Below are 43,054 nucleotides of genomic sequence, written 5' to 3' on the forward strand. Positions count from 1 at the left end.
CATCCCACTGAAATTCTTCATCAACATACACACTTTGGATAAAGATTTGCAGCAACGGCATCACAATCAAGAAAAGAAGCGCGATCAGAGCCAGCGTCAGACACCACGCTCTGATGTGTTTAACGGAAACAATCGAATAAAACGATATATAGTAAGTTGGACATTTTATTCAGAAATAACTGGGGGACCGATTCATGAATTTAACGATTAAGGCCAAAATGATTCTTAGCGCGATACTGATCCCGAGTGTGATTGCAGCAATGCTGCTGACCAATTACATTTTAAGCGTACATAGTGAGAATGAGTACAAGGATATTATGAATCGTGAAGAGGCTATTGCGTATAACTCGAAGTCTCTTCAATTTTTGTTAAACGGCATATCTAATGATGAGCGGGCATATTTGCTAACTCGTGACGAACAGTATGGGAAAGAGATCGGAAACAAGCAAAGTGAAGTTGCAAAGTTGCTACAGGAGACAGAAGCTCTGCTTAGTACAGGCAATGAGGATTCTAGTAAAAAGATGACTGATCTCAAGACGGGGATTAATACCTATATGAATCAAGTTCATCGTTTACTGACTACAGCGGGGTATCAGAGTACAAGAGATGACGCTTTCCCGCCATTTTCTGATTTGCTCGATGATTTTGAAAACGAACGGGTGTTGCGCAAGCAACTTGATACCAAGGTAGTAGCCTTCGTCAAAGCTCAAGAGGATATGGTGACGGTGAAAGTACAGCAAGCGCACCAAACGATGACGAATACATCCTTGATTACGAGTATTGTAGGGCTTCTGGTTATCATTTACAGTATTTTTCAATCCATCGTTCTGATTCGTTCAATTCGTCCATTACACCATATGAATGAGCAACTGTTGGAAATGTCTGAAGGTGGGGGAGATTTGCGTAGCCGACTGGATATTACGTCCAAAGACGAAATCGGTATGATTGCAAGCTCCTACAACAAGCTTATTGAGGGATTCCGCAGTATTATAGTGGATGCTCAGGATACGGCGCGTACATTAACCGTAACCGCAGAACGGGTTAGCGTAAGTACAGAGGAAATGAATCAGGCCAATCGTCATACTTCCGGTGTAATGGAAGAATTAGCGGCTGGTATGGAGCATCAGGTCGACGATATTACACAAACTACAGATACTGTGAAAGAGCTTGCCCACGAACTGGAGCATATTGCAGCTACGAGCCAGCAGGTATATGAGTTGTCTGATACAGCCGCTAAAGATGCAGAAGCAGGGGAACAATCTATAGGTCAGGCTATGCGTCAGATGGAGAAGGTAAGCGAAAGTGTAGACAGCTCTGCACGTGCTGTACGTTCACTTAGTGAACAGGCCGAACAGATTGGCATGATTGGAGCTGTTATTACTGGAATTGCTAAACAGACAGGAATGCTGGCGCTCAATGCGTCGATTGAAGCGGCAAGAGCCGGAGAGCAGGGCAAAGGATTTGCAGTTGTAGCCTCTGAGGTAAGAAGATTGGCCGAGCAGGTATCGGTTTCAGCAGCAGAAATCACACAATTTGTGCAAAATATTCAGGAGCATGTTGGAAATGTCGCTTCCAGTATGCAGACAGGGACGGTTGAAGTGCAGTCTGGCGTAAAGGTCATGCAATCCGCAGAAACCGCATTTCGTCAGATTGGAAGTTCCATTCAACAGGTCAGCGAACAGATTCACAATGTAAACCGGTCCGTAGAACAAATGTCCGGCGGATCAGAGCGAATGGTGGAAGCAGTAGAACGTATTCGTGAAGTAGCAGAGCAGTCGGCAGGAGGAACCCAGAGCGTCAGTGCGGCGGCTGAAGAGCAACTGGCTTCCATGGAGGAAATTGCATCATCTATTCATACACTGGCGGATATGTCGCAACTGCTGAATGCAAGGGTCGGTGGATTTAAAGTGTAGCCGTATAAATCCCCACCAATGTAAACACAATAACATCTGTTGAACAAATCTGAACAGCTGTGTTATTACTTTTGCAAAGGTGGTAACGGGATGCAACAAAATAAGGGGAATCTGCTTGCGTTAGGTTCCATCCCGCTGATGATGACGCTGGGTAATTCCATGCTGATTCCTGTGTTACCGGAAATCGGACGTAAGCTACATGTAAGCTCTTTTCGGATTAGCATGTTGATTACAGTATATGCGGTGGTGGCCATTTTACTGATACCGATTGCGGGCTATCTCTCCGACCGATTTGGCCGTAAGGCGGTGATTGTTCCCTGTCTGATTCTGACGGTGATTGGTGGGGGGATTTCTGCAGCGGGAGCATGGCTGCTTCACGATTCGGCAGCATACTGGACCATTATTGCAGGCCGTCTACTTCAGGGTGCGGGAGCGGCAGGGGCTTTTCCTATAGTCATTCCGCTTGTGGGTGATCTGTACGAGAATGAGGATGAGGCCAGTAAGAACCTGGGGGTCGTCGAGACTTACAACACATTTGGCAAAGTGCTAAGTCCGATACTCGGTGCCGCATTGGGAGCTGTTCTATGGTTTTTGCCACTGGCCGTAATTCCAGGCCTCTGTCTGATTTCGCTCATTTTGGTGCTTTGGCTGATCCATGTGCCTAAGCGTAAGAACCAACCGATTATGTTTCGGGAGTTTGTGGGAAATGTGAAGCGGGTGCTTGCCGAAAAAGGACGTTGGCTCTATGCTATTTTCGCTATGGGCGGCATTTGTATGTTTGTCATTTTTGGCGTCTTGTTCTACTTATCCGACATCTTGGAAAGTCGTTACAACCTCCATGGAGTGTGGAAAGGTTTTGTGTTAGCCATTCCGCTGATTTCCCTCTGTCTGTGTTCTTATGTAGGAGGCAAGATCATCGGCAAGCACAAAAAGCGTATGAAGTGGATCGGTTTTAGTGGTTTGGCCATATTGACGATCAGCTTTGCCATTCTCGGATTTATCCAAAATATTTATGCGGTGATCGGACTGTTTACGTTAGGGGGCGGCGGAATTGGGCTTGCGCTGCCTTGTTTGGATTCTCTCATTACAAAGGGAATTGAAAAAGAGGAACGCGGAACCATTACTGCCCTGTATAGCAGCATGCGCTTTGTCGGGGTGTCACTAGGCCCTCCGGTTGTATCCTTGCTGCTGGGCAGCAGTGGACATGGTCTGCTCTTTGGCGTGATGGCCGCAGTGGGAGGCATTGCAGCTCTGCTGATGCTGTTTGCGGTCAGACCCAAACAGGATGAGCCCACAGATGACAAATCCACGGACCGTATGAGTGTAAATGAGGAGCAAACAAGCGTGTCCCGGGAAAAGCCTCGTTCTCCCAAGCTAAGACGCAAAACTCCTGCGAAATAAATGAAAAAGCACCCATTGTCCATGAAACCATGGCAACGGGTGTTTTTGATAACTAAGCAAGTAAGAGCTAATGTTCATTTGTAAAATATAGTCTACCCTTCTAGAGGGAGATGCGTCTTAGGCTTGCGGCTCACAACGATTTGTATGACATAGATTAGTAAGAACAGTACAACAAACAGCGAGGAAAGACGGTACATCCACGCATAATCACTTGCTTTGGCGATAATGCCAAGTATAAGCGCTCCGGCTGCAACCCCGAAATCGAGGGAATTGAGAAACATACCGTTTGCCATGCCCCTCTGTTTAGGAGACACGACCTGAATCATCCAGGTTTGGAGGGTCGGCTGCATGACACCAAACCCGATACCGTAGCAAAGAGCAGACATATACATGAAGACATCACTGTGTGCGTAGGAAAGCAGGATCAGACCGCCAATTAAAAACAGGGAGCCAGGGATGAGCAGTGCTTTTGCCCCTTTTTTGTCATAAATACGGCCCGAGAAGGGACGCACGATCAGCACGGATACCGCATTAAACAGGAAAAAGTAGGCCGGATGTGCCAGATTTGCTTCATCCCCGTAAAGCGCCATAAAGCCGAGTAATCCACCATATGTGATAGACATCAGCATGTTCAACAAGGCGGGAACCCACAATTTACGGTTAAATGCCGGTTTTCGCCCTTCTTCCAAAGGAACCATAGGTGGTTCGATGTGCCCTTTGGGTAGTGTACGAATCAGCCAGTAAGCCAACGGGAATATCACAACAATTACAGCTGCTGTCGTATAGGCAAGCAGGTTGAAACTCCCGTATTGAAGCATCGAAATGCCGATGGTCGGCCCAATCGACATCGCTAGACTAGTGGACAGACTAAAGAAGCCCATTCCTTCACCGAGACGTTTGGGCGGGATGACGTCAGAGGCCATCGTTGGAAAGGCCGTGCTACTCATACCGAAGCCAATCCCAAATAACATCCGCATGAGCAGAAGCACTGTAATCGTTGGCGAAACACTGTACCCCAGCGTTCCTGCCAATGCAAACAGCAGTCCCACGAAGATCAGGGTACTGCGATGTCCCTTTTCCAGCATACGGGCTGAAAAGAGTCGTGCTGCAATCGCACTTAAAGCGAATAAGGTGGTAACGAGACTCACCTGAACGGAACTAGCGTGGAATGTATTTTTCACATAAGAAGGAATGGAAGATAGGATCATCTGTAATTCCAGAAACAAAAATAAATTGGAAACCGTAAGAACGATAAATTCCTTGGTCCAAAGAGGTTGCTTGCCTTGTTGCATATTAATCGTTCTCTCCTTGTTTTTCTGATTCGGTCATGTTGGCGTGAATTTGTAAAAGAGTCTGGCGGAATTGCTTCAGATCGGCCGAGGAAATTCCTTTTACAAAATCGTGATTGGTATCAAGTTCGACAGGAAGAGTCTTCTCCACAAGCTGTCGGCCTGTTTCAGTCAGATGAAGCAAATAGGCCCGACGATCCTGTGGGCTATTTACACGCCGTACCCAGCCCTTCTTGTCCAACAAATCAATAATTCGAGTCGTGGTAGGCTGGTCCTTCACGGCCTTAGCTGCAATTTCTTTCTGATTTAAACCCTCAGCCTGATAGATTTGGAACAGAACCGACCATTGCTCTGGGGAAATATCATAAGGTTTGAGGCGCTGCAAGAGCTGCTGACTCATTTTGCGGTGAGTAATCCCGAGCAACATCCCAATGGAACAATCGGGAGGCAAGTTATTCATAGGTACTCCTTTCTGTTTCCCGTACATAAATTACTTTGAAATTAATTAATTGTTATAACAATTATATGAACAACAAGTTATTTTGTCAAAAAAAGTTGTTCAGCGTTTTGGGTTCTGCTATCTCTACAGCAAAAAAAACAGCCCGTAAAATACGGGCTGTTTGGGTTGATATAATATCGTTTGCCATGACTGGCGAATTAAGCTTTAGGTACGGTTTCCCAGTCCTTCAGGAAGCGTTCGATACCACTGTCTGTCAGTGGGTGTTTCCACAGAGAAGGGAGCAAGGAACCTGGAATGGTGGCAATATGTGCACCAGACAGAGCAGCATCTTCTACATGCTTAATATTGCGGATGGATGCGGCGATGATTTCGGATTTCAGACCATGAATGTCCAAAATTTGTCTCAGCTCACGAATCAGCTTCATACCATCAACAGCGATATCATCCAGACGTCCTACGAACGGGCTGATAAAAGTAGCGCCAGCTTTGGCTGCCATCAAACCTTGAGCCGCGGAGAAAATCAGTGTTACATTCGTTTTGATTCCGTTCTTGGTCAGCTCGTTACAAGCATACAAGCCATCTTCAGTCATAGGAAGCTTGATAACCACGTTCGGTGCCCACTTGGCGATATCATAAGCTTCTTTGAGCATATCTTCAGCCTTCAGACCAATAACCTCAGCACTTACGGGACCTTCAACGATACTGCAAATCTCCTGAATGACTTCCTTGAACACTCGACCTTCCTTAGCGATCAGTGAAGGGTTCGTTGTTACACCATCAACCAGACCCAAACGTTCAATACGTTTGATTTCTTCAATGTTACCAGTATCCAAGAAAAATTTCATTTGATTTCCTCCTCAGGTTTATATAATACATAATACATATCACACGCGATGTACAATAGTTCATTATAAATGTAGCATATTGCACACGTTAAAATTATAATTAGTATGTATTACATTCTTAATTGTGACACATTTTAAATTTGAAAACAAGCGGTGTATGATTAAAATTTGATGAATTGTCGGAAGATGCCTGAAATTTACCGATCTATACTCTTTATAATGTATTCTACCCCACTCCATAAGGAGGTAATCATTATTCAACTGTCTGAAAGACAGCGGGAAATTGTTGATATTGTCCAGCGTCTGGCACCTGTTACGGGGGATAAAATTGCTGAAACACTGGGATTGACGCGTCCGACTCTCCGTTCTGACCTTGCTCTGCTCGTTATGCTCGGACTGGTGGATGCCAAGCCGAAGGTAGGCTACCTGCCAGGGCGTCATCCTAAATATGATAGTCATATCGGCAACATGCTCAAAAAGCTGACGGTGGCGGATATACTTAGTGATCCGATTTTGATTTCCGGTGACACGACCGCCTATGATGCGGTGCTGATGCTGTTTCAGCAAAATACAGGCACCCTGATGGTCACAGGAGAGGAGCAGGAGCTCATTGGAATTGTTACCCGCAAGGATTTGCTGAAGGTCATGCTGGGGCATACCGATCTTCACACCGTCCCGGTGACCATGGCAATGACGCGCCGGGCCCAAATGACGACGCTTGCTCCAGAAGACACTTTACTGGAAGCGATATCGAAACTGATTCGGCATCAGGTCAATTGTCTTCCAGTTTTGGACGAGCAATGTAGCTCCTCAACTCCAATTCGGGAGTTGGTAGGACGGGTTACGAAAACGGACATCATGAACGCCATTCTGAGCTTGACAGAAGATAAAACGTAAAACATAAATAAGGGGGCCTTGTATGTACTGGTTGGCCATGCTGACGATGCTGATTGACCATGTCGGACTTGTGTTTTTTCCGACGGATCCGGCTTGGAGAATTGCCGGCAGGCTTGCTTTTCCAATCTACGCGTACGCGCTGTATGCGGGATATACTCATACCCGAGACATGCAGAGCTATATGCTCCGTCTACTCGGACTGGCTCTGATTTCTCAGGTGCCCTATATGCTGGCGTTTGATGTGCTTAGACCGAACGTAATCTGGACGCTATTGACCTCGTTGCTTGCGTTGGCTGCTGCATCCCGCTTGAAGCATTGGACGGCTGTAACGTGCCTGTACGTCGTCTCAGCTCTGGTTATGGAGCTCAGCCAGATGGATTACGGAGCCTATGGACTGCTGTTGGTTCTGATTTATCGATACACCCGTTCATATATGATGATTGCAGCCCATTTTGTTTTGAACGTAGTGTATGACATGGTGCATCACGCGAATCTTCAGCACTTTAGTCTGCTGTCCAGTATTCTGATCGTATGTTTTGCAACTGGAGAAAGCGGATTTTATAGTCGGGTACCGCGTTGGTTGTGGCGTAGCTTTTACCCGGTACATCTGGCTGTTATCGCGGCAATTCGCATCTGGCCCTAATCTACATCTCATACATTAAAAGAACCTTTAAAACCACGACATAAAATGGTTTTAAAGGTTCTTTTTTATCCTTCAATAAGCTAGCCAACGTTTAGGATACCTTGTTGGGACCTTGAGCAAAAGGAAGTGGGCGAAGGGGAGCACCTTCCTTCATGTATTGCACCAATACTTCGGGAATATTGTGTATTCCACCTGCATTGACGCGATAGCCGTTCGTTTGCCCTGGCGAGTTAATCCCGCGTTTCACCGTAAACGTAACGTCAATACCCAAGGAACGGCAAATTTCCATCGTCTCCTTGGTATACCCACCATAAGGGAAGGCAAGTACATTCTGATCATTGTGTAGATGCTTGAACAGCTTCTTGTCAGCCATGTCCAAATCGGTAGAAACTCGCTGTTTGAACTCATCCTCGGTTTCCATTCGCCCCAGCTTTTTCGAATACACTGGAGCCATCAGAAGCGGCTTTTGTTGGGTGCGCGCTGTGTTGGAGTATCCGTAAGCATGCTGGTCATTGGTATGATTGTAGAAATCAATGCCTTCAGCATGCATCTGATGAATTTGATCCCATGTCAGCTTTGGAATACCAATATGTTTGGGATTGCTGATCGTGGACGTGATGAGAAAATTGGTTGCCGGTACCTGGTACTTTTTCAACACAGGAAAAGTGTCCGTATAAAAGGACTCGTAGCCATCGTCGAATGTCATAAGTACCGCATTATCAGGAACCTTGGCTTTATGTAAAATAAAATCCGTATACTCTTTCATCGTGATCCAGTGGAAGCCGTTAGCTTTCATTTCGTCCAACTGCCTCGTTAAATTACTAAGCTTGAGAGCACCGGGATCAGGTGGAGTCTTGGTCACCTCATGATACATCAGGACAATTACTTTGTTTTGGTAATATACTTTATCTGGTGTAGGCGTCATTGAAAATAAATGGCGTACCAGTCGATCTGCATTAGCTGTGCGTGTACGATGAGCCCCTTTAACTGTAGGTGTGTGGTATATGCTACGTGCTTCATACACCAAAATTCCTAAAATAGCCAACAAACTTATGATTAGCAACGTTCTTTTAAAAAAAGTGTGTTTCATTGAATGACATCCCCCGCATGCAAAAAAATTCTGAAAGTATAGAGGTTTATACTAGATATGAAACTAGCAAAATCTAGTCTATCATACCGAAAACACGCGGGGGAAATATCACAACTTTGTTACCTCTGTGTAGCTTTTACAGATACCGGTGAAGAGGTCGGGAAGTAACCGATCTCGACGGCATGCTGGATCATGTTCCGAATAAAATTCAGGTCGGTTGCCGGGCATTGAACGCCAGCTTGTTCCAGCAGAGCTGTGGTTACAGAGCATCCGTAACGGTAAGCTGAATCCTTGGCTCCGTCACCTTCTAGTTGTCCCATAGCAAGGTGAAGTGCATCCTCCTGAATGCCGGAAGACGGATTTAGCAACCAGGCGCTGTAATCGTCAAAAGGCAGGGTTTCTACTGCGTAACCGAGTTGGTTTACCATAGCGATCAGTTCATCATATGGCAGTGGGTTCGGATTGCAGATATGGAAAATACGGTTTGCGCTTTTTTGATGAACAGACAGCTCTACGATAGCACGGCTGGCGTAATCAATCGGTGTGAAGTCCGTATGCCAATCGGCTTGTGGCGCTTTGCCCAGCAGCAGCATCGCCTTCATCATACGATAATAAGCATTGCTATCAATATTTCGCTGGAAGCGTCCGTTGGCCGAATGGGCTGTCAAATTACCCGCGCGATAGATCGAGACAGGCGTACCGGCCTGAGCTGCTTGGAACAACAGCTTCTCCGCCGCGAGTTTACTGTTCGTGTACAGATTGTCCACGTTCAATTCATCTGGGAAGGCAGAAAGCTCCAATGCCGACTCCCATTTTCCTTCGTTAGCAAGATCCTCCGGTATTCCCATAGTGGAGACATGATGGAAGGATACTCCCGGCTTGGCTTGGGCGATTTTCAGCAGTTCCAGTGTTCCGGTCACATTCGTGCGATCGAAGGCTGCCGAATCACCAAAATGGCGTACGTCAGCGGCGCTGTGAATAATGCCGTCGATTTGGTGCTCCAGCATATGGCGGTCGACAGAAGAGAGACCCAGATCAGCTTGCTCCAGATCCCCATAGACAGCCTTCACTCGTCCTTCGATCAAGCTGGAGATATCATGTCCAAAATATCCCGTCAATACGGACTGAATACGCTCGATACCAGATGGACCGTCCTGAGAAGGGCGTACCATCGCGTATACTTTGGCTTCTGTTCGTTGAAGTAGGTCATACAAAATGTGCGAGCCCAGATAGCCTGTAGCACCGGTCAACAAAATCACGCGCAAGTCGCGGACTTCAGCTAAGTCAGAAGCACCAGATAACTCAATAGGATGCTCATTCAAGTCCATTTTTTCTTGAGAAATCGCGAGTGGCTTGCGTTGCGGCATTTGTTCCGTACCTAATTGTTCCACGTATTCAGCAAGCTCACGAACGGTTTTGTAGCGGAAAAAATCTCCGATGCGCAGCGCGCCATAACGCGGCTTCAAAATAGCCAGCACATGGATGACACGAAGCGAATCGCCCCCGATCAGGAAGAAATCATCGGTAGCGCCAATGTTATTTTTACCAAGCACTTGAGTCCATGCTTCGGCAATGAGTGTTTCGGTTCCTTCTCGGAGAGGTTCCCCGCCAAATGAAAGATCAGACGCTTCCGGTAGTGGTCGCAGGGCCAGCTTTTTGCGATCGATCTTGCCAGTTGGTGAAATTGGCATAGCTTCCAAATGAACGACATGACTCGGTACAAAATAAGAAGGCAGCTTGCCCCCAATATAAGACTGAATAACGTCCTGTGGAATAGATTGTCCATCCGAAGTGGTGAAATAGCCAACTAGCATGTTCTGATCTGTGTGATCTTTGACGGCTACCACAGCGACGTCCTGAACACCTGGGTGTTTGGAAAAATGGTCTTCAATTTCTCCGATTTCAATCCGATTTCCACGAATTTTGAGCTGCGAATCCTTGCGGCTTACGTATTCAATCGTACCGTCTGGCAGCAGCTTGGCGATATCACCCGAGCGGTACATTTTTTCACCCGGAACAAAAGGATTGTCCACGAACGATTGCGCTGTACGTTCTGGCTGATGGAGATAACCATGGGCCAATGCAGGAGTAGCAATACATACTTCACCCGGAATATTGACTGGGCAGAGCTTGTTATCATCGTTAACGATATACACTTTGTAATTGTAAATCGGCTTGCCGATCGGGATATTGACGACATGCTCAGGCACGGCACCACGGACCCGATGGGTCGTTGTCGCTACGGTGCATTCGGTCGGTCCGTATACGTTTACGATGTCGGTATCTGTACCGAACTTGCTTTGGAACGCTCGAACTTGGGAGCCGTACAGCGCTTCGCCTGCTACAGTAACAATCCGTACCTTAGCGAGTTTGCGATAGCCTTCGTCTGACAAGTACGTAGATAGCTGATTAAAGAATACAGTTGGCAAAATGGTAATAATCGTCGTGCCTGTACGTGCAATGGCTTCAGCGAATTCTTCAACAGATACACGCTCTTCAGAAGACAGCAAGTACAATTTTGCACCGTAAAACAAGGCTCCAATGGTATCCCAAACGGATGCATCAAAGCTGTAGGTTGCAAATTGGGTCAATACATCCTGAGGTGTAATGTCGCAATCGCGTTGCACGACAGCTCCTAGGTTAACAACACCGCGGTGAGCGATCAGGGCACCTTTCGGTTTGCCTGTAGAGCCGGATGTATAGATGACATAAGCTAGATCATCCGGACTTACACGAACGTTCGGATTGCTTGCAGCATAGCCTGCCAGCGGCCCGTTAATAGCTAAAATTTCTTTTACCGTTTCAATAGAACCGCACAGTTCAGTCGCTTGTTCCATAAGTGCGGAAGTTGTTAATACAAAAGGAGAACGCGTGTCTTCGACAATGTAGCTACTCCGGTCAGCGGGGTGGGCGGGATCAACAGGTACATATACGCCTCCGGCTTTTAGGATACCAAGCAGTGAAATAACGGTCTCTAAGCTCCGTTCCATGAAGATGGTCACGAATTCACCTTTGGTAAGACCTTTGGATAACAAGACACGTGCGACTTGGTTAGCGCGTTCGTTCAACTCACGGTACGTGTACTCTCCAGTGTGGGAAGCAATAGCCGAACGATCAGGGTATTGTGAAGCCGCCTCCTCAAACATTCCATGAATAGTTTGATGCTCAGGATATTTCACGACTGTATTATTTAAAGCTTCGTGAGCAGCTCGATCTGCATCCGATAATATATCAATTGAATTCACAGGTGCATGGCTGTTGGTTAGCGCGCCACGCAAAAGGGTTTCAAAGTATTCTGCGTATCGGACAACCGTTGTTTCCAGCAAGAGTGATTGATCATATCGTATCTGTATTTGATAAGCGCCATTGTGTTCACTGACAGCCCAATCCATAATACGGGATTCTACACCGCTGTCCGTAGGCAGATTTGCCGAAAATGAAGTATCGGCTTGTGGTTCCGCAAGGTATGCACTTGGCTCACGGAGCATCTCCTGAAATAAGTCTGCTAGTTCATGAAAAGTCGTTTCCTTTTCGACTGTCAGCGAAGCTGTAAGCAGACCAGTTTGTGGCACGAAAGTAGAAAAAGAAACTTCTTCTTCTGCGGAAAGGCGATATACCCATGCAGTATATGCTGATAAGAGCAACGCTTGTTTGTCTCCCGCAGTTTTTTGCTGATTTAATTGTTCCGAGATGGACGCTTCTAACTCTACTTGATAAGTAGAGGATGTATGCTTGCGTTGTATACGTGCATAATCCAAGGGAACTAGGAATGGGGAAGGGGTTGTCTGTGTACTGTTTTGTAGTAATGAAGCCATTACGCTAACCTCCTGAATGTATGATGTCTTAATATAAATGGTAAACTCAGTAAATGCCTCGCTCCCTTCAAATGCATGAACAGGAGGGAGGCATTACCGAATGAATGATTAACTATGAAATTAACTTTAAGTCGATAAATGGCTATTATGATTTGCTACGGTTGGTGTCTGCAATTTTGAAATAAGATGTAATTTCTTGAAGCTCTTCAGACATGGATGTCAATTTATGGGATGAATCAATAATCGAATCCAAAGAAGCTTTTTGTTCCTCCACCGTTTGCACAATGTGAACACTGTTATTGGCTGTTTTGGTTACAGTGGAAGAAAGATCGTCTGCTGTCGCTGTCATTTCCTGTGTACCCGCAGATATTTGCTCAGTAGCGCTGGATACTTCTTGGATTTGCCATGCTACATTTTTAGTTGCTTGAAGAATATCATTGAACAGCACGCCTGCTTGTCCAGCAACGACGATTCCGTTTTGAACTTCAACGTTTCCTTGCTCCATCGATTTCACAGCTTGTCCGATTTCATTTTGAATTTCTTCAATCAGTGATGTAATCTGTTTGGTTGCCTCCGCAGATTGTTCTGCCAGCTTACGTACTTCACTGGCAACGACGGCAAAGCCTTTACCTTCTTCACCAACGCGCGCAGCTTCAATAGAAGCGTTCAGAGCGAGCAGGTTGGTTTGACTGGAGATGCCTGAAATGGTACTGATGATATTGCCAATTTCCTGCGAACGACTGTCCAGCAACTTGATGATACGGGAAGTATTGGTTACTGTATCGGTAATCAAGTGCATTTGGGATGATACCTTACTTACAATCTCGTTGCCTTCGTTAGAGCGTTTCTCTACCGAATTGGCTTCTTCCGCAACATTGGAAGAACTCGTGGCAATATTTTGAATGACCGAAGCCATTTCAGCCATGGCACGTGCACTATCGCCTGTTGCTTTTTCCTGCGAACGGATATTCTCCGTGATTTCACTGATGTTTTGATTGATGATGTTGGAATTGATTCCGTTTTGTTCGCAGATTGCGAGTAATTCTTTGGCGGATTCATTGACTTCATCAGTTGTCTGCTTCACTTTAGTCATAATGCTGTTAATATGACTTACCATATCGTTGAAATTCTGATTTACGAGTCCCAAATCATCATGACCTGCATGAATTTGAACATCCAGATTTCCTCTGCTTACTTCGCTGATACCGTACATCAATTGCTTAATCGGGGACAGCGTACGTTTCACAACCCAATATTGAAGCGCCAGGCAGATCAGTAGGAAAATCACTAAAATGGTAGCGCCGCTAATGAGCAGCTTGGTCAATCCTGCAGGTACGGCACCGGCATCTGCATCGACTGCAAAATATGCAAAGATTTTGCCGCTTGGATCTTTAATCGGAGTCATCAAAGTCGTCCATGTACCAAAAGTATCATCGTAGAAGCTGGTGAATGTTGGTTTGCCACTGTCCAGCATACCGGTTACGCCTACTGCCACGACATTGGGTTGCTCATACATAGAGCCAACGAGCATCTTATCTTTTTCAAATGCTTCTCTGAGATCCGTTGGCATCGCCACAATAGATGTCAGATTGCCATTTTCGAGCTCCGTCCCGAAAATATAGGCATGAGAGATATTTGGATTCGTCGCCATGATGTTATCTAGGTACGCGCGGAGTTTGGTTTGAATGGGTCCATCATAATTTTTCTCTTGAACCGCTTGGGTTACTTCATCGGAATTAATGCCCTGGGCCCACTTCAATGTGATTTTTTCCACTTGCCCATGCAATTGGTCTATCAAAATCGTACGTTGGATCAAATAGCTGGACACAATAAGAACTAGCCCAATCAATACGATGTTGAAGAAGGATAATAATAGGTTTTTGGTGAAGAATGATAAGCTACTCCACTTTTTCAAAATGTTCCACTCCCTGGTTGTATTTTTTGTATATGGTGTTGAACCGCTTATCGAATGAGATAATCAAGTCCCCCTTACAAACAAAATAATCGAGATCATAGACCCTTGAATTTTATGTAATAGGTCTTAAGTCCTTTTACAGACAAGTATGATATCCCTATATATATGTCGTACGAAAAGCCCTTGAAATGAATACCTTACACAATAAAAAATTAATTTTAATAGGTAAACGCTGTCTGTGTTTCAGTATATTCCAATTTATACTTCAACTTGAGATTTGAATTCATTACAGTCCATAAGCAACTATTCAACAGAAACCATCATACTTTATAATAGAGTCAAATGCACTTATCAATTTGGGACATTTTTCATATTTAACGTTGTAAATGCTTGATTTATCGCGGTTTTTGTGAATTGTTTGCAAATGAGTCTTTATATCCATGCAAAGAGAAGAGGGATAAGAAGAATGTCCAAGCTTACGATTTTAAAGGTTGAGAGTAATCACGAGGATCTGCATAAGTTGATTCAAAGGCTGGATGAGGACTTGCTGGAAAGGTATCCTGCCGATGAAATTTACTTGGTTGATTTTTCCAATCCGAAAGTTAAAGAAATGTTTTTCGCTGTTGTGTATGTGGACGAAAAACCGGTGGCTTGTGGAGGGCTTAGGCCTATAGATGCGGAAGAAATGGAACTTAAAAGATTTTATGTCGATTCCTCTTATCGCAGACAAGGGATTGCGGTGAGCCTATTATCTTTTTTGGAAGAGGAAGCCAGAAAACGGGGAGTTGTAAGGATTAAATTGGAGACCGGAGCGGCTCAACCTGAAGCGATTGCTCTCTATACCAAGCGGGGATACGAACCTATTGAACGATTTGGGGAGTATGAACACGATGAAAACAGCCTTTGTTATGGTAAAAAGCTGTCTCTGTTAATATAAAGCGTTCTCTTATAAAATGGATGATGATCAATACTAGCCTATATAGCGGGAGAGATGATAATGAATTTGAAGCAAAAAGCGGCCGAAAAAGCAGTTGAGGCGATTCAGGACGGCATGAAAGTAGGACTTGGTACAGGCTCGACAGCCTTTTGGGCTATTCAAAAAATTGGTGAGCGTGTAGCGCAAGGATTACATATACAGGCTGTAGCTACATCCCAAGCGTCGGAAGATCAGGCCAGGGAGCTGGGAATTCCCATCATTCCGTTTGATCAGATTGGAAGGCTTGACGTTACCATCGACGGTGCAGATGAGGTGAATGAGCAGCTGGTGCTGGTGAAAGGTGGAGGCGGAGCCTTACTGAGAGAGAAAATTGTGGAAAGCAATAGCGACCGATTAATTATTATTGTCGATGAGTCCAAGGATGTGAAGGTGCTGGGTGCATTTCCTTTACCTGTTGAGGTCGTACCCTTTGCCAGTGAATGGACGTTGGAGGCCTTGCGGCAGACGGGCTGTAAAGCGGAGTGGCGTATGAAAGACGGCGAGCGCTACCTTACGGATAACGGTAATTATATTGCCGATTGTCGCTATGGTACGATTGAGAATCCGCAGGAGTTGGAAATCCGCTTGAACCAAATTCCGGGAGTAGTCGATAACGGACTGTTCATTAATATGGCGGACCAGGTGATTATCGCACGGGCCAATGGACAGATCGACGTCCGTAACAAGTAATGTCTAGGACCCGTCTGCTTCATCATGTGGCATTGGTGTTATTGATTTTATATACAGGACTTCTATTATATTGGATGTTTCTCGGTTTTGGTCGTACATTACGGCCAGGACCCCCGTATTCGTATAATATTGTGCCGTTTGATACGATCAGGCAATACTGGCGGGCAATGGAGTCGTTTCCTTTTCGGGTATGGGGTGTTAATTTGCTCGGTAATATTGGCGTATTCATTCCCTTCGGTATCCTTGTGCCTATCATTTGGGTGTCCATGCGAAGTATAGGCAGTCTGTTGTTAACGATAGTGATCACACTGGTCATTCTTGAGGTGTCCCAAATGCTGCTGGGCGCAGGTACAATGGATGTGGATGACATCATACTGAATGTTCTGGGAGTATTATGCGGCCGTATTGCCTACGTATTTTTACGTAAGAAGTTAGGGATTGCAATATAATCGTCCTGCTCTCTGAATCAGTGTGTTAAGACTGGCTGAGAGCGGACTTTTTTTACATAATGAACTGTAATCTTCACATAATAGACGACAATTCCTCCATTTTTAGGCCGTAGGAGTAGGGGGAGGAACGCTTAAACTTGACAAAAGCGCACAATTAAGATATCTTGGAATAAAGATATGAGTAACGGAGGCTGTTAATATGTCTGTAAAACCAGATGATCAGGACCTAGCACTTAATTTGTTCGTTGTTCTGGCTCGTGCTTATAATTCGGTCACGTCTCGTACGAATCGGGACATTCATAGTCATGGATTAAATACAACAGAATTTGGTGTGCTTGATCTGCTGTATTATCGGGGACCCCAGCCTTTGCAGAAAATTGGAGAAAAGGTACTAATCTCTAGTGGGAATATTACGTACGTGGTAGATAAACTTCAGAAAAAAAAACTTGCTTACCCGTCGTGCTTCGCAAGATGATCGGCGTGTGATTTATGCAGAATTGACTGATGATGGACGTCATTTCTTTGAGCAAATATTCCCGCAGCATCATCGTGTTATTATGGAGACCGTGGATGGCTTATCCGTGGAAGAGAAGGAGCAGGCTATTCATCTGTTAAAAAAGCTTGGACTAACGGCTGAGGGGCAGAAGAGTAACGGATCATAAATTGTGCATGTGCAGGTTAAATCTGCTTTAGATAAAATACCGACTTTTCGGTATTTTATTTTTTTGTCGTATTATGGGGGAGTAGGGTTAATGTAGAGACGCAAATCAGGTATAATTGTCTAATAGTCACGTCCGGAACAAATTCCCAGTACCTGTTTCGAATACAAAACCTTGTCGGGGAAGGAGCTGTACATGAGTATACAGCAATACACCGCAGGTGAATCGCTATTGATGCAAGCAGGAGCTTTGGCTGAATTAGTTACCCATAAGCAATACGAATTACAGCCCGATCTTTTGCAGCGTTTTGGGGATAACGGTAAAATAAAGACAAAACAGGATTCCATATATAGTTTGAACTATTTGGCTGAAAGTGTAATCATGAACAGCCCTATTTTATTTACACAGTATGTTTCTTGGTTAAAAAAGCTTCTGGAGGGTTTCGGGATAACCCAAGAAGATTTGAGCATCAATTTCAGATTAATCCAGGAGACGTTGGTAGAGCACTTCGATCATACGAATAAAGTCATGGTGCTGGAGCACCTGGATTTGGGGATACAGCAAATTGGGAAGAAAGAGGAGTATGCCTCTTTTATTACAGGTGATAATCCCTATGCTGCTGACGTGGCTCAATATTTGGAATATTTACTCTCAGGTAATCGCAGACAGGCTTTGGATTGGATCGTTCGCTTGCTGGATGAGGGTATCTCTATTCAACATACGTATAAATATATTTTTCAAATTTCGCAATATGAAATAGGCCGTCTATGGCATGAAGGCAAAATCACCGTCGGTCAAGAGCATTTTTGCACTGCCGTGACTCAATTTATTATTTCAAGCCTGTATCCCAGATGGATGGGGAGTGGAAGTAAGGAACGCTGCCTGGTGGCGGCGTGTGTAGGCAGCGAGCAGCATGAAATTGGAGTGCGTATGCTGGCTGATATATTTGAAATGGATGGTTGGGATACGTATTATTTAGGCGCCAATGTACCTAACCGGAGTTTGCTTCAGGCCATTGTGAGTTACAAGGCGGATGTAGTGGCTATCTCAGCTACCATGGCTTACCATGTCCATCTAGTGAAAGAGTTGATTGCTCTCATTCGGCAAGACCCAACGACTAGCCATGTGAAAATTATGGTCGGAGGCTTGCCTTTTAATCTCGATTCCCTCTTGTGGCAAGAAGTAGGGGCGGACGGATACGCACCAGGTGCGGAAGAAGCGCTGGAGGTTGCGGGTGACTTACTTTCGCTCAGGAAATAAGGTTGGTTTTGTGAACCTGTAAGTCATTTTGTAAAGGGGGCCTTTTAATATGAAGGAACCGACAGCAGAAATGGCTGTTCTGCGGAAAACGGTCGAACAATTAACGGATGAGATAGTGAAAAGCAAGGCTGAGGAAGAAAAGCTGCTGAATGAATTTTCAGCGATGAACAACGAGCTGGTTAATCTGCAGCGTCAGCTTGCCAAAAGCAATGCGGAATTATCACGGACGAAGGAAGAAGCGGTACGGGCTAATGACCTAAAGAGCACTTTTCTGGCTGTGGTTAGTCATGAATTCAGAACGCCAATGAACGGAATACTTGGAATGATCGAAATGTTAGGTTCATCCAAACTTTCCCCGGATCAACGGCAGGCCATCGGTGTGATACGTGAGTCAGCCTCCCTGTTGTTGAACATGATTAATAATCTGCTTGATATATCCAAAGTGGAAGCAGGACAGATGGAGCTGGAGATCGGAAACGTCAGAGTTCAGGCGATTATGAGCCATGTTGCTCAGTTGTTGGAGCCGCAAATCTATCAGATGGGTAACCGGTTGAGTATAGAGACCGATACCGATGTGGCAGAGCATCTGGAGGGAGATTCGGCAAGGATCATGCAGATCTTGCTCAATCTGTTGAACAATGCGAATAAATTTACGAGTGAAGGATTGCTCATCGTTCGAACAAAATTAGTGGAAGAAACAAAAGATTCCCAACGTGTTCGGTTTGAGGTGCAGGATTCGGGTATTGGGATTTCACCGGAGGATCAGAATAAGCTGTTTCAGCCTTATGTACAAGCCGGTGAAGGCAGTGCCTCCCAATATGGAGGAACGGGTCTGGGGCTATGGATATGCAGTTCATTTGTGGAACTCATGCAGGGAGAAATTGGGGTCATCAGTGAAGAAGGCCAAGGCTCTACGTTCTGGTTTGAAATTCCCTTCATGAAAGGATCGGGGCAGGCAGACGAAATGGAGAAGCGTGAAAATGGTGATTTAAAGGTATTTAGCGAGTTGCTGCGTGAGCATAGTCATTCTCTAACTATTTTGGTGGCTGAGGATAATCGGGTAAATCGTCAGGTGGTGCAATTACAGCTTAACCATTTGGGATTCCAGCATATTGATTTTGCTGAGGATGGACAAGCTGCTGTAAAAGCGGCCTCCGAACGATCCTACGCTTGTATTCTAATGGATCATTACATGCCTCTGCTAAATGGTCATGATGCGGCAAAAGCGATCCGCCAGCGGGAAGCAGAAAACCAGCAACCACCTGTACCGATCATTTCTTTGACCGGGAATGTGTCTGAGGAGGATCAGGCACGGGGCCGGGAGGTTGGAGTGAACGATTACTTGATAAAGCCAGTAACGATTGAAAAGCTCTCTGAAAAGCTTGTCAAATGGCTTCCAAAGCCGGAAACCGAGCCGATTTTGGATAAGGAAGTTATACGTGAAATTATGCTGCTGGACGAGGATGGCAGCACGGCACTACTGGAGTCATTGGTCGAAATGTATACAAGTGATACACCTGCCAAAATCAATAGGTTAAGAGAACTGGCTGCTGTGGGCGAAGTCACAAAAGTAGTAGAGGCTGCTCATGAGTTGAAATCAGGCAGCGTGAGTCTGGGTGTCGGGCGTTTGTCCTCGTTACTGTCCGATATTGAACAGCTTGCACGGGAGAACCGACTCGAGAATGCGAAAGCGAAGTTGTCTGCGCTCCAATCTGTCTATCAAGCAACGTGTTTAGAACTGGAACGCTATATTCACCAGTGCTAGACCGTTTCCCCCCCCCCTTTATTAGACTTGCACGCGGAAGGAGAACGTAAAGGCATATATGAAAGAACAGTTGCGTTCCATTCACCCGCTGGCCTGGACGATTATTGTCGGTACTATTTTCGGGCGGATGGCGACATCATGAGTATCCCGTTTTTGTCAATTTACCTTACCACCCGTTTAGGAGTGTCCCCCTTTCATACGGGGGTGATCGTGTCGGTAAGCTCGTTGGTCGGCATTTTTGCCAGCTTTTACGGTGGATATATTTCAGATCGAATCGGACGGCGTAAGGTGATGTTGGTGTCCATTGCGAGCTGGGCGCTTGTATTCGTTGCTTTTGCGTTGGCGGAAGCGGCCTGGGCCTTTTTTGTCATTAATGCTCTAAATGGACTGTGCAGGTCCTTGTTCGAGCCAACCTCGCGGGCGCTGTTATCAGATGTAACCCCCAAGGAGAAAAGACTGCTTATCTATAATATGAGATATGCGGCCATTAATGTTGGGGTAGTGGCAGGGCCGTTGCTTGGTTTGATGTTAGGATCTGCATCCAATGGTACGCCGTTCATGGTAGCTGCTGGTGTGTACGCACTATACGGAGTACTGTTGTTGATCCAATTTGCCCGTTATGCATCGGATCTGCATATAGGTACAACGGCGAGAGAGGCTCCACTGCGAATGGCTGAGGCATTCCGTACAGCCAGCCGTGATCCGGTGTTTATGCCGATTTTGCTGGGAACGGTATTTTGTGTGATGGGCTATGCGCATTCCAATTCCACAATGCCTCAATTCTTGTCCTTATCCTTCGCGGAAGGAACTCGATGGTTTACATATATGCTGACGGTCAACGCGGTTTGTGTATTGGCATTTCAATATCCGCTGGTGCGGCTGGCAAGCCGATTTTCCCCGGTGAATTCTCTGATTGCAGGGAATATATGTATTGCGGTCAGCCTGTTGCTGTGCGGTATGCTAAACTCAGGCTGGATGTTTATACTGGATATGGTGCTGTTTACGGTTGGTGAAGTGTTATTGTTCACGATGCTGGACGTATTGATTGACCAAATTGCAGATGCTCAATATAAAGGGACCTACTTCGGTACAATCGGCTTTAATAATTTGGGAAGCGTGCTGGCTCCTTTATTTGGTGGCTGGTTGCTGGATATCTATGGTCAAACGGCGCCGCTTGTTGTTTTTGTTCCGGTTGCCCTGTCGGTTGTGATTGGTATTCCGTTCCTTCTGGTCGCACGCCGCCGCCTGGTGCAGCGTACAGCAGGGATCGCGGCTCAAGGAGGAGAATCGGTGCAGCAACTGTCATCATAAAAAGGGAGTTGAGTGCAGGATGAAGGCGGAAGAAGATGTGCTACGAGTCATACAATATATGAATGATCCGCAGGTACTGGAAGACTTGCGCTATGTGCGAGAGCTGAAGTTGCCGCAAGGATGTATTGCCGCAGGCTATGTACGTAACCGCGTTTGGGATAAGCTCCATGGCTATACAACGGCTACACCTTTAAACGATATAGATGTTATCTATTTTGACCCGAAAAACACGCTAGAGGAACGAGATGAGTATCTAGAGTTGTCCTTGAACCGTAAGCAGGCCGGACGTAACTGGTCTGTCAAAAATCAGGCTCGGATGCATTTTCGCAACGGGGAGGCTCCTTATTCCTCGGTAGAGGATGCGATGAGCCGCTGGCCAGAGACGGCAACGGCGGTGGCGGTTAGATTGAATGACAAGGATCAAATAGAGGTCATTTGTCCGCATGGATTGGAAGATCTGCTGGATATGCGGGTACGACAAAGCCCTTTGTTTCGTCACACAACGGCTTATCGTCAGCGTGTATTTGAGAAGCAATGGCTTGATAACTGGCCGTTGCTTATTATGGAGAATTAGAGTGAAATCCTAATTTTAGGATATTAAGGAGAGACGACAAACAATGTTTAAAAATATAAAAATAGATTCAGATCGTGAGGAAGTTCTGGAGCTGTTAACCTACGCCGTGCTGGATCACCCTGAACGCGGAGAAGCAGTTTTACGTACCTATCAAGCCTCGGATGACTGGAAGCTGTTCGGTGTAGAAGATGAAGGACTTATTGTAGGTATTGTCGGCTTTGAGGACCAGGAGGATGGAACAACTGTAATTCGCCATCTGGCCGTGTTGCCTGAAAACCGTCATAGAGGATATGCCAGAGGTATGCTACTTACGCTCATTCAGGAGCGTAATCCAAAACGGCTTACTGTGGACACGGATGCGGAGGGGGCAGATTTTTTCCGCAACGTGGGCTTTGCCGTGTATGGATCAGAGGATTTGCCGGATGGTGGGCAATTCCATTGTGTATATGAAATAGACGAAGAATAAGCGAATCTCCGGGTCCCGCGTCCCTCTTTCTACATAAGATATGTTATGCAGAAAGAGGGAGGTGGGTTTCATTGGCGTACCACTACACAGCGATTGGAGATTCTTTAACAACAGGTGCAGGGACGTTGCTGAGCGGCGGATTTGTACCTATCTATCGGCGAATGGCAGAAAGACATCTGCGTACGCCAGTCAGTTACGAGAATCTGGGAATTAACGGGCTGACATCGCAGGAGTTGCTGTCCATGGTCCGAAACAATCCACTTTTTCGGTCGGCGATCAGCCGGGCTGAACTTATAACGGTAACGATCGGCGGGAATGATCTGCGCCCATACATCAGCGCCCTTGCTGGAGGGTCCGGCTTATCGGGTTCTTCCATTCCACAAGCGTTGAATCACACAAAAGAACATGTACGCCAAATTGTACATGCCCTGTATCAGATAAAGTCCGGTCAGCGTGAGCCATTTATTATTCGAATGGTGGGATTATATAATCCTTTTCCAGAAGTAAGGGAGGCGGGAGTATATGTGCGTCAGTACAACTCGTTTCTCTATACATTAGGCGGACCGAATTACCGGGTGGCGAATATTTATCCCGCATTTGAGGGCTATGAACGGGCACTACTTTCGTTAGACCGAGTGCATCCGAACAGTCGTGGTTATCGCGTGATTGCGGAAGAGTTGAATCGGCTTGGTTATGCGCCATTAAGGCGAGCGTGAGAGGATGCTTTGGATCAGACAAAGTATATTAAAGAAAGAGGTTCATGATGACAGTAGAAACTGACCATTATGAACCTCTTTGTTTGCGTTAGTAGGCGCTGTTTAGCCGATTGATTTACGAAATAAGCTACGCGCAGCCCACTTGCGCTCACTTCGTTTGCGGTATTTGGGTAGAGAACGATAGACGGCAATGGACTGGTTAAAGGCTACAGTGGCTTCATCCTTGCGTCCTAGCATACGGTACATCAAGCCTGTCAGATAATAACCCTCGCTGGAAGAAGACTGAATCTCCTGAAATTGCTGCAGATAATAAAGCGACTTATTGACGTCACGTTCCTTGAAAGCAGCGGCTAAATGCAAATAAGGCTCACCGTACTGTACCCGCGGGTTAATATCCAGTGCTTTTAGTAAATGTTGTTCTCCATCCTCCAGATGGTTTGTATGTACTTCAGCCGTTCCCCGTGCGTTCCAATAGTCTGCTGAGTCTTCATAACGGGATTCAATTACCAATAAAAGCTCCAAAGCCTGCGGATATTTCTTGCTTTCGATCCAGATACGAGCCAAATCGAACTTGGCAGCCACATCGTTGGTGTTTAGCGTAATCTGTTGGCGCAATCGAACGGCATTGCGTCTTCTTTTCCATGGTTTGCTGATGCTGGGCAATACACCGATAAAGCTGCGATCCAATATATAGATCACGATTAAGAGTACGAGCAGCGCCAGAAACGGGTTGCCGAGCAAACTCCATAGTAGAGAGAAAATTAAAAATTTCCCGATCATTTTTCTCCAATCCTCCTGTACATGTAACAATCCATACTTTCCACATTATAGCATAAAGCCACTTTAAGGGGCATTAGCCTGATGAGATTTCGAAGGATGGTAGAGGGGGTGAGAAGAAAAACACTTATTTGTGATGCTCGGTGTATAGTTTTACGAGAAAAGGAACCTTTTTTTATTCCCGCCAAAAGGTTGAACAGTCTGCCTTATCCAAAATATTAAACTCGATCATTTTCTCAAGTAATGAGAAATCAACTGGACTATCCCACTGGATACGTACCAACTGCTTGGTGTGATCATAGCCAGCCTGCACAATTAACTCAGAAAAATGATTAATCCCTGCCTTTTCAGGGGCAACGGCCAAATGATGTTTGGCTACGCTAAAGCCAATAATAAATGTGCTGTGATCCGTAAACATAGGCTGATTCCACGCAATTTTTGGCATTAAATTTGGAAATTTCTTGGTTACCCAAGCCAATACTTCTTGCGTTCGAGCCCGATGTTGGGGGTTATCAATATGCGCTAAATATTCTGCAAAAGCTTCCATGTTGTTCCCTCCTTAATTAAAAATTGTATCGTTCAGAGAAGTTCCTCGAACCTATTTGTCGTTAAAACTCCTCATAGAATGGCTCAGACACGTTCTTAACAACACCTATTTCCAACGATATATATTTTCAAACTAGATAGTCAAAATGGTTTACTATCAATTTATCGCAGCAACATGCTTCCCAAGATGTAAACAATACCTTTTATGTCCTGTTATATTCCTCAGAAAGAATAGAGTACAAATATGAATCGTGAAATTCGCCTTTGTAGTACCAGTGTTCTCGCATTATACCTTCACGTTGCATTCCGATCTGTTGCATAATCTTCTCAGAAGCCTTATTTTCTGGACGACATGTTGCATAAATACGATGGACATCAAGTGTGCTAAATCCAAAGCCTAGCAGGGCTCGTGCCGCTTCTGTTGCATAACCCTTTCCTTGATAATCTGGGTTTAGAATATAGCCCATTTCTGCATTAGTATCTTTGACATGAATACCAACACCGCCGATCAGGATTCCAGTGTTTTTCAGACATATGGCTAGTTCGTAGTCTTGTCGTGGCATTTCCTGCTGTGAGGCTAGAACTTGTTCTATATATGCCTTTGTATCTTCTTCTGTATTGGGTCCCCATGCTGTGTGCCTAGTAACTTCAGGCAATGACGTGTAGGTATGTATACTTCCCCAATCGGATGTACAAATATCACGAATGATGAGCCGTTTTGTCTCAAATTGCATAACGATTCCTCCTGTCTATAATTAGCATACATATTCGTGTTTTCTGCACATTCTATTAATCCTATTTAAGCAGATCTGATGGGGAAGATCCAAGATTTTGAGAGAAAGTGCTAGAGAAGAGGATCGAATTACGTGTTGAACAATGGGAACGAATCAATACCTTTTGCCACCTGAACGCAAACCGCAAGGGAGGCGTCCGGCAAAAATGCAAACAGAAAATATTGAATGTGGTACTGGAATAGCCCGCTATTATTAGCCATCCAGTTTGTCTTAAAACAGCCTGCGGGCTGTTACGAAACGATTCTGCCATTTACCATCAAGCGTGTCAAAATGAACGCCACGTTCTTTGGAGAATGTATGCAACAATTTGTTGTTCCCTGCATAGATCGCCACATGGCCGATCTCCAGGTCGCGTGCGCTGAAGAACAGCAGGTCGCCTTTACGTAGCTCGTTTAGCCCGACCTTCTGGCCTTCTTTAGCCTGATCGTAAGAGACACGGGGGAGGTCGATGGAGAGCGTATGTCGGAACACTTCCCCCACAAAAGAAGAACAATCAAAGGTCGATGTCTGGCCGCTTGCTGCGCCGAATTCATAAGGAGTACCAAGGAATTTCTCTCCGTAGGCGATGAGTTCATCTCCCTGCCGTTCCACCAGGGATGAGCTGGTATAATCGCTGTATTTGGGTTTAGCCGATATGTATCCGGTCAGGTTGTCTTTAGTGCGCACTTCCAACCAGAGGGCATTGATCTCACGGATGACATGAACCTTTTCGTTGGCTGGAATAAGCCGCAGGGAAGGGGAAGCTCCCGACGAATCCGGTTTGCTGCGCAGGTTGACTCCCGAAAGAACCGTTGTAAAAAAATCGTTACTGGAGACAATCCGAATCGCTCGGGTCAGGGCATCCCACTTCACTGTGCTCCCAAGTGCCTCGCTCACAAAACGTAGTGGAATCATTGTGTTGCCCTCAACAATTTGTCCAGGAACATTCAGGGACAGCGTTTTGCCGTTTAAGGTGGCAGCAAGTTCCCCCATACGGTAGGTCAGCACCGCTTCATTTTTGGTAGCTGTTACGGTTTTGCTGGATTCGTTCCAGGAAAGCTCGGCTCCTTGTGCCTCAAACAACTGGCGCATCGGGACGAGCGCTGTTCCTTCTAGCAGCAGCGGCTGGGCAGCAAGCTGAAGTGGGCGGTCATCTACATAAACGGTCGTCACCGGAGTCAGCGGTACCGACTTCGCATACGACGGGTTTGCTTGGAGCAGTGATACTGCTAGCAGAGCTAGCAATGCTTTCTTGTTGATTGTCATGCTGTCATCACCTCATTGTGAATATGTTCATCTAAGTTGTACGAGGCTTCCTCCGATTAGTTGTGTACCAAATATTGGACTGATTCGAAAAACGTAAACAAACAAAAATAAAACCAATAAATATCTGTGTTTAATTGTTGACACCAAAATAAAATAAAGATAACATTATACATGTGAAATATTTCACTTTTGAGAAATACCCTTATATTTAGCGAGGCAACAAGAAGTGAATCCTTTAGGAGGCCGATTTTATATGAGCGCACATGTATTTTTTGTACCATCTATCAATCTTATGGGAACAGGCTGTTTGCAAGAAGTTGGGCCGTATATAAAAGAACTGAATTTAAACAAAGCTCTAGTCGTGACGGATAAATTTTTGATGAAGAGTGGTATTGCAGGCAAGGTTACATCTTTGCTGGATGATATTGGATTGAACTATGCGGTATACGATGAAGTAAAACCAAATCCGACCTGTAAAAATGTACATGATGGTGTTCAGTTTCTGCAAGAAAATGAATGTGACTTTTTAATTTCGATTGGCGGAGGATCACCACAGGATACGGCTAAGGGAATCGGCATTATTGCCACCAATAGGGGACATATAACCGAGTATGAGGGCGTTCATAAATCCAAGCATAAATCGCTTCCTATTGTCGCCATTAATACCACAGCAGGAACATCTGCTGAAATCACGATCAATTATGTCATTACGGACGAAGAGCGCAAGGTCAAGATGGTTATGGTTGATAAGAATAGTGTAGCTACGATTTCAGTAAATGATCCTGAACTGATGGTAGATAAACCCGCCGCATTAACGGCAGCTACAGGGCTAGATGCTTTGACCCATGCCATTGAAGCTTTGGTTACGCCAGGTGCTTATCCTGTAACGGATGCAACTGCCTTGGCAGCAGTAGAAATTATTTTTAAACATTTAGCTCGTACAGTGAGAAACGGTCATGATATAGAAGCGCGTGAGCAAATGGTATACGCTATTTTCTTGGGAGGACTTGCATTTAATAATGCCGGATTGGGTTACGTTCATGCGATGGCGCATCAGCTTGGCGGCGTTTACGATTTGCCTCATGGTGTTTGTAATGCCATGCTGCTGCCAATCGTGGAGGAGGAGAATGCCAAGCATGTACCGGAGAAGTTTCGTGCCATCGCTAAAGCCATCGGTTTTGAAGATAAGGGGAAAACGGATAAGGAATGCGCAGACTATGTAATCCAAAGAATCAAAGACCTGTCGAAGGAAGTAGGGATTCCTTCCAAACTTTCTGAACTAGGTGTAAATGAAGTGGATTTGGATCTGCTTGCCGAGAACTCAATGAAGGATGCTTGCGCTCCGGGCAATCCGTTTATACCTAGCAAAGAACAAGTTATCGAGATGTTTAAGAAAATTCTTTAAATAAAAGAGGCAATTATTTTACTAAATACTATAAGGGCTGTCCCAGGAACTGATCGAAGTATACTGGGAACGGCCCTTTTTATTCGCATTTTCTACTAAGAGATTTGTGAGACTAGAGATAAGACAACCCCATTGAAGATTAAAGGCACAGCTCTCTCGGCTAAATCTGTAGGAGACTCTTTTTTTCCTTCCACATTCCAGCGAAAGGTTACACCATAAATGGACCAGCTTAAAATGGTCGCGGCAAGTTCTAACGTTCTTTGGTCTGTATTATTGGCTTCTCTTGTTATGAGTTGAAGTATGAATTGCTGTAATTGATTCTTAATATGTTCTTCCAGGATCGGTGCCACTGAATTATATTTATGAACGCATTGGTTACTTGAGTCGTGATAGTCACATAACGAAAGAATAAGTTTCTGAATGATCTCCTCCGACAAACGTGCCTCAGCATCAATCCTCTTGATAACATACTCCAAAAATGCATCTGACAAAAGGGTTTCAAGCAGTGCATATTTATCTTGAAAATGTGCATAGAACGTGGCGCGGTTAATGGTGGCTTTTTGGGTAATGTCATTGATCGTAATCGTGTAGAAGTCTTTCTTATTTAATTGGTCAACGAATGCGTCGAGAATTAATCTACGTGTTCGAATGACGCGAGGATCGTTTGGGTTGGGTGAAGTTACACCAGGCATCCTAAAGACACTCCTTTCAGGAAATCAAATGATTCCCCCATTATAAACATGTGTTGTTTTGTCAACAAGTGAATTTAGATATACAACAATTTCATAACCCTTTTGGTTAAGCAACAGAATGAACATTTTGTCGGTTGAATGATAAATTAAACATTGCTAACATTTCACTTGCACCCCGTTTGATGATGCACGAGCCTTATATATAATTCTTTAAAAGAATAAAAGAAAATGAGGAGGTACAATCCTTGAGTAATCAACCGCAAAATGTTCATTCAACAGAAGCTTTATTTCAACCTTATACCATTCATAATCTAACCCTACAGACTCGTATTGTAATGCCGTCAATGGGCCGCGCTTTTTCACCAAATGGTGTGCCAGGACCGGATGTAGCCGCTTATTATCGCCGTCGCGCAGAGAATGATGTAGGTCTTATTATTACTGAAGGCGCAGTGATTGACCATCCGGCTGGAACAAGTGAGCCGAGGATACCTAATTTTTATGGGGAAGCGGCTTTAAACGGTTGGGCTGAAGTGGTCAGACAGGTTCATGAAGCTGGTAGTAAAATTTTCCCACAGCTTTGGCATATGGGGATGGCTCGTCCTTTGGGATCTCAGCCGAACCCGGAAGCGCTGTCGATTGGTCCATCGGGGCTGGATCTGGAAGGCAATAAAGTGACCGAGCCGATGACAGAAGAAGAAATCGTCAAGGTCATTAGGGCCTATGTCGATGCAGCTGCGAATGCGAAACGACTGGGCTTTGACGGCGTTGAAATTCACGGAGCGCACGGCTATCTGGTTGATCAATTCTTTTGGGAGAGGACGAACCAACGTACGGATCGCTATGGTGGCGATATCATAAAACGTGCTCAATTCGCCATTGAGCTTGTGGAAGCTATTCGTGCTGAGGTTGGCCCTGACTACCCTATTGCCATGCGCCTATCCCAATGGAAAATGAATGATTACAACGCAAAACCGTTCGATACACCGGATAAACTGGGGCAATTCCTGAATGTGTTGGTACAAGCGGGCGTGGACATTTTCCATTGCTCGACACGTCGCTTTTGGGTACCTGAATTTGAAGGCTCCGATTTGAGCTTTGCCGGATGGGTGAAGAAGCTGACTGGAAAAACTACGATTACGGTTGGCTCTGTAGGTCTGGATGAGGATTTTGTAAGTTATATCGAAGGGAAAGGGGCAGGACACCAAGATATTAATGAACTTCTGGAACGGCTCGACAACAATGAATTTGATCTGGTAGCTGTTGGGCGTGCGCTTCTGGGCGATCCTGCATGGGCTACGAAAATACGTGAAGGCCGAATTCATGATCTTCAAACCTTTACACCTGAGGTACTTCAAACGCTCAACTAAAACATATTATACTTCGAATACCTCTTTATTTCATAAATAAACACTGTAAGCCAAAATACTCAAAGTCAGGTAAGGAACTTGGGTATTTTGGCTTTTTTATGCGTCTGCGATAGTAGTCCACCATGAACCATTATAGATTAAGTCATATTTGCTTTTAGTTCAGACTGACACCAACACTTGATATATATAGATGTCTATGTAATAATGCTTGTATGTTAAAAAATAATGCAGCTGCACTGATAGGAACCATTAGAGACTCGATCAATAAATTGATTGTGTCTGAGCTCGAATCGAATGGAATTGAAGGGATTGTTCCTACTCATGGCGGAATCCTAATGTTCCTTTATCAAAACGACGGGCTTTCCATTAAGGAATTGACGCAAAAAATTTCTCGTCAGCAACCCACGGTCACTGTTTTGATCGACAAGCTAGTGAAATTGGGATATGTCGAAAGAAAAAAAGAAAGGGAGGATAGCCGAGTTACCCTGATATTTCTGACCGATAAGGGAAGAGAGATAGAGCCTGTATTTGAGATGATCTCCAATAGATTACAAGAAACCATCTATGGTGGTCTCAAAGATGAAGAAAAAGAACAACTGGAATATTTGCTGGAGCATGTCAAAAACAGATTATAAATTTTTTTAAGTAAATGTATAGATATCTATATTAATATCAAAATAACAATAAAACATCTGGAGGTTATTAAAATGAAACATCTTATTATCTATGCTCACTCAAACGCAGAAAGCTTCAATCACGCGATACTCGAAACGGTTGTAAATACCTTGAAAGAAAAAGGTGATGAAGTCGTTGTACGCGATCTTTATGCCCTTAATTTTCAACCTGTATTAAAACCTGAGGATACTGCCGCTATGAGAGCAGGGCAAACTCCGGCTGATATCAAAGTGGAGCAGGAATACATCTCACAATCGGATACGATTACTTTTATTTCTCCCATTTGGTGGACAGGTCTTCCGGCTATCCTGAAAGGTTACGTTGATCGTGTATTTGCATACGGCTTTGCATATACGGCTGGTGCGGAAGGGATTAATAAGCTTCTTACAGGTAAAAAAGGTTTTATCGTGAATACACATGGTACTCCCAACGCGATCTACGATGAAATCGGTATGACCGCAGGATTGAAGCTCACATCCGATACGGGGATTTTTGATTTCGTTGGAATTGAATCCGTCGGTCACTTACTGCTTGGAAGTATTGGCTACCTTGATGAAGATGGCTATAAAGGGCTGCTAAAGCAAGTCCAAGATACGGTTAAAACGGTGCTGTAAAGTCAGTTCATTTTCTCTTAGAAACGTAAGACATTCTTTAAATAATGAGGTCAACCCGTATTTAGTGGTTGGCCTTTTCTTGTAAATGTTAATACTTCTCTAATATAGTCCAAACAACAATCTCATTTGGAGCTGCTCAAATCCCCCTTTTCCTTGAAATTCTATGATATAACACGTTTCCAGAACCTCATAAAATAAAACCCTCCTTGTTGTCTCACGTTATGGGGTCAGTCCCTCTCCTCTGGGTGTCTCACAGTCCAAGGTATAAAACCTCCTGTTATTGGACATTCAAGGGGGGGATAAAGTATAAAAATTCACAAATATTTCATTGTTATTATCGTGGGCAATTCATTATAGTACATAGTATTAATAGTTAACTGTATGTATTACGTGTGTTGCGGAGGTTCACTATGAAAGATTATGAACTAAGGGACGAATTGAGAGAATCCGTTAACCGGATTTATGACATGGAATTATTCAGTAGCCTGACGGAGCTTGTTCAGGGGGAAAACCATGTGCTTCAATATTTAGTTCAGCACCGGGATGATGAAATTAATCCTTCCTTGCTCAGCGATGATCTGCATGTATCCAGATCAAGAATTACGGCAGCGCTTACGGGATTAAGGAAAAAAGGCTATGTGACTATGGAAATGTCTGAGCATGACAGACGACGAATGTGTGTAAGGCTCACAGTAAATGGTGAATCCTTGATCAGACAGAAGCAAGAGAGAATTGAAGGTTATTTTGAAGCGCTTGTAGTAGGTTTGGGTGAGAAGAATGTGAAGGAATTTATACGGTTAATTGAGCTTTCTTTGAGTATTATGAACGCGCGTTCTATTGAAAAATAACATAATGTGAGGGTGTACCGGGTGAGATATAAAATAATAGCAGATAGCTGCTGTGATTTAACGAGAGAGCTTAGAGAAGAGATGCAGATTACTACGATCCCGTTAAATATGACGCTGGGAGATAAATGCTTCGTAGATGATGACACATTGGACTTACCTCAGTTTATGGAAGAAATGAGAGCCTGTACAACCAAAATTGGATCCGCATCACCGTCACCTATGCTATATAAGGAAGCCTTTCAAGGTGCGCATACTTCTTTTGCCATTACATTATCCAGCAACCTGTCCAGTTCGTATTCCAGTGCATTGGTAGGAAAAGATATGGCGGAAGAAGAGGGGGCGGATGTTCATGTATTTGATTCGAAAAGCGCTTCGGCTGGACAGCTCTTGTTAGCTCTAAAACTGCGCAAGTTGATTGACGAGGGATATCATAAAAGCGAAATTATTTCATCCTTGGAGAGCTTTATCAGCAAGATGAAAACCTACTTTGTTTTAGAAAATCTAGATAATTTGGTTAAGAACGGGCGGATGAATAAAATCACTGGAAAGATACTTTCACTCTTGCATATCAGGCCTATTTTAGGCTCGGATGGTGACGGTAATATCGCATTTTTTACTCAAGCACGCGGTCAGAATCAAATTATCGAAAAGCTCGCAGATACTATTGAAAAAAGTGGCCGGGCTACCGAAGGAGAAAGCATTGTCATTACTCACTGCAATAATCCTGGGCTGGCGGAAAAATTAATGAATGCGCTGAGGAAACGCTATCAATTTAAAGATATTCATATTGTGTCCACCAGAGGGATTAGTTCAATGTATGCCAATGACAAAGGGATCATTATGGCCTTTTAAAAATATTCAGGGTTTATCCTCGCTGTATGGATAAACCCTTTTTTAGTACACTGAGGCTTTGCGGGAGTTCAAGCCTATCCCAATTTTCTAATGAGGACAGAAGCGTTTATGCTGGCTTGAGTTCCTCCGGCTTGTGTTTGCAGGGTAACAGCAGTAGTAGAGCTATGGTTTCGCAGAGTAAGGACGTCACCGCATGCCAGAGCAAGGATGGCTTGCCCTGTGTTCTGTTGTGTCCCGGCTCCTGAGCCGTATACAGTTCCCACAGCCAGTGCTCCATTAATAAAGATGGCGAATTGGTTAGGTTCCACACCGGACACCGAAAAGTGAACTTCATATTTTCCAGTATCGGATACAGCAATCTGTGTAGTTCCTGGAACATGAGCAATTCCAGGAGTAAGTATACCGTTCGTATCCCAAATGACATCCCCTTCAATCGGAACAACTTGGGGCTTCACATTGTAAATATAACCAAACTGCGCTAAATCACCTATGGTTCCAGAATCCCCTTCAGGCCCTAAAGCACCATGATTAATATTCACACTTACAAGTTGCTTTTTGACGATAATATCTTTCCCAAACCCTTTCCGTTTTGAGCGGCTCTTTCTCTTTGGGGGCTTCTCCTCAAACTTTTTTTCTAACTTATCAAACCAGGCACGGACAAAAACATTTTTTTTACGGCCTTTTTTTCGTTTTAATTCAGGATGACCCAATACAAACACCTCCATATGGTTTGTTGTATACTACTCCATTCATCTAGAGGAGGCATGGATATCTGTCCTGTGATTCATAGGAAACGATCTATTTTGACTAAAAACAGGCTACTGTACAAGGTACATTCGTCTAGTATGTAAAAAAAGCACCTTTGAATGTGCACTTGGATGACAACCAAGGAACAGACAAAGGCACCAGTAGAGGTGCATATCATGATGAGGCGGTTTGAAGCCGCTTTTTGCGCACATATAGGGCGTACAAGATGCCCCCAAGCAGGCACAGGATACATGTGAAGCCTGCCAGCAACCACGCCGATGAGACTGCTCCACCACGATCCATGCTATTTCCGAGCCATAAAGGCAGCAGAGCTCCCCCAACTCCACCTGCGCCTATAAGCAGGCTGGTGGTAGATTCTTCGGTGCCTGGCATCATTTTGCTGGCAAAAACAAGTGCGATGGAAAAAATGCCCGACATGCCCAGCCCCAGCAGTGTGATAAGGACAAAGGCAACGGTAGTTCCCTTGATCAGTGGGAACACGCATAGCAGCACGGTCGCCGCCAGCGAGCTTAGGGCTACAAAGACACCATAGCCGTACCGATCAGCAATACTTCCTGCGAACAACCGTCCGGTAGCCATTGCTAGCCAGAAGCAGGTAACACTGAGTGCTGCCTCGGCTTGAGTGAGGCCCAGCCGTTCGATGAACATGGAGGGCAGGAAATTAGCTAGGCTCATCTCTGTTCCTACATAGATAAAGAAAAAGATGATAAATAGTGTAAGTAGCTTCCGATTGCCAATAGGGTTACCTTCAGAAGCCTTCTCCGTGGGTGACTTCAGTGAATTAGTCGAACGCTTAAGGCTGTTATCTCGGTGTTCCTGTGGGTCCAATACAGCGTCCAGCGGGCCGAAGGACCCGCGCAACCAAGCTATAATGGTCACGGCTGCAAACATGGAAATGATGGGAAAGGCCAATCGCCACCAACCGAGAGCGATAAGTTGGCTGGCGATAGCGGGCATAGCCAAAGCGCCAATCCCAAAAAAGACTTCCAGACGGCTCATCGCCGCGCCCGTTCCTTGAGTAATACCGCTGATAATAATCGTGCCAATGAGTGTTTCTACCATGCCGAAGCCAAACCCCGCTGCTGCACCGACGACATATAGCCAATCCCAAGGCGGCAGCAATGAGTATAGCACTTCAGCCGCGCACAGCAAAAGCAGGGCGAATACCAGACTTCGGCGTTTGCCGAAACTTCGGGCAAGCCACGGTGACAGCAGGACTCCAACCAGAAAACCGGAAAATTGAGCGAAGATTAGACTACCGCCATCCGTATAGTTTCTACCGTAATGCTCTAACAACACAGGCAGTAGGGAGCCTACAACCACGTGTGCCAGGCCGATTAAAAAATAAGACAAGCTGCCGATCCATAGCAGTCGTTTCATGATGAACTCCTTTGATACCTAGATTATACTCATGCAGCAAAGTGAACTGTATGTGTCAAATCTGAGTGATTATGATAGCTCCAGTACTTGAAAGCCGTAGCCTTCAATAGAAATATCTCCTTCCAGGTATTTACCGCTGATTAGCTCATTCCCTTTCTGATCATCCAGATGATATTGCTGCGTCTGGGCGTTATGATTCAGAATGAACAGATATGATTTTCCATCTTTGGTCCGTACAGTGGTTTCTACACCCGCAGGAGCGCGCAGCAGGGATGGAATCCCTTTTTGCTCACAAATGTAGCCCAGCAGGCCATCAAGGAAAGTCTCTTCAGGATCTGAAGCAACGTACCATGCCTCGCCTTGACCGAAACGATTGCGTGTCAGCACTGGCATGCCCTGATAGAAATCATCGCCGTATTCCGCCAGCACCTCGGCACCTTCGCTATGCAACAGGTCGCAGAGCAGACCACATTGATATTCACCTTGTAATACGCCCACCTTTTCTTTTAATACAATGCGATTGTATGATTCCGGCAGAAGCGCGTCAATTTCCTCCACCCAGATCCCGAGCAAGTTACGCAGTTTACCAGGATATCCTCCGGTTGTGACCAAATCGTTTTCATTTACAATGCCACTGAAAAAGGTCGTTACGAAGGTGCCTCCATGCTCTGTGAATTGTTCCAGCTTCTCGGCGGTACCTGGCTTGACCATGTAGAGTACAGGCGCGATAATGAGATCATATTTCTGGAAATTTGCATCAACGGAAATCAGGTCTATCTGTACGTTGCGCCGGAAGAGGGTCGCATAATACTTATGCACCTGATCCACATATTTCAAGGCGACAGAAGGACCGCTTGATTTTTCCAATGCCCACCAATTATCCCAATCAAACAAAATGGCTACTTTGGCATTGACGGTCGCGTCAAGTAGCGTGTTGCCTAATGCGCCAAGCTCACTGCCAAGCTGTGCCACCTCGCGAAATACACGTGTGTTCTCATGCCCGGCATGCTCAATAACAGCCCCGTGGAATTTCTCACATGCGCCGATTGAGCGGCGAAGCTGGAAGAACATGACCGTGTCCGCGCCATGCGCGACTGCCTGATAACTCCATAACCGCATAACGCCGGGCCGTTTAAGCGAATTATACGCCTGCCAGTTCTGCTGGCTCGGTGTTTGCTCCATCAGCATAAAGGGTTGCCCATCCTTCAAGCCGCGCATCAGATCGTGTGCCATCGCGGTATAGCTTGGCGGGGTATTAGCCGCAGGATAACTATCCCAAGATACAATATCCATGTGCTTAGCCCATTTAAAATAGTCCAGTTGTTTGAAAAATCCCATCAGATTGGTCGTTATCACGGCATGGGGAATATGTTTTTTAATCGCGTTGTATTCCAGCAGATAGCAATCCAGCATACTGTCTGAATTAAAACGTGCATAATCGAGGGATATGCCCTGAAAGGAGGAGTGATTTTCTCCCCAATGCTCGCTCAAATTATTTGGTGGCACGATTTCATCCCAATCATAGAAGGTATGACCCCAGAAGGAAGTATTCCACACCCGGTTTAGCTCTTCCAGTGATCCGTATTTTTGCTTGAGCCACACCCGGAATGCGGCCGCACAGTTATCACAATAGCAATCCCCACCGTACTCATTGGACACGTGCCACACGAGGATCGCGGGATGGTTTTTGTATCGTTCTGCAAGTTGGCCAGCCATCTGCTCCGCAAATTTTCGATACGTAGGACTGTTCGGACAAGAATTGTGGCGACCACCGAACTTCCGCTTCCGTCCGTCAGCGTCCACCCGGAGAACGTCGGGGTAGCGAGTAGCCATCCAAGCAGGATGCGCTGCCGTGCTAGTAGCTAGACAAACGAAGATATCGCTTTCATAAAGACTGTCAATCAATTGATCCAGCCATTCAAAATGATATGTGATTTCGTCGGATTGAATTTTGGCCCATGAGAATACGTTGACCGTGGCGATATCAATCCCTGCCTGCCTGAACATCCGTAAATCTTCCTGATGCGTGGCCTCATCCCATTGTTCAGGATTATAATCTCCACCGTAAAATACTTTAGGTAGTTTACTGCTTATCATGCCAATCACCTCTGTATATAATAATAATTCTATCTTATAATACAAATAACTGCTTTTAAATATAATAAAATGAACGTGTATATAACAATATGGATCTACATGAGAAATACATACCCGCATACGCCGGAGGTGCTTTTTATGATTTTAACTCCCCATCATTTGCGATTTTTCCTGACTACGCGTGAGCACTCTTTACCCCTTTTTATTGAAAGTATCGGATTTAACAGCAGGCAGGAAGATGTGTCCCGTCCAGAGGGCTATCCGTGCTTTCACTGGATTCAGACGGTGTCTGGTGAAGGGATGTTTACATTTAAAGGGGGGACCTTTCGTCTGGGGGAGCAGTCTGGAGTTCTGCTGCTACCTGGGGAATCCCATGCATACAGACGGGCGACCAAGGTATGGCGAACGTTATACATTACATTTGACGGCCCCATCGCCGCTGCTGTACTGACTGCACTGGGGTTGAAGCATACGCGTGGGTATCATTGGGACCCGGATAGCGAGCTGCACAGTTTTGGGGAAACGATGCTTCATTCCATGGTTAGTGAACGTGATTTGTCTGGATTAGATGCTTCGGCCAATATGTATCGTTTTCTGACTCTGCTGCGTAAACATGGACAACATAGCTCGATGCCTTCCCTATCCCATAATGTGGAACGATTAACCCCTGTACTGGCCTTTATGGAGCAAAATTATGCCAGTCCAGATGTGGGTCTAGGCGATATGGCAGTTATGATGAATGTCAGCTCCCGTCATTTAAATACATTATTTAAGCAAGCGTTTGGTGTGACTTCGTATGCTTATCTGATTGTGATTCGGCTGCGGAAGGCCAAGGAAATGATGGCGGAATATCCGCAATTAACAGTAAAGGAGATTTCGGAGCGAGTGGGCTTCCGAGATACCAGTCATTTTGTGGCAACTTTTCGCCGAGCTGAAGGAATTACCCCGGAAAGGTTCAAATTACTGTATACATAAAGGTATTTTATCGAAATGCTCTTTCTTACTCGGGAATGCTCTTTTTAGGGAGCATTCCTTATTGTTTTTTTCAGGAAGAGGGAGTATAAAATAATAGTTCATTTGTTTCATCAATCTGATGTGCAGGTGACATAATAAACATAAGATCCATAATTCTTTTGCAAAACCCTCATCCAAAGAAGGAGTCAACGAAATGCTGAGCAAAGTCAAAAGATTATTAATCGGTCGTCCGCGAAAGTCGACGGCCCTTGAAGATGAGAAGCTGAATAAGCTCAAGGCACTGGCCATTCTGTCCTCAGATGCCTTATCCTCTGTAGCTTATGGAACGGAGCAAATTCTGCTGGTTTTAATTACAGCCGGCTTTGCTGCCCTATGGTATTCCATTCCTATATCCATTGCGGTATTGGGTTTGCTGATCATTCTGATCCTGTCTTATAGACAGACCATTTTTTCCTATCCTGGTGGCGGAGGAGCGTACATTGTTGCACAGGACAATTTGGGAAAGAGTCCGAGTCTGATTGCAGGCGGTTCTTTGCTGGTCGATTATATTCTGACGGTAGCAGTTAGCTCATCAGCAGGTACAGATGCCATTACATCGGCGTTCCCATCGTTACATGATCATCGGATCGCCATTGCTCTAATTATGATCATCTTTTTGACGATTATGAACTTGCGCGGAGTAACAGAATCTGCCTCAGTGCTGGCTGTACCGATTTACTTATTTGTTGTTGCCATATTTGTTTTGATTATTAGCGGTATCATTCATTACGTGGCAGGGGGAGCTCATGCTGCAGCACCGCAATTTGGAGCTACGGTATCCAACGTCAGCCTGTTCCTGTTACTGAAGGCGTTCAGCTCGGGTTGCTCGGCGTTAACTGGGGTAGAAGCTGTCTCGAATGCCATTCCGAACTTCCGCAAGCCAGCTGCCAAAAATGCAGCAACTACACTAATGATGATGGGTTTGATTCTCGGGTGTATGTTTATCGGAATCAGTTTGCTGGCTTATTGGTACGGTGTTCGTCCTAATCCGCATGAAACGGTCATTTCGCAAATTGCGAACGCCACTTTCGGGCGCGGTGTGATGTATTACATCATTCAGGGCGTGACGGCGCTCATCTTGTTTTTGGCGGCGAATACAGCCTATTCGGCCTTTCCATTGCTTGCTTTTATGCTCGCGAAGGACAAATACATGCCGCACATGTTCATGGTTCGTGGAGATCGGCTCGGATACTCTAATGGTATTTTGTTTCTGAGTATCTTCTCGGCATTGCTGGTCATCGTATTTGGCGGCAACACAGAAAATCTGATCCCGCTTTATGCGGTAGGGGTATTTATCCCGTTTACCCTTTCACAGCTTGGTATGATGATTCGCTGGATCAAGCTCAAACCGCCAGGCTGGATCGTCAAACTTGCTATTAATACGGTTGGGATGCTGACCACGCTGTCGATTACGCTCATCTTTATCTTCACCAAGTTTAGCCAGGTGTGGGTAGTCTTTATCTTCCTGCCTTTGGTTCTGTATTTCTTTATGAAGATCAACAGGCATTACAAAAATACGGCTGAACAACTGCGCATTGATATTACCAAGGATAAACCTATGGTGAAAGGCAATACGATTATTATTCCGGTGGCAGGCATTACGCGAGTCGTCATGAATACGATCAGCTATGCCAAAACCTTGTCGGACAATGTGGTAGCCGTATATGTGGGTGTGGATGATGATGCAATTCGCAAAATGGAACAGAAATGGGAAGAGTGGGATGTCGGTATACGTTTGGTCGTACTGAAATCCCGTTATCGCAGCATTATTAATCCGCTTCGCAAGTTCATCGATACAGTAGAGTGGAAAAAAGCAGACGAGGACCATATCACTGTTCTCATTCCACAATTCATCACCAAGCACTGGTGGGAAAATATTCTACACAATCAGACCAGCTTACTGATGAGAGCTTATTTAATTAATTATAAAGACGTGATCGTAACGACCGTACCTTTTCATTTAAACAAATGACAAAATGAACATCTTTTGGCCGCATTTCTTTGCGGTCGGAAGGTGTTTTTTTGCATAACGAGGATATTTACTTTAGTGATACATTTTGTGTATTATAGATACAAAATGTATCATTTGAGGCTGTTATGGAGGGATACGATGCCCGAAGCTAAGGGGAAAATGGAAGATGACAAGCTGCAATTTGTAGATACGCTAAGGGCGCTGGCTATTATTGGAGTTTTACTTGTGCATGTCAGCCAGCATGTGGACGGATTAAACGGTTGGTTGCAAAAAGGCTTGAGTATAGGAGCCAAAGGTGTCGCTTTATTTTATATGGCCAGCGCTTTTACGCTATTTTTGTCCTTAAGCAGACGTTCGGGTAACAAGAGTGAAAGAATTTCAGCTTACCTGATGCGTCGTTTTTTTCGGATTGCTCCTTTGTATTACGTGATGTTAGGAATCTATTTAGTTGTGAACGGGACAGGTCCACGATTTTGGCTTGGGGATCAGGAGGGAGTCACTGCCGCCAATATCGCAGCTCATGTCCTGTTTTTGAATGGTCTGAATCCGTACTGGATCAACAGCATTATCGGTGTGGAATGGTCCATTGCGGTGGAATGTATGTTTTATCTGTTTATCCCTCTATTATTTAAGCTGATCCGATCCGTCCGCCATGCGACGTGGTTTGTCGTGATGGCGCTTGTGGTAAGCTTGGGGCTAAATACGGTAAGTGTTCAATATCCATGGATTAGTGATCACTCTTTATGGGGGCACTATCTGTATTTATGGTTTCCGAATCAATTGCCTGTCTTTGGGCTAGGTATATTGTTGTTTTTCATTTGGAAAGACGAGCGGCATTGGAAAAGTATAGACCGAGTCAGTGGAGGTTTGCTGCTTGTTTCTGTGCTATTTTCATTTTTAGAAGGCATGACCGATGTTCTCATAGGTGTCGGGTTGCTGCTGGGAGCGTATGCTTTGTATCACTGGCAGCCGATATGGCTGCTTAATCGGGTATGGTCATGGATCGGCCGCCTTAGCTACAGCATGTATTTAACGCATATGCTGGCTCTGGGACTAATCGTACAGGTTAAAATACCTTTTGCTCCCCTAGTCAGCCTCACACTTATGTTTATCATGACGTTGCTAGTCACCATCGGACTATCTTGGTTTACCTACTCGTGGATTGAACAGCCCGGTATCCGTTGGGGGAAAAAGCTTATATCACGTATGAAGCCTGTGCGCAAGCAGGGAGATTCGGTCAAAGAAAGTGTTGCCTAAGCTACAACTTGAAGTGGCATCCGATAACATTTGGTTGAAGTGCTTGAATAAATTTATGAAATAATTGAAAAGACCTCTTGAAAAGTAGCTCCCAGCCCTTTATATTCGATGTACATCCAAGTTTTTGAATACACCGATGAGGTTTGTTGGAATTGTAAAGGAGATGCACGCATGCTTTTGAAGCCAATCGGCTTTTTGCTTTTCTCCACACTTGAGGGAGTCGCTGTTTTTGCGCTTATTTTGAGTATTTTTAAAGTTAAAATGACCCCTTATCTATGGCAGGCCATTTTTGTTAACCTGATTATGAATATGCAAAGTTATATGCTTAGAGAAGAGTTTTCCCTTTCGTATTTGGTGCCTGTCGTAAATATGCTGCTTTTTATTTTTTTACTCGCTACGGTCGTGAAGATTCCGATTGTGTGGTCCGGTATTATGACGGTTACAGGTTATTTTGCATATGCCGTTGTTCAGTCGGTACTCTTAAAAGTCATGTTCGGCAATCTTCCGGTTTCTGAGCTGCAGGATGGGTCCTTGAAGGGCTATCTGCTACAAGTGGTAAGCGCAGCAGTAGGACTGCTTATTTCATTGATGTTGTCTCGAAAAGGGATCGGCTTTTCCCCTAATTTCAAGAAGCTTAAGTTCAAAGAGGAATATGGCATTGTCATCACGCTGATTATCCTGTCTCTCATTTCAACTTCTATTGTGCTCTACTATAACGAGGTATGGTTAAGTATGATATTTTTTGCACTGGTTTCGGGATTTTTCATCTATTATGCAATCGGAAAGGAATACCGGGATGATTGAAGCGATGGCTTTCAAACTTGCTAACCAGATCAAACGTACTGTGCCTGATCATCCGGCCTCTGTCGCGGTACTTAAATACGCACTTGCTCTCATTCTGAATGCGTCCCTGATCATTGTGTTGACACTATTCGCCTCATTCTTCACGGGGCGTATGGTAGAGGCTGTTACGATTCTCGTCGCTTTCGCCCTACTGCGCCAAATGTCAGGAGGCATTCATTTGAAAACGGGCATGACATGTGTGTTGGTGACCTCAGCAGCTTTTACTTACATATCCTGCATTGCCTTAAATAGTGGGTGGACAAACCTGTTTACCGGAATAGCTCTCATTTTCGTTTTATGTTTTGCCCCGTCCAGAATTGAAAAGCAGTCGCGCATTCCAGTACGGTTTTATCCCTTCTTGCGGCTGTTATCCTCCTTGCTTGTATGTACTAATTTTGTAATCGGTTCCTCTGTAGTGGCTGTTGCTTTTTTGGTCCAAAGCCTAACATTGATCCGGGGAAGGAGGTGAGTGGAATGATGAGAAAAATGGTATATGGGTTAGCCACATCGTTGTCTATGTTTGCTACATTTGCTGTATCAGTGGCGAGTTACGTGTATGTTTATCAAGGGGATACACCCGAGGAACTACTGAAATAAACAAAATGCCGAGATAGAAAAATGATACATAGAGCTGCTATTAAGCAGCTTCAGATTGTCGAGAAACCCCGTCATTTTGAGACGTGGGTTTCTTTTTCACATCATAATGCTCTGGTCTCTGGAGAAGCAGGGGGGGTTACCCCTGTTTCTCCAGGCGATCTAGGTGGATCGCCATCT

The 43,054-nt window shown here is 45.0% G+C and carries 39 protein-coding genes and 2 pseudogenes; 27 read left to right on the plus strand and 14 right to left on the minus strand.

The annotated features are described in order from the left end of the window. The 3 genes from ACWA2B_RS26100 to ACWA2B_RS26110 all read left to right on the plus strand — a co-directional run. Window positions 1-211: hypothetical protein (locus ACWA2B_RS26100; protein WP_449292800.1), on the plus strand; the 211-nt coding region annotated here is incomplete at its 5' end. Beyond that, window positions 195-1,913 carry a methyl-accepting chemotaxis protein gene (locus ACWA2B_RS26105; protein WP_069011371.1) on the plus strand — a complete coding sequence of 573 codons (1,719 nt, stop codon included), beginning with the start codon at window positions 195-197 and terminating at the stop codon, window positions 1,911-1,913. The genes ACWA2B_RS26100 and ACWA2B_RS26105, both read left to right, overlap by 17 nt. Before the next feature lie 90 nt (window positions 1,914-2,003). Next, complete coding sequence (locus ACWA2B_RS26110; RefSeq protein WP_029516785.1) at window positions 2,004-3,314, plus strand: MFS transporter; 1,311 nt, start codon at window positions 2,004-2,006, stop codon at window positions 3,312-3,314. A 92-nt stretch (window positions 3,315-3,406) separates the two neighbouring features. Here the strand turns inward: ACWA2B_RS26110 and ACWA2B_RS26115 are convergent, their stop codons facing one another. From ACWA2B_RS26115 to fsa, 3 genes are all read right to left on the minus strand, one after another. After that, complete coding sequence (locus ACWA2B_RS26115; RefSeq protein WP_029516786.1) at window positions 3,407-4,606, minus strand: MFS transporter; 1,200 nt, start codon at window positions 4,604-4,606, stop codon at window positions 3,407-3,409. Between the two features lies 1 nt (window position 4,607). Then, complete coding sequence (locus ACWA2B_RS26120) at window positions 4,608-5,063, minus strand: MarR family winged helix-turn-helix transcriptional regulator (RefSeq protein WP_340955148.1); 456 nt, start codon at window positions 5,061-5,063, stop codon at window positions 4,608-4,610. A gap of 197 nt (window positions 5,064-5,260) precedes the next feature. After that, complete coding sequence (fsa, locus tag ACWA2B_RS26125; protein ID WP_013309811.1) at window positions 5,261-5,908, minus strand: fructose-6-phosphate aldolase; 648 nt, start codon at window positions 5,906-5,908, stop codon at window positions 5,261-5,263. A gap of 219 nt (window positions 5,909-6,127) precedes the next feature. Between fsa and ACWA2B_RS26130 the strand changes: the two genes are divergently transcribed. Beyond that, window positions 6,128-6,805, plus strand: a complete 678-nt coding sequence (locus tag ACWA2B_RS26130) for a CBS domain-containing protein (protein WP_049816861.1) — start codon at window positions 6,128-6,130, stop codon at window positions 6,803-6,805. Window positions 6,806-6,827: 22 nt separating this feature from the next. Continuing rightward, window positions 6,828-7,448 carry a TraX family protein gene (locus tag ACWA2B_RS26135; RefSeq protein ID WP_029514773.1) on the plus strand — a complete coding sequence of 207 codons (621 nt, stop codon included), beginning with the start codon at window positions 6,828-6,830 and terminating at the stop codon, window positions 7,446-7,448. Between the two features lie 91 nt (window positions 7,449-7,539). On the opposite strand, the gene ACWA2B_RS26140 is transcribed toward ACWA2B_RS26135, so the two are convergent. The 3 genes from ACWA2B_RS26140 to ACWA2B_RS26150 all read right to left on the minus strand — a co-directional run bounded on the left by ACWA2B_RS26140 (window position 7,540) and on the right by ACWA2B_RS26150 (window position 14,268). Next, on the minus strand, window positions 7,540-8,538 hold the full coding sequence (locus tag ACWA2B_RS26140; RefSeq protein ID WP_069011374.1) for a polysaccharide deacetylase family protein: 999 nt from the start codon (window positions 8,536-8,538) through the stop codon (window positions 7,540-7,542). 119 nt (window positions 8,539-8,657) lie between these two features. Next, complete coding sequence (locus ACWA2B_RS26145) at window positions 8,658-12,353, minus strand: non-ribosomal peptide synthetase family protein (protein WP_449292801.1); 3,696 nt, start codon at window positions 12,351-12,353, stop codon at window positions 8,658-8,660. 145 nt (window positions 12,354-12,498) lie between these two features. Beyond that, window positions 12,499-14,268 (minus strand): methyl-accepting chemotaxis protein, encoded by a 1,770-nt coding sequence (locus ACWA2B_RS26150; RefSeq protein WP_029514770.1) that lies wholly within the window; start codon window positions 14,266-14,268, stop codon window positions 12,499-12,501. Window positions 14,269-14,734: 466 nt separating this feature from the next. Between ACWA2B_RS26150 and ACWA2B_RS26155 the strand changes: the two genes are divergently transcribed. The 10 genes and pseudogenes from ACWA2B_RS26155 to ACWA2B_RS26200 all read left to right on the plus strand — a co-directional run bounded on the left by ACWA2B_RS26155 (window position 14,735) and on the right by ACWA2B_RS26200 (window position 23,134). After that, window positions 14,735-15,205, plus strand: coding sequence for a GNAT family N-acetyltransferase (locus ACWA2B_RS26155; protein ID WP_069011376.1), 471 nt, complete (start codon window positions 14,735-14,737; stop codon window positions 15,203-15,205). A gap of 60 nt (window positions 15,206-15,265) precedes the next feature. Continuing rightward, window positions 15,266-15,934, plus strand: coding sequence for a ribose-5-phosphate isomerase RpiA (gene rpiA, locus ACWA2B_RS26160; protein WP_039274825.1), 669 nt, complete (start codon window positions 15,266-15,268; stop codon window positions 15,932-15,934). Next, entirely contained in the window at window positions 15,934-16,383 is a 450-nt protein-coding gene (locus tag ACWA2B_RS26165; RefSeq protein WP_069011377.1) for a VanZ family protein, read from the plus strand. Before rpiA ends, ACWA2B_RS26165 begins: the two co-directional genes overlap by 1 nt. Window positions 16,384-16,582: 199 nt before the next feature. Continuing rightward, window positions 16,583-17,045: pseudogene (locus ACWA2B_RS26170) on the plus strand (MarR family winged helix-turn-helix transcriptional regulator). 192 nt (window positions 17,046-17,237) lie between these two features. Then, window positions 17,238-18,302: a cobalamin B12-binding domain-containing protein gene (locus tag ACWA2B_RS26175; RefSeq protein ID WP_069011378.1), complete on the plus strand. Its 1,065-nt coding sequence runs from the start codon at window positions 17,238-17,240 to the stop codon at window positions 18,300-18,302. A gap of 49 nt (window positions 18,303-18,351) precedes the next feature. Next, complete coding sequence (locus ACWA2B_RS26180; protein WP_449292802.1) at window positions 18,352-20,067, plus strand: ATP-binding protein; 1,716 nt, start codon at window positions 18,352-18,354, stop codon at window positions 20,065-20,067. A 58-nt stretch (window positions 20,068-20,125) separates the two neighbouring features. Beyond that, a pseudogene (locus ACWA2B_RS26185) lies at window positions 20,126-21,378 on the plus strand (MDR family MFS transporter). A gap of 19 nt (window positions 21,379-21,397) precedes the next feature. Continuing rightward, window positions 21,398-21,952 carry a nucleotidyltransferase family protein gene (locus tag ACWA2B_RS26190; RefSeq protein WP_340955164.1) on the plus strand — a complete coding sequence of 185 codons (555 nt, stop codon included), beginning with the start codon at window positions 21,398-21,400 and terminating at the stop codon, window positions 21,950-21,952. Between the two features lie 43 nt (window positions 21,953-21,995). After that, complete coding sequence (locus ACWA2B_RS26195; RefSeq protein WP_039274816.1) at window positions 21,996-22,418, plus strand: GNAT family N-acetyltransferase; 423 nt, start codon at window positions 21,996-21,998, stop codon at window positions 22,416-22,418. Between the two features lie 71 nt (window positions 22,419-22,489). Then, window positions 22,490-23,134 (plus strand): GDSL-type esterase/lipase family protein, encoded by a 645-nt coding sequence (locus ACWA2B_RS26200; protein WP_039274815.1) that lies wholly within the window; start codon window positions 22,490-22,492, stop codon window positions 23,132-23,134. 102 nt (window positions 23,135-23,236) lie between these two features. Here the strand turns inward: ACWA2B_RS26200 and ACWA2B_RS26205 are convergent, their stop codons facing one another. The 4 genes from ACWA2B_RS26205 to ACWA2B_RS26220 all read right to left on the minus strand — a co-directional run bounded on the left by ACWA2B_RS26205 (window position 23,237) and on the right by ACWA2B_RS26220 (window position 26,496). Next, complete coding sequence (locus tag ACWA2B_RS26205) at window positions 23,237-23,914, minus strand: tetratricopeptide repeat protein (RefSeq protein ID WP_449292803.1); 678 nt, start codon at window positions 23,912-23,914, stop codon at window positions 23,237-23,239. A gap of 172 nt (window positions 23,915-24,086) precedes the next feature. Beyond that, window positions 24,087-24,458: an iron chaperone gene (locus tag ACWA2B_RS26210; RefSeq protein WP_029514757.1), complete on the minus strand. Its 372-nt coding sequence runs from the start codon at window positions 24,456-24,458 to the stop codon at window positions 24,087-24,089. Window positions 24,459-24,660: 202 nt separating this feature from the next. Next, a complete protein-coding gene (locus ACWA2B_RS26215) occupies window positions 24,661-25,191 on the minus strand; it encodes a GNAT family N-acetyltransferase (protein ID WP_029514756.1) in 531 nt (176 codons plus the stop codon). A 270-nt stretch (window positions 25,192-25,461) separates the two neighbouring features. Further along, a complete protein-coding gene (locus ACWA2B_RS26220) occupies window positions 25,462-26,496 on the minus strand; it encodes a C40 family peptidase (protein ID WP_449292804.1) in 1,035 nt (344 codons plus the stop codon). Between the two features lie 253 nt (window positions 26,497-26,749). Here ACWA2B_RS26220 and ACWA2B_RS26225 point away from each other — a divergent pair, with 253 nt between their 5' ends. Next, entirely contained in the window at window positions 26,750-27,901 is a 1,152-nt protein-coding gene (locus ACWA2B_RS26225; RefSeq protein ID WP_069011380.1) for an iron-containing alcohol dehydrogenase, read from the plus strand. Between the two features lie 95 nt (window positions 27,902-27,996). Here ACWA2B_RS26225 and ACWA2B_RS26230 read toward each other — a convergent pair whose 3' ends face one another. Beyond that, a complete protein-coding gene (locus ACWA2B_RS26230) occupies window positions 27,997-28,593 on the minus strand; it encodes a TetR/AcrR family transcriptional regulator C-terminal domain-containing protein (protein WP_029514753.1) in 597 nt (198 codons plus the stop codon). A gap of 245 nt (window positions 28,594-28,838) precedes the next feature. Between ACWA2B_RS26230 and ACWA2B_RS26235 the strand changes: the two genes are divergently transcribed. From ACWA2B_RS26235 to ACWA2B_RS26255, 5 genes are all read left to right on the plus strand, one after another. Then, window positions 28,839-29,960, plus strand: a complete 1,122-nt coding sequence (locus ACWA2B_RS26235) for an NADH:flavin oxidoreductase (RefSeq protein WP_449292805.1) — start codon at window positions 28,839-28,841, stop codon at window positions 29,958-29,960. 212 nt (window positions 29,961-30,172) lie between these two features. Further along, complete coding sequence (locus ACWA2B_RS26240) at window positions 30,173-30,595, plus strand: MarR family winged helix-turn-helix transcriptional regulator (protein WP_039274799.1); 423 nt, start codon at window positions 30,173-30,175, stop codon at window positions 30,593-30,595. 72 nt (window positions 30,596-30,667) lie between these two features. Then, on the plus strand, window positions 30,668-31,249 hold the full coding sequence (locus ACWA2B_RS26245; RefSeq protein ID WP_013309835.1) for an NAD(P)H-dependent oxidoreductase: 582 nt from the start codon (window positions 30,668-30,670) through the stop codon (window positions 31,247-31,249). 410 nt (window positions 31,250-31,659) lie between these two features. After that, entirely contained in the window at window positions 31,660-32,097 is a 438-nt protein-coding gene (locus ACWA2B_RS26250) for a MarR family winged helix-turn-helix transcriptional regulator (RefSeq protein ID WP_029514750.1), read from the plus strand. 21 nt (window positions 32,098-32,118) lie between these two features. Then, window positions 32,119-32,949, plus strand: coding sequence for a DegV family protein (locus tag ACWA2B_RS26255; RefSeq protein ID WP_029514749.1), 831 nt, complete (start codon window positions 32,119-32,121; stop codon window positions 32,947-32,949). A 74-nt stretch (window positions 32,950-33,023) separates the two neighbouring features. Here ACWA2B_RS26255 and ACWA2B_RS26260 read toward each other — a convergent pair whose 3' ends face one another. From ACWA2B_RS26260 to ACWA2B_RS26270, 3 genes are all read right to left on the minus strand, one after another. After that, window positions 33,024-33,659, minus strand: a complete 636-nt coding sequence (locus ACWA2B_RS26260; protein ID WP_029514748.1) for a hypothetical protein — start codon at window positions 33,657-33,659, stop codon at window positions 33,024-33,026. 211 nt (window positions 33,660-33,870) lie between these two features. Then, window positions 33,871-35,097 (minus strand): MFS transporter, encoded by a 1,227-nt coding sequence (locus tag ACWA2B_RS26265; RefSeq protein ID WP_029514747.1) that lies wholly within the window; start codon window positions 35,095-35,097, stop codon window positions 33,871-33,873. A 69-nt stretch (window positions 35,098-35,166) separates the two neighbouring features. Next, window positions 35,167-37,194, minus strand: coding sequence for a beta-galactosidase (locus ACWA2B_RS26270; RefSeq protein ID WP_029514746.1), 2,028 nt, complete (start codon window positions 37,192-37,194; stop codon window positions 35,167-35,169). A gap of 138 nt (window positions 37,195-37,332) precedes the next feature. On the opposite strand from ACWA2B_RS26270, the gene ACWA2B_RS26275 reads away from it, so the two are divergent. From ACWA2B_RS26275 to ACWA2B_RS26300, 6 genes are all read left to right on the plus strand, one after another. Further along, window positions 37,333-38,169, plus strand: coding sequence for an AraC family transcriptional regulator (locus ACWA2B_RS26275; RefSeq protein ID WP_029514745.1), 837 nt, complete (start codon window positions 37,333-37,335; stop codon window positions 38,167-38,169). 193 nt (window positions 38,170-38,362) lie between these two features. Further along, entirely contained in the window at window positions 38,363-40,180 is a 1,818-nt protein-coding gene (locus ACWA2B_RS26280) for an APC family permease (protein WP_029514744.1), read from the plus strand. A 138-nt stretch (window positions 40,181-40,318) separates the two neighbouring features. After that, window positions 40,319-41,437: an acyltransferase family protein gene (locus ACWA2B_RS26285; protein WP_069011385.1), complete on the plus strand. Its 1,119-nt coding sequence runs from the start codon at window positions 40,319-40,321 to the stop codon at window positions 41,435-41,437. A gap of 171 nt (window positions 41,438-41,608) precedes the next feature. Beyond that, complete coding sequence (locus ACWA2B_RS26290; RefSeq protein ID WP_069011386.1) at window positions 41,609-42,241, plus strand: hypothetical protein; 633 nt, start codon at window positions 41,609-41,611, stop codon at window positions 42,239-42,241. Then, window positions 42,234-42,749: an accessory gene regulator ArgB-like protein gene (locus ACWA2B_RS26295; protein ID WP_029514741.1), complete on the plus strand. Its 516-nt coding sequence runs from the start codon at window positions 42,234-42,236 to the stop codon at window positions 42,747-42,749. Before ACWA2B_RS26290 ends, ACWA2B_RS26295 begins: the two co-directional genes overlap by 8 nt. Before the next feature lie 5 nt (window positions 42,750-42,754). After that, window positions 42,755-42,877 carry a cyclic lactone autoinducer peptide gene (locus ACWA2B_RS26300; protein WP_023988155.1) on the plus strand — a complete coding sequence of 41 codons (123 nt, stop codon included), beginning with the start codon at window positions 42,755-42,757 and terminating at the stop codon, window positions 42,875-42,877. Window positions 42,878-43,054 lie beyond the last annotated feature (177 nt).

The organism is Paenibacillus sp. CMM36 (assembly GCF_053570945.1).

Bases quoted from the DNA above. Each gene is read 5' to 3' on its own strand.
- ACWA2B_RS26145 (WP_449292801.1), bottom strand. From the start codon at position 12,353: ATGGCTTCATTACTACAAAACAGTACACAGACAACCCCTTCCCCATTC.
- ACWA2B_RS26190 (WP_340955164.1), top strand. From the start codon at position 21,398: ATGAAGGCGGAAGAAGATGTGCTACGAGTCATACAATATATGAATGAT.
- ACWA2B_RS26225 (WP_069011380.1), top strand. From the start codon at position 26,750: ATGAGCGCACATGTATTTTTTGTACCATCTATCAATCTTATGGGAACA.
- ACWA2B_RS26195 (WP_039274816.1), top strand. From the start codon at position 21,996: ATGTTTAAAAATATAAAAATAGATTCAGATCGTGAGGAAGTTCTGGAG.
- ACWA2B_RS26290 (WP_069011386.1), top strand. From the start codon at position 41,609: ATGCTTTTGAAGCCAATCGGCTTTTTGCTTTTCTCCACACTTGAGGGA.
- ACWA2B_RS26135 (WP_029514773.1), top strand. From the start codon at position 6,828: ATGTACTGGTTGGCCATGCTGACGATGCTGATTGACCATGTCGGACTT.
- ACWA2B_RS26220 (WP_449292804.1), bottom strand. From the start codon at position 26,496: ATGACAATCAACAAGAAAGCATTGCTAGCTCTGCTAGCAGTATCACTG.
- ACWA2B_RS26180 (WP_449292802.1), top strand. From the start codon at position 18,352: ATGAAGGAACCGACAGCAGAAATGGCTGTTCTGCGGAAAACGGTCGAA.
- fsa (WP_013309811.1), bottom strand. From the start codon at position 5,908: ATGAAATTTTTCTTGGATACTGGTAACATTGAAGAAATCAAACGTATT.
- ACWA2B_RS26230 (WP_029514753.1), bottom strand. From the start codon at position 28,593: ATGCCTGGTGTAACTTCACCCAACCCAAACGATCCTCGCGTCATTCGA.
- ACWA2B_RS26215 (WP_029514756.1), bottom strand. From the start codon at position 25,191: ATGCAATTTGAGACAAAACGGCTCATCATTCGTGATATTTGTACATCC.
- ACWA2B_RS26105 (WP_069011371.1), top strand. From the start codon at position 195: ATGAATTTAACGATTAAGGCCAAAATGATTCTTAGCGCGATACTGATC.
- ACWA2B_RS26275 (WP_029514745.1), top strand. From the start codon at position 37,333: ATGATTTTAACTCCCCATCATTTGCGATTTTTCCTGACTACGCGTGAG.
- ACWA2B_RS26110 (WP_029516785.1), top strand. From the start codon at position 2,004: ATGCAACAAAATAAGGGGAATCTGCTTGCGTTAGGTTCCATCCCGCTG.
- ACWA2B_RS26165 (WP_069011377.1), top strand. From the start codon at position 15,934: ATGTCTAGGACCCGTCTGCTTCATCATGTGGCATTGGTGTTATTGATT.
- ACWA2B_RS26265 (WP_029514747.1), bottom strand. From the start codon at position 35,097: ATGAAACGACTGCTATGGATCGGCAGCTTGTCTTATTTTTTAATCGGC.
- ACWA2B_RS26270 (WP_029514746.1), bottom strand. From the start codon at position 37,194: ATGATAAGCAGTAAACTACCTAAAGTATTTTACGGTGGAGATTATAAT.
- ACWA2B_RS26240 (WP_039274799.1), top strand. From the start codon at position 30,173: ATGTTAAAAAATAATGCAGCTGCACTGATAGGAACCATTAGAGACTCG.
- ACWA2B_RS26140 (WP_069011374.1), bottom strand. From the start codon at position 8,538: ATGAAACACACTTTTTTTAAAAGAACGTTGCTAATCATAAGTTTGTTG.
- rpiA (WP_039274825.1), top strand. From the start codon at position 15,266: ATGAATTTGAAGCAAAAAGCGGCCGAAAAAGCAGTTGAGGCGATTCAG.
- ACWA2B_RS26280 (WP_029514744.1), top strand. From the start codon at position 38,363: ATGCTGAGCAAAGTCAAAAGATTATTAATCGGTCGTCCGCGAAAGTCG.
- ACWA2B_RS26285 (WP_069011385.1), top strand. From the start codon at position 40,319: ATGCCCGAAGCTAAGGGGAAAATGGAAGATGACAAGCTGCAATTTGTA.
- ACWA2B_RS26175 (WP_069011378.1), top strand. From the start codon at position 17,238: ATGAGTATACAGCAATACACCGCAGGTGAATCGCTATTGATGCAAGCA.
- ACWA2B_RS26205 (WP_449292803.1), bottom strand. From the start codon at position 23,914: ATGATCGGGAAATTTTTAATTTTCTCTCTACTATGGAGTTTGCTCGGC.
- ACWA2B_RS26300 (WP_023988155.1), top strand. From the start codon at position 42,755: ATGATGAGAAAAATGGTATATGGGTTAGCCACATCGTTGTCTATGTTT.
- ACWA2B_RS26120 (WP_340955148.1), bottom strand. From the start codon at position 5,063: ATGAATAACTTGCCTCCCGATTGTTCCATTGGGATGTTGCTCGGGATT.
- ACWA2B_RS26155 (WP_069011376.1), top strand. From the start codon at position 14,735: ATGTCCAAGCTTACGATTTTAAAGGTTGAGAGTAATCACGAGGATCTG.
- ACWA2B_RS26130 (WP_049816861.1), top strand. From the start codon at position 6,128: ATGTATTCTACCCCACTCCATAAGGAGGTAATCATTATTCAACTGTCT.
- ACWA2B_RS26210 (WP_029514757.1), bottom strand. From the start codon at position 24,458: ATGGAAGCTTTTGCAGAATATTTAGCGCATATTGATAACCCCCAACAT.
- ACWA2B_RS26115 (WP_029516786.1), bottom strand. From the start codon at position 4,606: ATGCAACAAGGCAAGCAACCTCTTTGGACCAAGGAATTTATCGTTCTT.
- ACWA2B_RS26250 (WP_029514750.1), top strand. From the start codon at position 31,660: ATGAAAGATTATGAACTAAGGGACGAATTGAGAGAATCCGTTAACCGG.
- ACWA2B_RS26295 (WP_029514741.1), top strand. From the start codon at position 42,234: ATGATTGAAGCGATGGCTTTCAAACTTGCTAACCAGATCAAACGTACT.
- ACWA2B_RS26245 (WP_013309835.1), top strand. From the start codon at position 30,668: ATGAAACATCTTATTATCTATGCTCACTCAAACGCAGAAAGCTTCAAT.